The organism is Bradyrhizobium sp. NDS-1 (assembly GCF_032918005.1).
Taxonomy (GTDB): domain Bacteria; phylum Pseudomonadota; class Alphaproteobacteria; order Rhizobiales; family Xanthobacteraceae; genus Bradyrhizobium; species Bradyrhizobium tunisiense.
Map to the genome: position 1 here is coordinate 906272 of NZ_CP136628.1, position 55271 is coordinate 961542.

At 65.2% G+C, this 55271-nt stretch carries 54 protein-coding genes, 1 pseudogene and 1 riboswitch (2 of these 56 running past the window's edge); of the genes and pseudogenes, 32 read left to right on the forward strand and 23 right to left on the reverse strand.

Going from position 1 to position 55271, the window contains the following annotated elements; translation table 11 throughout:
* The 6 genes from RX330_RS04230 to RX330_RS04255 form a co-directional block, all read left to right on the forward strand.
* Positions 1-783, forward strand: partial view of a M20 family metallopeptidase gene (locus tag RX330_RS04230; protein WP_317242169.1) — the 3' portion only. 636 nt of this gene lie to the left of the window's left edge; only the last 783 of its 1419 coding nucleotides appear in the window; its start codon lies beyond the left edge, outside the window; its stop codon occupies positions 781-783.
* Positions 784-1044: 261 nt separating this feature from the next.
* Positions 1045-2835, forward strand: coding sequence for a peptide ABC transporter substrate-binding protein (locus tag RX330_RS04235; RefSeq protein WP_212079765.1), 1791 nt, complete (start codon positions 1045-1047; stop codon positions 2833-2835).
* 29 nt (positions 2836-2864) lie between these two features.
* The gene (locus RX330_RS04240) at positions 2865-3824 is read left to right on the forward strand and encodes an ABC transporter permease (RefSeq protein WP_212079767.1); all 960 of its coding nucleotides are present in this window, start codon (positions 2865-2867) and stop codon (positions 3822-3824) included.
* A complete protein-coding gene (locus tag RX330_RS04245) occupies positions 3790-4707 on the forward strand; it encodes an ABC transporter permease (RefSeq protein WP_212079769.1) in 918 nt (305 codons plus the stop codon). The genes RX330_RS04240 and RX330_RS04245 overlap by 35 nt, the downstream gene beginning before the upstream one ends.
* Positions 4707-5702: an ABC transporter ATP-binding protein gene (locus tag RX330_RS04250; RefSeq protein ID WP_317242170.1), complete on the forward strand. Its 996-nt coding sequence runs from the start codon at positions 4707-4709 to the stop codon at positions 5700-5702. Before RX330_RS04245 ends, RX330_RS04250 begins: the two co-directional genes overlap by 1 nt.
* Positions 5699-6667 (forward strand): ABC transporter ATP-binding protein, encoded by a 969-nt coding sequence (locus tag RX330_RS04255; RefSeq protein WP_317242171.1) that lies wholly within the window; start codon positions 5699-5701, stop codon positions 6665-6667. Before RX330_RS04250 ends, RX330_RS04255 begins: the two co-directional genes overlap by 4 nt.
* 18 nt (positions 6668-6685) lie before the next feature.
* On the opposite strand, the gene RX330_RS04260 is transcribed toward RX330_RS04255, so the two are convergent.
* Positions 6686-8590: a diguanylate cyclase domain-containing protein gene (locus RX330_RS04260; RefSeq protein WP_317242172.1), complete on the reverse strand. Its 1905-nt coding sequence runs from the start codon at positions 8588-8590 to the stop codon at positions 6686-6688.
* Between the two features lie 176 nt (positions 8591-8766).
* On the reverse strand, positions 8767-8988 hold the full coding sequence (locus RX330_RS04265; RefSeq protein ID WP_212079779.1) for a dodecin: 222 nt from the start codon (positions 8986-8988) through the stop codon (positions 8767-8769).
* Between the two features lie 174 nt (positions 8989-9162).
* Between RX330_RS04265 and RX330_RS04270 the strand changes: the two genes are divergently transcribed.
* Positions 9163-10044, forward strand: coding sequence for a DMT family transporter (locus RX330_RS04270; protein ID WP_317242173.1), 882 nt, complete (start codon positions 9163-9165; stop codon positions 10042-10044).
* 19 nt (positions 10045-10063) lie between these two features.
* Here the strand turns inward: RX330_RS04270 and RX330_RS04275 are convergent, their stop codons facing one another.
* From RX330_RS04275 to RX330_RS04300, 6 genes are all read right to left on the reverse strand, one after another.
* Positions 10064-10621, reverse strand: a complete 558-nt coding sequence (locus RX330_RS04275) for an HNH endonuclease (protein WP_194405835.1) — start codon at positions 10619-10621, stop codon at positions 10064-10066.
* A gap of 210 nt (positions 10622-10831) precedes the next feature.
* Positions 10832-11809, reverse strand: coding sequence for a peptidyl-alpha-hydroxyglycine alpha-amidating lyase family protein (locus RX330_RS04280; RefSeq protein WP_317242174.1), 978 nt, complete (start codon positions 11807-11809; stop codon positions 10832-10834).
* A gap of 139 nt (positions 11810-11948) precedes the next feature.
* Positions 11949-13718 carry a flavin-containing monooxygenase gene (locus RX330_RS04285; RefSeq protein ID WP_317242175.1) on the reverse strand — a complete coding sequence of 590 codons (1770 nt, stop codon included), beginning with the start codon at positions 13716-13718 and terminating at the stop codon, positions 11949-11951.
* A gap of 129 nt (positions 13719-13847) precedes the next feature.
* On the reverse strand, positions 13848-15374 hold the full coding sequence (locus RX330_RS04290) for an acyl-CoA synthetase (protein ID WP_317244055.1): 1527 nt from the start codon (positions 15372-15374) through the stop codon (positions 13848-13850).
* A gap of 23 nt (positions 15375-15397) precedes the next feature.
* The gene (locus tag RX330_RS04295; protein ID WP_317242176.1) at positions 15398-16582 is read right to left on the reverse strand and encodes an ABC transporter substrate-binding protein; all 1185 of its coding nucleotides are present in this window, start codon (positions 16580-16582) and stop codon (positions 15398-15400) included.
* Positions 16583-16632: 50 nt separating this feature from the next.
* Positions 16633-17607, reverse strand: a complete 975-nt coding sequence (locus tag RX330_RS04300) for an NAD(P)H-dependent flavin oxidoreductase (RefSeq protein ID WP_212079790.1) — start codon at positions 17605-17607, stop codon at positions 16633-16635.
* Between the two features lie 182 nt (positions 17608-17789).
* On the opposite strand from RX330_RS04300, the gene RX330_RS04305 reads away from it, so the two are divergent.
* Positions 17790-18677 (forward strand): LysR family transcriptional regulator, encoded by an 888-nt coding sequence (locus RX330_RS04305; protein WP_317242177.1) that lies wholly within the window; start codon positions 17790-17792, stop codon positions 18675-18677.
* Here RX330_RS04305 and RX330_RS04310 read toward each other — a convergent pair.
* Complete coding sequence (locus tag RX330_RS04310) at positions 18674-19327, reverse strand: DNA-3-methyladenine glycosylase family protein (protein WP_212079792.1); 654 nt, start codon at positions 19325-19327, stop codon at positions 18674-18676. The two genes, RX330_RS04305 and RX330_RS04310, sit on opposite strands and share 4 nt — an antisense overlap.
* 198 nt (positions 19328-19525) lie before the next feature.
* On the opposite strand from RX330_RS04310, the gene gluQRS reads away from it, so the two are divergent.
* Both gluQRS and RX330_RS04320 read left to right on the forward strand, forming a co-directional pair.
* A complete protein-coding gene (gluQRS, locus tag RX330_RS04315) occupies positions 19526-20398 on the forward strand; it encodes a tRNA glutamyl-Q(34) synthetase GluQRS (RefSeq protein WP_317242178.1) in 873 nt (290 codons plus the stop codon).
* Between the two features lie 104 nt (positions 20399-20502).
* Positions 20503-21765 carry an ATP-binding protein gene (locus RX330_RS04320; RefSeq protein ID WP_317242179.1) on the forward strand — a complete coding sequence of 421 codons (1263 nt, stop codon included), beginning with the start codon at positions 20503-20505 and terminating at the stop codon, positions 21763-21765.
* On the opposite strand, the gene RX330_RS04325 is transcribed toward RX330_RS04320, so the two are convergent.
* A complete protein-coding gene (locus RX330_RS04325; RefSeq protein ID WP_317242180.1) occupies positions 21692-22585 on the reverse strand; it encodes a YihY/virulence factor BrkB family protein in 894 nt (297 codons plus the stop codon). The genes RX330_RS04320 and RX330_RS04325 overlap by 74 nt on opposite strands.
* A 312-nt stretch (positions 22586-22897) precedes the next feature.
* On the opposite strand from RX330_RS04325, the gene RX330_RS04330 reads away from it, so the two are divergent.
* From RX330_RS04330 to RX330_RS04355, 6 genes are all read left to right on the forward strand, one after another.
* Complete coding sequence (locus tag RX330_RS04330) at positions 22898-23092, forward strand: twin transmembrane helix small protein (RefSeq protein ID WP_317242181.1); 195 nt, start codon at positions 22898-22900, stop codon at positions 23090-23092.
* 1 nt (position 23093) lies between these two features.
* Complete coding sequence (locus tag RX330_RS04335) at positions 23094-23666, forward strand: cob(I)yrinic acid a,c-diamide adenosyltransferase (RefSeq protein ID WP_317242182.1); 573 nt, start codon at positions 23094-23096, stop codon at positions 23664-23666.
* Positions 23667-23792: 126 nt separating this feature from the next.
* On the forward strand, positions 23793-24542 hold the full coding sequence (locus RX330_RS04340; protein ID WP_212079803.1) for an electron transfer flavoprotein subunit beta/FixA family protein: 750 nt from the start codon (positions 23793-23795) through the stop codon (positions 24540-24542).
* Complete coding sequence (locus RX330_RS04345) at positions 24542-25486, forward strand: electron transfer flavoprotein subunit alpha/FixB family protein (protein ID WP_212079804.1); 945 nt, start codon at positions 24542-24544, stop codon at positions 25484-25486. The genes RX330_RS04340 and RX330_RS04345 overlap by 1 nt, the downstream gene beginning before the upstream one ends.
* A 191-nt stretch (positions 25487-25677) precedes the next feature.
* A complete protein-coding gene (locus tag RX330_RS04350; protein ID WP_317244056.1) occupies positions 25678-26559 on the forward strand; it encodes a 3-hydroxybutyryl-CoA dehydrogenase in 882 nt (293 codons plus the stop codon).
* Between the two features lie 193 nt (positions 26560-26752).
* A complete protein-coding gene (locus RX330_RS04355; RefSeq protein ID WP_212079808.1) occupies positions 26753-26947 on the forward strand; it encodes a hypothetical protein in 195 nt (64 codons plus the stop codon).
* Here the strand turns inward: RX330_RS04355 and tlpA are convergent.
* The gene (gene tlpA / locus RX330_RS04360) at positions 26944-27618 is read right to left on the reverse strand and encodes a thiol:disulfide interchange protein TlpA (RefSeq protein ID WP_317242183.1); all 675 of its coding nucleotides are present in this window, start codon (positions 27616-27618) and stop codon (positions 26944-26946) included. The two genes, RX330_RS04355 and tlpA, sit on opposite strands and share 4 nt — an antisense overlap.
* Positions 27619-27718: 100 nt before the next feature.
* Between tlpA and argH the strand changes: the two genes are divergently transcribed.
* From argH to lysA, 3 genes are all read left to right on the forward strand, one after another.
* Positions 27719-29116 carry an argininosuccinate lyase gene (argH, locus tag RX330_RS04365; RefSeq protein ID WP_317242184.1) on the forward strand — a complete coding sequence of 466 codons (1398 nt, stop codon included), beginning with the start codon at positions 27719-27721 and terminating at the stop codon, positions 29114-29116.
* Between the two features lie 93 nt (positions 29117-29209).
* A complete protein-coding gene (gene lptM / locus RX330_RS04370) occupies positions 29210-29509 on the forward strand; it encodes an LPS translocon maturation chaperone LptM (protein WP_212079812.1) in 300 nt (99 codons plus the stop codon).
* 23 nt (positions 29510-29532) lie between these two features.
* A complete protein-coding gene (gene lysA / locus RX330_RS04375; RefSeq protein ID WP_317242185.1) occupies positions 29533-30798 on the forward strand; it encodes a diaminopimelate decarboxylase in 1266 nt (421 codons plus the stop codon).
* Positions 30799-30867: 69 nt separating this feature from the next.
* Here the strand turns inward: lysA and RX330_RS04380 are convergent, their stop codons facing one another.
* Positions 30868-31776 carry an NAD(P)-dependent oxidoreductase gene (locus tag RX330_RS04380; RefSeq protein ID WP_317242186.1) on the reverse strand — a complete coding sequence of 303 codons (909 nt, stop codon included), beginning with the start codon at positions 31774-31776 and terminating at the stop codon, positions 30868-30870.
* A 134-nt stretch (positions 31777-31910) separates the two neighbouring features.
* Positions 31911-32294, reverse strand: coding sequence for a carboxymuconolactone decarboxylase family protein (locus tag RX330_RS04385; protein ID WP_317242187.1), 384 nt, complete (start codon positions 32292-32294; stop codon positions 31911-31913).
* A 180-nt stretch (positions 32295-32474) separates the two neighbouring features.
* Here RX330_RS04385 and RX330_RS04390 point away from each other — a divergent pair, with 180 nt between their 5' ends.
* Together RX330_RS04390 and RX330_RS04395 are read left to right on the forward strand one after the other, a co-directional pair.
* Positions 32475-34424, forward strand: a complete 1950-nt coding sequence (locus RX330_RS04390; RefSeq protein ID WP_317242188.1) for a TIGR02302 family protein — start codon at positions 32475-32477, stop codon at positions 34422-34424.
* Positions 34412-35563 carry a DUF4175 family protein gene (locus tag RX330_RS04395; RefSeq protein WP_212079818.1) on the forward strand — a complete coding sequence of 384 codons (1152 nt, stop codon included), beginning with the start codon at positions 34412-34414 and terminating at the stop codon, positions 35561-35563. The genes RX330_RS04390 and RX330_RS04395 overlap by 13 nt, the downstream gene beginning before the upstream one ends.
* Positions 35564-35727: 164 nt before the next feature.
* Here the strand turns inward: RX330_RS04395 and RX330_RS04400 are convergent, their stop codons facing one another.
* A complete protein-coding gene (locus tag RX330_RS04400; protein ID WP_317242189.1) occupies positions 35728-36102 on the reverse strand; it encodes a response regulator in 375 nt (124 codons plus the stop codon).
* Positions 36103-36152: 50 nt separating this feature from the next.
* A complete protein-coding gene (locus RX330_RS04405; RefSeq protein WP_317242190.1) occupies positions 36153-37031 on the reverse strand; it encodes an MJ0042-type zinc finger domain-containing protein in 879 nt (292 codons plus the stop codon).
* A 151-nt stretch (positions 37032-37182) separates the two neighbouring features.
* Between RX330_RS04405 and ftsE the strand changes: the two genes are divergently transcribed.
* From ftsE to RX330_RS04425, 4 genes are all read left to right on the forward strand, one after another.
* A complete protein-coding gene (gene ftsE / locus RX330_RS04410; protein ID WP_063694655.1) occupies positions 37183-37842 on the forward strand; it encodes a cell division ATP-binding protein FtsE in 660 nt (219 codons plus the stop codon).
* Positions 37835-38803: a cell division protein FtsX gene (locus RX330_RS04415; RefSeq protein ID WP_212079822.1), complete on the forward strand. Its 969-nt coding sequence runs from the start codon at positions 37835-37837 to the stop codon at positions 38801-38803. Before ftsE ends, RX330_RS04415 begins: the two co-directional genes overlap by 8 nt.
* A gap of 135 nt (positions 38804-38938) precedes the next feature.
* Positions 38939-39643, forward strand: coding sequence for a YdcF family protein (locus RX330_RS04420; RefSeq protein ID WP_212079823.1), 705 nt, complete (start codon positions 38939-38941; stop codon positions 39641-39643).
* A gap of 23 nt (positions 39644-39666) precedes the next feature.
* Positions 39667-40440, forward strand: a complete 774-nt coding sequence (locus RX330_RS04425; protein WP_317242191.1) for a lysophospholipid acyltransferase family protein — start codon at positions 39667-39669, stop codon at positions 40438-40440.
* Here RX330_RS04425 and RX330_RS04430 read toward each other — a convergent pair.
* Positions 40437-41048 carry a gamma-glutamylcyclotransferase gene (locus RX330_RS04430; RefSeq protein WP_212079826.1) on the reverse strand — a complete coding sequence of 204 codons (612 nt, stop codon included), beginning with the start codon at positions 41046-41048 and terminating at the stop codon, positions 40437-40439. The two genes, RX330_RS04425 and RX330_RS04430, sit on opposite strands and share 4 nt — an antisense overlap.
* A gap of 110 nt (positions 41049-41158) precedes the next feature.
* Between RX330_RS04430 and RX330_RS04435 the strand changes: the two genes are divergently transcribed.
* The gene (locus tag RX330_RS04435) at positions 41159-42346 is read left to right on the forward strand and encodes a DUF2125 domain-containing protein (protein ID WP_212079828.1); all 1188 of its coding nucleotides are present in this window, start codon (positions 41159-41161) and stop codon (positions 42344-42346) included.
* A 55-nt stretch (positions 42347-42401) separates the two neighbouring features.
* On the opposite strand, the gene RX330_RS04440 is transcribed toward RX330_RS04435, so the two are convergent.
* The 3 genes from RX330_RS04440 to RX330_RS04450 are packed head-to-tail and all read right to left on the reverse strand — an operon-like array spanning position 42402 to position 45316.
* Positions 42402-43337 (reverse strand): prephenate/arogenate dehydrogenase family protein, encoded by a 936-nt coding sequence (locus RX330_RS04440; RefSeq protein ID WP_317242192.1) that lies wholly within the window; start codon positions 43335-43337, stop codon positions 42402-42404.
* Positions 43334-44431 carry a histidinol-phosphate transaminase gene (gene hisC / locus RX330_RS04445; protein ID WP_317242193.1) on the reverse strand — a complete coding sequence of 366 codons (1098 nt, stop codon included), beginning with the start codon at positions 44429-44431 and terminating at the stop codon, positions 43334-43336. Before hisC ends, RX330_RS04440 begins: the two co-directional genes overlap by 4 nt.
* Before the next feature lie 36 nt (positions 44432-44467).
* Entirely contained in the window at positions 44468-45316 is an 849-nt protein-coding gene (locus RX330_RS04450; RefSeq protein ID WP_212079831.1) for a chorismate mutase, read from the reverse strand.
* Between the two features lie 158 nt (positions 45317-45474).
* Positions 45475-45554, forward strand: a riboswitch (SAM riboswitch).
* A 90-nt stretch (positions 45555-45644) separates the two neighbouring features.
* On the opposite strand from RX330_RS04450, the gene RX330_RS04455 reads away from it, so the two are divergent.
* Together RX330_RS04455 and metW are read left to right on the forward strand one after the other, a co-directional pair.
* Positions 45645-46841 (forward strand): homoserine O-acetyltransferase MetX, encoded by a 1197-nt coding sequence (locus RX330_RS04455; RefSeq protein WP_212079833.1) that lies wholly within the window; start codon positions 45645-45647, stop codon positions 46839-46841.
* A 1-nt stretch (position 46842) separates the two neighbouring features.
* On the forward strand, positions 46843-47505 hold the full coding sequence (gene metW / locus RX330_RS04460; RefSeq protein ID WP_212079835.1) for a methionine biosynthesis protein MetW: 663 nt from the start codon (positions 46843-46845) through the stop codon (positions 47503-47505).
* A 109-nt stretch (positions 47506-47614) separates the two neighbouring features.
* Here the strand turns inward: metW and RX330_RS04465 are convergent, their stop codons facing one another.
* Together RX330_RS04465 and RX330_RS35680 are read right to left on the reverse strand one after the other, a co-directional pair.
* Positions 47615-48478 carry an alpha/beta fold hydrolase gene (locus RX330_RS04465; RefSeq protein WP_317242194.1) on the reverse strand — a complete coding sequence of 288 codons (864 nt, stop codon included), beginning with the start codon at positions 48476-48478 and terminating at the stop codon, positions 47615-47617.
* Between the two features lie 74 nt (positions 48479-48552).
* A pseudogene (locus tag RX330_RS35680) lies at positions 48553-48690 on the reverse strand (hypothetical protein); the annotation flags it as partial.
* On the opposite strand from RX330_RS35680, the gene RX330_RS04470 reads away from it, so the two are divergent.
* A complete protein-coding gene (locus tag RX330_RS04470) occupies positions 48679-49455 on the forward strand; it encodes a TIGR02594 family protein (protein ID WP_317242195.1) in 777 nt (258 codons plus the stop codon). The pseudogene RX330_RS35680 and the gene RX330_RS04470 overlap by 12 nt on opposite strands.
* 81 nt (positions 49456-49536) lie before the next feature.
* Here the strand turns inward: RX330_RS04470 and RX330_RS04475 are convergent, their stop codons facing one another.
* Positions 49537-50340, reverse strand: a complete 804-nt coding sequence (locus RX330_RS04475; protein ID WP_212079838.1) for an MOSC domain-containing protein — start codon at positions 50338-50340, stop codon at positions 49537-49539.
* 237 nt (positions 50341-50577) lie between these two features.
* On the opposite strand from RX330_RS04475, the gene clpB reads away from it, so the two are divergent.
* Positions 50578-53217, forward strand: coding sequence for an ATP-dependent chaperone ClpB (clpB, locus tag RX330_RS04480; protein WP_212079839.1), 2640 nt, complete (start codon positions 50578-50580; stop codon positions 53215-53217).
* Between the two features lie 42 nt (positions 53218-53259).
* On the opposite strand, the gene RX330_RS04485 is transcribed toward clpB, so the two are convergent.
* Positions 53260-53679: a nuclear transport factor 2 family protein gene (locus tag RX330_RS04485; RefSeq protein ID WP_212079840.1), complete on the reverse strand. Its 420-nt coding sequence runs from the start codon at positions 53677-53679 to the stop codon at positions 53260-53262.
* A 54-nt stretch (positions 53680-53733) separates the two neighbouring features.
* Here RX330_RS04485 and RX330_RS04490 point away from each other — a divergent pair, with 54 nt between their 5' ends.
* Together RX330_RS04490 and RX330_RS04495 are read left to right on the forward strand one after the other, a co-directional pair.
* A complete protein-coding gene (locus RX330_RS04490) occupies positions 53734-54546 on the forward strand; it encodes a helix-turn-helix domain-containing protein (protein ID WP_317242196.1) in 813 nt (270 codons plus the stop codon).
* 337 nt (positions 54547-54883) lie between these two features.
* A protein-coding gene (locus tag RX330_RS04495) for a BTAD domain-containing putative transcriptional regulator (protein ID WP_317242197.1) crosses the window boundary here: on the forward strand, positions 54884-55271 show its 5' portion. The gene runs 437 nt beyond the window's last position; the window shows 388 of its 825 coding nt (coding positions 1-388); the start codon lies at positions 54884-54886; the stop codon falls past the right edge of the window.

Here is a 55271-nt window from a genome sequence, read left to right on the forward strand (position 1 = left end):
GTCGAGTTGATGAATGTCGGCGTGAACTACATGCGCGAGCATATGCCGAGCGATGCGCGCGTGCATTACGCGCTGCTCGACACCGGCGGCATTGCCCCCAACGTGGTCCAGGCCCATGCGCGGGTGCGCTATTCGATCCGCGCCCGTGATCTTCCCGGCATGAACGAGCTGGTCGGACGCGTGAGCAAGATCGCAGAGGGCGCTGCGCTGATGACCGAGACCAAGGTGGAGATGAAGATCATCTCCGCGGTCTCGAACATCCTGCCGAACGCGCCGCTGGAGCAGGCCCTGCACCGGGTCATGGAAGAGCTCGGACCGCCGCATTTCGACGATGCGGACAAGAGCTTTGCCGGCCAGATCCGCGCGACGTTGAGCGACAAGGATATCGCGTCGGTCTATTACGCGATCGGCATGGAGCCGACCGATCGGCCGCTGGCCGACTTCCTGGTGCCACTGGATGCCAAACGCAACCCGCTGGTCGGCTCGACCGACGTCGGCGACGTCAGCTGGGTGGTGCCGACGGTGCAGGTTCACGCCCCCACGGTTGCAATCGGCACGCCCTTCCACACCTGGCAGGTGGTGGCGCAGGGCAAGAGCCCACATGCCCACAAGGCCATGGTACAGGCGGCCAAGGCGATGGCTGGTCTCGGCATCAAGGCGCTGACGGATCCGGAGCTGATCAAGGCAGCCAAGGCCGACCTCAAGATGCGGACGGCCAAGACGCCCTATGTCTGTCCGCTGCCGGATCACGTTGAGCCGCCGCTCGACATGTCCGTCGCGTAGAATTCGCCTCGATACTTCGTCTGATCCGACGAACAAATTTTTCGCACTGCAGCGTGCAATCCAGCATGTTTTGATGCTGGATTGCCGAACGGATGGGCTGCGGGACGCTGGTTTTGCCCAACAGACAGCCAGAAGACCGTTTGCATACACACGGTCGCAGTTGACGCGCCCCCCATTCGGTGTGCCATCTACTGCCAGCCAAATGGGCAGCCGCGTTTCCCGGCCGCCCTCATCACGATGGGAACCAGACGGGGGACAACCATGCTGGATAAAGAACTGCGTTCGATGATCGGCCAGGTGAAGGACGGGCGGATGGATCGCCGCGCCTTCATCAAGCGCATGGCCGCGGTCGGTCTTACCGCTCCCCTGGCCAACCAGCTCCTCGCGCTCGGCGGCGTTGCCATGGCGCAGAGCCCCGCGGCCTATAAGCCGACCAAGCGCGGGGGCGGCGGCCCTCTCAAGCTGCTGTGGTGGCAGGGGCCGACGCTGCTCAATCCACATTTCGCCACCGGCACCAAGGATCAGGACGGATCGCGCCTGTTCTACGAGCCGCTCGCAAGCTGGGACGCCGACGGCAATCTCAACCCGATTCTCGCCGCAGAGATTCCCTCCCTTGCAAACGGCGGTCTCGCCGCCGATGCCAAATCCGTGGTCTGGAAAATCAAGCCGGGAGTGAAGTGGCACGACGGCAAGCCGCTCACCGCCGACGACTTCGTGTTTACTTGGCAGTATGCCAGCGACCCCGCCACGGCCGCCGTCAGCATCAGCACCTATGGTGAAATTACGGTCGAGAAGGTCAACGATCTTTCGATCCGCATCCTGTTCAAGACGCCGACGCCATTCTGGGCGAATGCCTTCGTCGGCGCGTATGGCTGCGTTCTCCCGAAGCATCTGTTCACCGACTACAAGGGTTCGAAGTCCCGCGAGGCGCCGAACAATCTGGCCCCGGTGGGCACCGGTCCCTACAAGTTCGTCGAGTTCAAGCCGGGCGATGTGGTCCGCGGCGAGCTCAATCCCGACTATCACATGCCCAATCGTCCGCATTTCGACACGATCGAGATGAAGGGCGGCGGCGATGCCGTCTCGGCGGCGCGCGCGGTGATCCAGACCGGCGAATTCGATTTCGCCTGGAACATGCAGGTCGAAGACGACGTGCTGCTGCGTCTGGAGAAGGGCGGCAAGGGCAAGACCGTCTATGCCACGGGCGGCGACATCGAGTTCATCGCGATCAACTTCACCGATCCCAACACCGAGGTCGATGGCGAACGGTCCTCGATGAAGACCAAGCATCCGATTTTCTCCGATCCGAACGTGCGCAAGGCGCTGTCCCTGCTGGTCGATCGTGAGTCCGTCAAAAAGGCGATTTACGGTCGCGCCGGCCGCACGACCGCCAACTACCTCAACGGCCCCGAGAAGTTCGTCTCCAAGAACACCTCGTGGGAGTTCAACATCGAGAAGGCGTCGAAGATGCTCGACGACGCCGGATGGAAGGTCGGAGCGGACGGCATCCGAGAGAAAGACGGAAAGAAGTTCAAGCTTCTGTACCAGACCTCGACCAACGGTCCGCGCCAGAAGACCCAGGCGATCGTCAAGCAGGCCTGCCAGAAGGCCGGCATCGACGTCGAGTTGAAATCGGTCGTGGCCTCGGTGTTCTTCTCGTCGGACGTGGCCAACCCCGATACCTACCCCAAGTTCTATGCGGACATCGAGGAATTCCAGATCCCGATGACGCAGCCGGATCCGGCCTTGCACATGCGCCGCTACATCTCCGCCAACGTTGCCACCAAGGAGAACAAGTGGCAGGGCCAGAATTTCCCGCGCTATGTCAACAAGGACTATGATGCCGCCATTGCGGCGGCCGAGACCGAGACCGATCCGGTCAAGCGCGCGGCGCTCTACATCAAGTGCAACGATCTGCTCTGGCAGGACACCGTGTTCATTCCGGTGATGCATCGCCTGAAGGTGGAAGCCGCGGCCAACGCGCTTCGGCCAGCGCTGAGCGGTTGGGCCAATGAGACGGACAACATCCAGGACTGGTACCGAGACGCGTGAGGGACGGCCGCTAGGAGGATCCTTCCCTGATGAGTCAGTATGTCCTGCGTCGCCTGCTGATCGCGATTCCGAGCCTGCTCGGCATCTCGGCAGTGCTGTTCTTCGTGCTGGCGCTGGCTCCCGGCGACCCGTTCTCCGAACTGGCGACCAATCCGAACGTGCCGCCCGAAGTGCAGGCCGCGCTTCGGGCCAAATTCGGCCTGGATGATCCGATCTACCTCCGCTACCTGCATTGGCTCAACGCCATGCTGCACGGCGACTGGGGTTTTTCGTTCGTCAGCCGGATGAACGTCGATACGCTCATCCTCCAACGCCTTCCGACGACACTCTATGTGATCGGCTCGGCACAGATTCTGGCGCTGCTGGTCGCAATTCCCGTCGGTGTCTATGCGGCGACCAAGCCTTATTCGGTGTTCGACCAGGTCGCCAACACGCTCGCCTTCGTCGGCTTTTCGCTGCCGACCTTCTTCACCGGCATCCTGTTCATCCTGATCTTCTCGGTCACACTGGACTGGCTGCCCTTCGTCTATACCACCGACATCAAGGGCACCGGCATCCGCTGGGTGCTGGAGATGATCCGGCAGGCGATCATGCCGGTGGCGGTGCTCGGCCTGTTTCAGGCGGCGTCGATGACGCGTTTCGTGCGCTCGGCGATGCTCGATGTGATCAGGCTCGATTACGTCACCACGGCGCGCGCCAAGGGCCTCGGCCAGGCCAAGGTCATCGTCAAGCACGTGATGCGCAACGCCATGATCCCGGTCGTGACGCTGATCGCGCTGCAAATGCCCGCCGTGTTCGGCGGCGCCATCGTCACCGAGCAGATCTTCCGCATCCCCGGTATCGGCTCGCTGCTGATCTCTTCGATCCTGTCCAACGACACGCCGGTGGTGATGGCCGTGACCTTCGTCTTCGCGTGCCTCGTCGTGCTGTTCAATCTCATCGCGGACGTCCTGTATGGCTGGCTTGACCCTCGCATCTCCCTCCGCTGAGCGGCGGGTCTATTCGCCCTGGCGCGAGACATGGCGGCGCTTTAGCCGCCACAAGCTCGCCGTGGTCAGCGCCTTCCTGCTCCTCATCCTGGTGCTCGCCGTCGTTCTCGGGCCCTTCGTCTGGCGCATCAAGATCAACGAGATCGACATCGTTGCGGGCCTGCAAGGGCCCTCGCTCGCCCATCCCTTCGGCACCGACGATCTCGGCCAGGACATTCTGGCGCGCATGATCTATGGCGGCCGCATCTCGCTCGCGGTCGGCCTCGCCGCGATGCTGGTCTCCGTCTTCATCGGCACGCTGATCGGCGCGCTCGCCGGCATGTCGCGCGGAGCGCTCGGGCACGGTTTGATGTGGCTGACCGACCTGTTCCTGTCACTGCCGCAACTGCCGCTGCTCCTCCTGCTCATCTATCTCTTCCGCGAGGGGCTGAAATCGGTGTTCGGTCCCGAAGGCGGCATCTTCATCCTGATCGTGCTCGTCATCGGAGGCCTGCGCTGGATGCCGGTGGCGCGGCTCGTGCGCGCGCAGTTCCTGTCGATCCGCGAAAAGGAGTTCGTCGAGGCGGCCCGCGCGCTCGGCGCCAGCCCGGCGCGGCAGGTGGTACGGCATATTCTGCCCAACGCGCTCGGCCCGGTGATCATCGCCGGCACCATCGACGTTGCCGCGGCGATCATCGCGGAATCGACGCTGTCCTTCCTCGGCCTCGGTTTCCCGCCTGATACGCCGACCTGGGGCCGCCTGCTGTATGACGCCAAGGACTTCCTCGACATCGGCCCGCATTGGGCATTGTTTCCGGGCGGCGCGATCTTCATCGCGGTGGTCGCGATCAACTTCATCGGCGACGGCCTGCGTGATGCGCTTGATGCGCGACGGGTGATCTGATGGCGCCCCTGCTCGAGATCAAGGGGCTGAAAACCCACTTCTCCACCGACGACGGCATCCTCCAGGCCGTCGATGGCGTCGACATCTCCATCAACCGGGGCGAGACGCTCTGCGTCGTCGGCGAATCCGGCTGCGGCAAGACCGTGACCGCGATGTCGATCCTGAAGCTGATCGCGATGCCGCCTGGCCGGATCGCGGCGGGCCAGATCATCTTCGAGGGCCGCGATCTCGTGCCGCTGACCAGCAATCAGCTCGACGAGATCAGGGCCAAGGAGATCGGCTTCATCTTCCAGGAGCCGATGACCTCGCTCAACCCGGTGCTGACCATCGGCGAGCAGATTGCCGAGAGCCTGCGCCGTCACGAAGCCGTGACGAGGAAGCAGGCGCTCGATCGCACCATCGAGATGCTGAAGCTGGTGCAGATCCCCAACGCCGAAGGCCGCGTGCACAATTATCCGCACCAGTTCTCCGGCGGCATGCGCCAGCGCGTGATGATCGCGATGGCGCTCGCCTGCAAGCCGAAGCTGATCATCGCCGACGAGCCCACCACCGCGCTCGACGTCACCATCCAGGCGCAGATTCTCGACCTGCTCCAGGACATGAAGGAGCGCTTCGGCATGGCGGTGATGTTGATCACCCATGCCATGGGCGTGGTTGCCGAGACGGCGCAGCGCGTCGTCGTGATGTATGCCGGCAAGGTGGTGGAGGAGGCGCCGGTCGACGAGCTGTTCGGCAATCCCCGCCATCCCTATACTCAAGGATTGATCCGCTCGATCCCGCGCATCGATCTCGACAGCGAGCACAAGACGCGGCTCGAGGCGATCGGCGGCACGGTGCCGATCCTGATCAATCCGCCGGTCGGCTGCCGCTTTGCGCCGCGCTGCAAATTCGCCATGGACGTCTGCACCGAGAAGGAGCCGCTGCTGCGCGAGGTTTCGCCCGGCCATCGCATGGCCTGTCACCTCGGCGATCCGAACCTGGGAGCCGCGTCATGAGCGAACCCCTGCTGCGCGTCAGCGGCCTGAAGAAACATTTTCCCGTGCTCGGCGGCCTGTTGTCGCGCCAGGTCGGCACCGTCTATGCAGTCGACGGCGTGTCGTTCTCGGTCAACCGCGGCGAGACGCTCGGTCTCGTCGGCGAATCCGGTTGCGGCAAGTCGACCACGGGACGCTGCGTGCTGCGCCTGATCGAGCCGACCGACGGCGAGGTCACCTTCGACGGCCAGGACGTGCGCCAGCTCGGCGGCAATGATCTGCGCGCGATGCGGCGGAACATGCAGCTGGTGTTCCAGGATCCGTTCGCTTCGCTCAATCCGCGCATGACGGTCGGCGCGATTCTCGGCGAGGCCTTCACCATCCACAATCTCGCCTCCTCCGTGAAAGAGCGCGAGGAGCGCGTCGCCGGTCTCCTGGTCAAGGTCGGGCTCAAGGCCGAGCACATGCGGCGTTACCCGCATGAATTCTCCGGCGGCCAGCGCCAGCGCATCGTGATCGCGCGCGCGCTCGCGGTCGAGCCGAAGCTGATCGTCTGCGACGAGCCGGTCTCGGCGCTCGACGTGTCGATCCAGGCCCAGGTCATCAACCTCTTGGAGGACCTCCAGGCCGAGCTGAACCTCACTTATCTGTTTGTCGCGCACGACCTCTCGGTGGTCGAGCACATCTCCGACCGCGTCGCGGTGATGTATCTCGGCCGCATCGTCGAGCTGGCGAAAGCGAGCGATCTCTACCGCAACCCGCAGCATCCCTATACAAGGGCGCTGTTGTCGGCGGTGCCCGTGCCCGATCCAAAACTGAAGCGCGAGCGCATCCGCCTCAAGGGCGACGTGCCGAGCCCGATGAAGCCGCCGTCGGGCTGTCACTTCCACACCCGCTGTCCGATCGCCCAGCCGCGCTGCGCGGAAAGCGCGCCGGAACTGAGGGAAGGAGCGGGCGGACACTTCGTCTCGTGCCATCTGGCATGAGGATCGTCATCGATCTCGTCACGCGGTCTTCGCGGGCCACGGTATGACCTGTCCCGACATCACCAGCCGGTCACGGCCGCCGTCTTTGGCGGCATAAAGCGCGCGGTCGGCGGCGGCGACCAGCGTGCTGCAGTCCATCGCGGTCTCGGACGGAACAGCCGATGCGCCGCCGAGGCTCGCAGTCACCAGCCGGGACGGCGGATTTTGCCCATGCAGCATGGCGAGCTCCTTCAGTGCCAGGCGAATTCCCTCGCCGACCTCGGCGCAGCCGTCAGGGCCGGTGTTCGGCAACAGGACGGCGAATTCCTCGCCGCCATAACGCGCGGCGAGGTCGGCCGGCCGCCTGGCCTGCGCCGATAGAATCCGGCCGAGCGCGCGCAGGCAGGCGTCGCCCGCCAGATGTCCGTAATGGTCGTTGAACTTCTTGAAATGATCGACATCGATCAGCAACAGCGAGAGCTGCGTGCCGTCGCGCCGGGCCCGCGCCCATTCGTCGGCCAGCCGCTCGTCGAATGCGCGCCGGTTGGCAAGGCCCGTGAGGCCGTCGGTCGTTGCCAGCGAGGCGAGCCTGTCCTGAAGATCCTTCTGCTCGGTCATGTCGCGCACGACCGCGACGACGCCGTCGATCTCGCCGCTGTCTGACGCCAGCGTCACGTGCAGCGCCGCCTCGGCCCAGATCTCGCCCTTGTCGCGATGACGCTGGCGATAGACGAACCGAGCCTCCTCGGCTTCGCCGTTCTTCAGCGCGGCGATGGCCTGCTCGACCCGCTCCATGTCGTCCGCGTGAATGCCGGCGATGGCCGACGTGCCAAGCAGCTCTTCGGCCGACCAGCCGGTGATGCGCGCGCAGGAAGGCGAGACGTAGAGCAGCCGGTTATCCAGACCGATGCGGGTCACCATGTCGCTGGATTGCTCGGCCAGCAGGCGGAAATTGGCTTCCTTGGCGACGAGGGCCTGTGCCGTGCGTTGCCGCTGCAGCAACTGACGGACAAGATAGTAGCCGATTACGGCGATCAGCAGCACGAGGCCGAGGACGAAGGTCATGCGCGCGGCTGCCGCGCGGCGCCAGGGGGCCAGCACGTCGTCCTGCGACTTGCTCGCCAGCACCAGCAGGGGATAGCGGCTGCTGCGCTGGTAATAGCTCAGCCGCTGCACGCCATCGAGCGGCGACTTGAAATAGTAGACCGCCGCGTCGGGGCGGCTTTCCCAGCCATTGAACAAGGGCGCATTGGACAGGTCGCGTCCGACGAAGGCGCCGCTCTCGTCGCGGCTGCGCGCCAGCATGATGCCACGGCTGTTGAGCAACGATGCCGAGCCGTTCGGGCCGATGTCGAACCGCTCGTAGAACTTGACGAAATAGCTGACGTCGATCGTGAGCAGAGCAACGCCGGCGAAGCCGCCGTCGGAATCGTTGATCCGGCGGGACGCGGTGATGATCCATTGGCCTCCGGAGCGGCTCTTGACCGGAGGTCCGATCAGCGTGCCCGGTTCCGGCGAGTCGCGATGGCGCCGGAAATAATCACGATCGCTGTTGTTGAGCTTGGAGAAGTCGAGGCGCTCGGTCGTGGCAAGCCACCGGCCGCTCGCGTCATAGATGAAGATGCCGCGGATGCGGTCCGATGATTTGCGCGTCGGCAGATAGGCCTGGAGCTTTGCGATCGTGTCCGGCCCGGTTCCGTCGATTTCGAGCCGATGGACCAGTCCAACCAGGAGCGTGTCGGCGAGTTCGAACGTGTCGTCCGCATGCTGGACCAAGGAATGCGCCACATTGGCGACCTCGACTTCGGCGTTCCTGAGATCAGCCTCGCGCGCTTCCCATTCGCGCCAGGCACTCAAGCCCAGGATGGCGACGCAAATCAAGGCGACGAACCCCGCCGCCCAGAGCGGAAGAGGCGTCTTGCCGAGTTCGCGGCCCGTGACCATCAGGCTTGCTCCAAATTGGTGCAAACCTCTCACCTTCACCTTAACGGCCTGTTGCAATATTTGCGATGATTGCGCCGGTCCGTAGTGGACCGGAGACGGTCGCGGATATCAGATCCGCTCGCCGGGCGGATGTCACGCCGCGCCGCGCGCGACGGTTCCGCCCGGCGTCCACCGCGTCATCCCTCCAGCGTGAAGCCGACGCGCAGCGTCACCTGGTAATGACCGACGGTGCCGTTCTCGATGTGGCCGCGCGTCTGCACCACCTCGAACCATTTCATCTCGCGAACGGTCTTGGCAGCGCGGCTGATCGCATTCTTGATCGCGTCCTCGATCGAGGTTTCCGACGATCCGACGAGATCCAGGATCTTGTAGACGTGATCACTCTCGGTTGCGGGCATGAGTGTTTTCCTGTTTCATTGGGTGGCCGACGAACGCGTTTGGTGAACGTGCATGCCGGTGCGCATGGCGTCGAGTCTGAACGGGCACGGGCGCTTCGAGTTCCCAGCGTCGTGATGGCCCCGCATGCGCCAGCCGAGGTGGAGCCGGCCGTGCTTGCCTGCTAAGCGCTAGTCATGGATCCCGCGCGACGCGACAGGACGATCGGCGCTCTCTGCCTCTGCGTGACGGCCTTCGGCTGGGCGTTGAACTGGCCGCTGATGAAGCTGCTGCTCCAGCAATGGCCGCCTCTGTTCGCGCGTGGACTTGCGGGCGTTTGCGCCTCGCTCATTCTCGGCGCTCTGGTGCTGAGCCGGAAGGAGTCGTTTGCCGTTCCGCGCGAGGCCATCCCGCGGCTGGTGTTTGCGACCCTCACCAACGTGGTCGCCTGGATGGGGCTCGGCACGGTCGCGATGAAATATGTGACGGTGAGCGAGGGCGCTCTGCTCGCCTACACCATGCCGATCTGGGCGATGCTGTTCGCCTGGCCGGTGCTGCACACGCGGCCGGCCCTGCGGGATATCCTCGGGCTGGTCCTCGGCGTTGCCGGCGTCACGCTGCTCTTGAGCGGAAACGGCTTTGCGTTCACCGCCGACAAGCTGCTGGGTATCGTGCTCGCGCTGCTCTGCGCCATCCTGTTCGCGCTCGGCAACGTGCTCAACCGCAAGCCGCTGCCGATGCCGCCGCTGGTCGTCGTCGCCTGGCAGGTCGGGCTCGGTTGCGCCACGATGCTGGTCCTCGGTGTGCTGTTCGAGGGTCCCGACGTCACTGCGATCACCCCGGTGGGGCTCGGCTGCTTCGTCTACATGACATTGGTGCCGATGGGCGTCTGCTACGTCACCTGGTTCGAGACGCTGCGCCGCCTGCCACCGACGACGGCCTCGACCGGCATGCTGATCGTGCCGGTGATCGGCGTGGTCTCCGCCGCCCTCATTCTGGGCGAGCCGCTGGGCTATCGCGAATGGACGGCAATGGCGCTCACGCTCGGCGGCGTGACGCTGGCGTTGCAGCGGGGATAACCCGTTCGCAGGCTCTCCGCTACGGATCCAGCTCTGTATCCCAGTACAGATAGTCCAGCCAGCTGTCGTGCAGGTAGTTCGGCGGGAACAGGCGGCCGTTGCGGTGGAGCTGGTGCACGGTCGGCGCGAACGCGCTCTGCCGCGGAAACATCCTGGCCTGAGCCGGCGTCAGATTGCCCTTGCGCAAGTTACACGGCGAGCACGCCGCGACCACGTTCTCCCAAGTGGTCTGACCGCCTTTGCTGCGCGGGATGATGTGGTCGAAGGTCAGGTCTTCGGGCGAGCCGCAATATTGGCAGGCGAAACGGTCGCGCAGAAAGACGTTGAATCGGGTGAAGGCGGGGTGGGTGGTCGGTTTGACGAAGGATTTGAGCGAGACGACGCTCGGCAGCTGCATTTGCAGGGTCGGACTGTGGACCGCCTGATCGTAGTGAGCGACGATGTTGACGCGGTCGAGGAACACCGCCTTGATCGCGTCTTGCCACGACCAAAGAGACAGCGGGTAGTAACTCAGCGGCCGGAAGTCCGCATTCAGCACCAACACCGGCCAACTGCCTTGCGAGACATGTGCGTTCAAGTAACGCTCCCGGCCTCCAATGTACGCTGCGAAGCAGCATGTACTGACATACTACATGCAGCGTGACGGGATTGTGAAGCCCGTTGAGCGACTTATTCAGGCCGAAGCAATACGGCGGCGAGGTGGCAGGAGCGCTCAAAAAGCCGCGATCTCAAGGGGCAGCCTGGCTGGTCCGGGACCGCTTGTCCCTGTACGGCGTGATTTGCCGCGCTACTCCCGTACCCGCTCCAGCTTCTGCAAGCACCGCGTTGCGCGCACGGCGGCCGGCATCTCCTCGTCCGGAAAGCTCGTCTTCCAGTCGGTGACGCCGACCTCGCCGACATAGATGTCGCCTTTCGAATCCAGCGCGATGCCGTGGGGCGCCAGGAATTTTCCGCTGGCAACGCCCGGGCCCTCCTCGCCGCCGAGCCGCGCGATGCGCTTGCCCTTGGCGTCAACGATCGACAGCCGCGGGCCGAGATTGGGCACCTTGCGGTTGACGGCCAGGCCGGGCCCGAGCTCGCCGATCACGAAGATCGGACTGTTAGCCCCGCCGCTGCAGCACAGCGCACAGGGTCGGTGAAGATTGTTCCACTGCGTCTCGTATTTGCCCTCGCCGTTGAACACCTGTACGCGATGGTTCTCGCGGTCGGCGACGTAGACCCAGCCGTCGGCATCGGTGGCGATGTTGTGCACGATGTTGAACTGGCCGGGATCGGTCCCCGGCTCGCCCCAGCTCTTGAGCAGCTTGCCGTCGGGGGTGAACTTGTGCACGCGCGCATTGCCATAGCCGTCGGAGACATAGATCTCGCCCTTCGGCGACAGCGCGGTGTGGGTGCAACGGTGGAACGGCTCGCCGCTCATGAACGGCGACGGCTTTGCGGGGATGCCGATCGTCAGCAGCACCTTGCCGTCGGTGGTACATTTGCGCACGGTGTGGTCGCCATCGTCGGTGCAGTAGAGATTGTCGTCGGCATCGATGTGCAGGCCGTGCGCGCGCGAGAACAGCCCCTCGCCGAAGCTGCGCAGGAAATTGCCGTCACGGTCGAGCACCACCATCGGATGGGCGCCGCGGTTGAAGACGTAGATCCGGTCGCGGCTGTCAACGGCGACGGAGGCGACATCGGTGAGCTGCCAGCCGTCCGGCAGCTTGGCGAAATTTTCGACGACGCGGTAGCGGTGCTCGCCGGTGCCGAGAATGGCTGGCATGATTTCTTCCTCCTGTCATTCCGGCTCCTGTCATTCCGGGGCGCGCGTAGCGCGAGCCCGCAATCCATCTATCCGCGCAATAGGCGGCGCAATGGATTCCGGGCTCGCGACTTCGTCGCGCCCCGGAATGACGGCTGGCCTAAGCCGTACTCACCTCACGCCCCCATATCCCTTCCTCGATCGCCTTGATCTGGAGTGCGAGGTATTTCGAGTTGATGCGGCATTGCGCGAGGCTGCCGGCGATGAACCACAGGCCGGGCTGCTTCGTGCGCGCATACATGTTGCGCAGCTCAAAACCGTCGCCGAAGCCCCAGATCGGGCCGACGCGGTCGGCGACGGCATCGCCGAACAGCTTTCGCACCAGATATTCCTGCGGCTTGTAGCCGGTGGAGAGCACGATCAGGTCGGCGGCGATGGTGGTGCCGTTCTTCATCCGCGCGCCTTCCCCGACGAAGCCCTCGATGTCGGAAAACTGCCTGAGCCCGATCTTGCCCTCGACGATCAAATTGGAGCAGCCAACGTTGAAATAATAGCCGCCGCCGCGGGTGAGGTATTTGAATTGCCAGCCCGTCCCGCCCTCGCCGAAGTCGAGCTTGAAGCCGACGCGTGAGAGGCCGTCGAGCAGCTCCTTGTCGAGCTCCTTGGATTGCTCGGTCAGCATCACATGGGTTTTCTTCGCCAGCGGTGTCGGCATCGAGGCCGCGATCAGATCATTGTCCTCGAGCGTGCCTTCATTGTAGGTGGCGTAAGCAAGCTGTGCCGACGGCTCGATATTTGTGACCAGCGTCGGCGAGCGCTGCACCAACGTCACCTCGGCGCCACTGGAATAAAGATCCTGCGCGATGTCGTGGCCGCTGTTGCCGGTGCCGATGACGATCGCGCGCTTGCCGGTCCAGTTCTCGCCGTCCTCGTAGCGGCTGGAATGCAGCAACGTGCCCTTGAAATTGCCGAGCGTCGGAATGTCGGGTATGTTGGCGATGCCGCTGACGCCGGTCGCCATGACGACATGGCGGGGATGCATGGTCCGCATGCTGCCGTCGGCGCGCCGCAGTGTGACCGTCCAGCATGCCTTGGCCTCGTCATAGGCGCCGCCTTCGAACTCGGTCCCGGTCCAGAAGTTCAGCTCCATGGCATCGACGTAAGACTCGAACCAGTTGGCGAGCTTGTCCTTGGGGATATAGGTCGGCCAGTTCGGCGGAAACGGCATGTAGGGGAGGTGATTGACCTGCACTTGGTTGTGCAGGGTCAGTGCGTGATAGCGGTTGCGCCAATTGTCGCCGATCCTCGACTCGCGATCGACGATCAGCGCGTCGACCTGCAACTGCTTCAGCCGCGCGGCGATCGCGAGTCCGGCCTGGCCGCCGCCGACCACCAGCACGGCAGGATCTCGTTTCGCATAATCTCGTGAGGCGTTGCGCAGATCGAGCCAGTTCGGCCCGCGGAAATCGCGCGAATAGGCCTGACCGCGCGAGATGCCGAGCTGCTCCTCGAATCCCTTGAGCTCGTCGAGTGCCGTCAGCAGCGTCCACGCTTTCAGGCGGTCGCCATCGGTGCTGTCAGGAATGAGCCGGACGATGCCGCTGCCGCGCCCGATCGCGCTCTCGAAACTGAAGATCGCTTCGATGGCGCTGGTGCCGGCGCGCGTTACCCAGCGCGGTGGCGCGCGGTTAGGGGCGATCCTGAAACTGGTCGGGCTCGCCTTGGGCACGAGCCTGCTCAGCTCCTGCGTGATCGTATCGCGGCCTGCGATTGTCTGCAGGTTCCAGCTCAGCGCCAGTACATCCCGCCAAAAACTGTCCGCCACGAACAGCTGCTGGAGGGCTTCGCGATCGGGCTCGTTCAGCGTGCGCTCGAAAGCGTCGAGCCAGGCTTGCGCGGCGACGGAAATATCCTTCGTCCTGTCCAGCATGCGACCTCTTGGCCGTCTTCGCGGCGTTTCCTCTGGTCGAAGCTATACGGTTTCGCAGGCCGCCAAAAGCACATCACCCGAGCAATGCCGGCATATGGCCCTGCTCGGACGGAATATTGCGTCCGGCGGCTAAAGCCCGCCCGCCCTCCGGTCCGCCCAGTAGGGATCGCGCAGCTTGCGCTTGAAGATCTTCCCGGTCGCCTCGCGGGGCAGCGTATCCAGGAACTGGATCTCCTTCGGCACCTTGAAGTTGGCCAGTCGCTCGCGCAGAAAGGCCTGCACTAACGTGGAAGAGAGCCGCGTGTCCGTCTCCGGCTCGATGCAGGCGCACAGGCGCTCGCCATACTCGGCGTCGGGAATGCCGAACACGGCACAATCGCGCACGCCGGGCATGGCGATCAGCGCGTTCTCGATCTCGGCGGGATAGATGTTGACTCCGCCTGAGATCACCATGTCGCGCTTGCGGTCGCACAGGAACAGATAGCCCTCGTCGTCGAGATAGCCGACGTCGCCGACGCTGACGAGGCCGTCGCGCCCCGCCTCGGCGCGCGCCTGCGCCTTGCCGTGATAGTCGAAATCGGGCACCGCCGTCTGGCGCATGTAGATCTCGCCGACCTCGTTCGCGCCGCAGAGGCTGCCGTCGTCTCGGAAGATCCTGACGATGCCACCGTCGATGGCGCGCCCCACCGTGCCGGGCTTCTTCAGGGCCTCCTCGGCCGAATGCCAGACCGGGATGCCGGTCTCGGTCGAGCCGAAATATTCATTGATGACTGGTCCCCACCACTGGATCATGGCCCGCTTGACTTCGGGCGGGCAGGGCGCGGCGCCGTGCACGACGAACCGCAGCGAGGAGAGATCGTGGCGCCGCCGGACTGCGTCGGGCAGGCGGAGCAGACGAACGAACATGGTGGGCACCATGTGGATGTGCGTCACGCGGTGGCGTTCGATCAGCGCCAAGAGCTCCTCGGCATCGAATCGCGGCTGCAGGACGATCGTGCAGCCGTTGCGGAACGCCATCATGCCGTAGGAATGCGGCGCCGAATGATACATCGGTCCGTTGATCAGCACGACCTGGTCCTCGCGCGGCTTGATGCCGTAGGCAATCGCGCCGACGCGTTCGGAAGCGGCGGCCTGCTCGGGTTGCATCGGCATGCGCCGCACGCCCTTCGGCATGCCCGTGGTCCCCGAGGTGTAGATCATCGCCGCCGCGCGGCGCGGCGGCTCCTGGGTTTCCGGATGACCGTCGCGCCAGCGGTCCCAATCCGTCAATCCAGCCGGGACCTCGGTTAGATCAGGGGGTATTGCGAAGGTCGCCGCAAGCTCGGGCGGTGTCGCGACGACGAGCAGGCGGACATCCGCCGGCACGCCGTCACGGATCTGCGGCAACAGATCGGCATGGCAGACCAGGATCTTGGCGCCGCTGTCGGCGAGAACGTAGCGGACCTCCTCGGCCTTGAGATGCCAGTTGATCGGCACCACAGGGCTGCCCAATGCGGCCGAGGCCGCGACCACCTCGAACAGGGCGAAATCGTTGCGCAGCATCATGGCAACGGGCGCGCCTTCGCCAAGGCCGAGGCCGCGAAGCCCGCTCGCCGCGCGTTTGATGCGCGCCTGGATCGCGTCATAGCCGATCAGGCGTTCGCCGCTGATGATCATCATCTGTCCTTATTCCGCTAGCCTCAGCGATCATCCAGCACGTCGCCGAATCCCACCCAGCTCTTCCCGTTGAAGCGCCGGAGCTGAAGCTGCTGGAACGGCAGATAGTCGTCGGGGCCGGTGCTCACACTCATGCCCGGCAGCAGCAGCGGCAACTTCACCTCCTTCAGAGAAGCGGCCTGGCGCATGATGTTGTCGCGGCTCACATCGTCCTTGCACCCCTTCAGCACGGTCATCAGCAGCGTCGCATAGTGATAGCCGGCGCCGTAGTTGGAATTCGAGAGGTCCGCATTCGGCATGTACTGCTTCATGAAGGCGAAATACTCCTTCACGCCGGGATCGTCGGCCCATTGCGGATCCATCGTGTCCTTCTGGTTGCTCGACGAGATCAGGCCGACGGCGTTGTCGAGGCCGGCAGGCTCCAGGAACGAGATCGACGAGGCCGAGGTCGGCACGAAGAACAGCTCGGGCTTCCAGCCGATCTCGGCTACGCCCTTGATCATCTGCGAGGTGAACTTGCCGAGCACGACGCCGAACAGCACATCGGCGCCTGAGGCCTTCAGGGTCGAGAGCTGCGAGCTGATCGTCGGGGCGCTGGTCTCGTAGGTCTGCTCCGCGACGATCATGCTAGCTGCCTTGTCGCCCAGCGCGCGCTTGAAGCCTGCGACATAGTCACGGCCGAAATCGTCGTTCTGGGACAGGATGGCGATCTTGGCGCCGGGCTTGGCCCGCAGCACGTGCTTGGCATAGACCACACCCTCGGATTCGTAGGCGGCCATGCCGGGCATGGTCCACGGATATTTCTGCGGATCGGCCCATTTCGTCGCGCCGGAGAGCACGAACAGCTGCGGTACCTTTTTGCTGTTGAGGTAGCGCTGCACGGCGCTGTTGGTGGCGGTGCCGAGCGAGCCGAACATCATCAGCACCTCGTCCTGCTCCACCAGCTTGCGGGTCTGCTCGACCGTCTTCGGCGGCGAATAGGCATCATCCAGCGTGATGAACTTGACCTTGCGGCCGTTGATGCCGCCTTCGGCGTTGATCTTCTCGAAGAAGGCTTCCTGCGTCCGTCCGATCGCGCCGAAACCGGAGGCCGGGCCGCTATAGGGCAGCGTCTGTCCGATGCGGATCTCCCCCGTGCCTTCGGCACGGGCGCTGCCGCCGGCGAGCGTCAGCAACGACAGGCCGATCAGTGCGGCTGCCAGCTTCATGGTGTCCTCCCGTTTTTCTTGTCAGTCCAATTTCCTTGTTCGAACAAGCCTCAGGCGCTTGCGCGCATCAGGAAATCCTGCCGGGCCTGATCGAACTCTCCCTTCATCCGGTCGACGAGTTCGGCGACGGCGGGAGCGTCGCTGATCTGGCCAATGCCCTGGCCGCATCCCCAGATGTCGCGCCACGCTTTCGATTTCATGTTGCCGCCGGAGCCGAAATTCATCTTCGACTTGTCGGCGGCCGGGAGATTGTCCGGATCCAGCCCGGCGGCGGCGATCGAAGGGCCGAGATAGTTGCCGTGCACGCCGGTGAACAGGTTGGTGTAGACGATGTCATGCGCGGCATGCTGGGTCAGCGCCGATTTGTAGGCCGCGTCGGCATTGGCCTCCTTCGTCGCGATGAACCGCGTGCCCAAATAGGCGAGGTCGGCGCCCAGCGCCAGCGCCGAGGCGATGCCAAAGCCGTCGCTGATCGCACCCGACAGCAGGATCGCGCCGCCAAACCATTGCTTGACCTCGCGCACCAGCGCGAAGGGCGACAGCGTGCCGGCATGTCCGCCCGCACCGGCGCAGACCAGGATCAGGCCGTCGACGCCTTGCTCGGCGGCTTTTCGCGCATGCTTGACGTTGATGACGTCGTGGAACACCAGCCCGCCGTAGGAATGTGCGGCCTGGACGAGCTCTGCCGGCGGCCGCAACGAAGTGATGATTATGGGCGCCTTGTGCTTGACGCAAATTTCCATGTCCCTCATCAGCCGGTCGTTCGAGGCATGGCAAATCTGGTTGACGGCGTAGGGTGCGACCTTCTTGCCGGGATTGCGCGATTTGTATTCGCCGAGCTCGTCCTCGATGCGGCTGAGCCATTCATCGAGCTTCTCGACCGGACGGGCGTTGAGCGCGGGAAAGGAGCCGACAACGCCCGCCTTGCACTGGGCGATCACCAGCTCCGGTCCGGAGACGATGAAGAGCGGCGAGCCGACCACCGGCAGTTCCAGATTGTTCTTGAGCAGCGCAGGCAGTGCCATCCGATCCTCCTGACGACGCGCATCGCCGGTTCTTCCGGCCGGCGGTGAGCGCTTCCATGTCGATTGTCGCGGCTGGCAGCGTGCGCCTGCCTCGCGGTTTGACCGCACTATAGGGTTGGACGGCGCGTGCAGGATCGTTCAAGATTGAACATGTGCGCATTCAGTTTTGAACGGAGTGGCCGGTGGATTGGGACCTCTGCAAGACCTTCGTCGCGGTGGCGGATACCGGCAGCTTCACGGCAGCGGCGCGGCGCCTGCACGCGAGCCACCCGACCGTCAGCCGAAAGATCGCGGCGCTGGAGGCGCAACTCGGCACCAAGCTGCTGGCCCGTGCTGCCGACGGCTTCGTGCTCACTGCCGATGGCCGTACTTTGCGCGAGCATGCCGAGGCAATGGCGGCTGCCGCGCTCCGCGCCGAGGCCGCCGTCGGCGCCGGCGGGCGCAAGGCGCGCGGTACGGTCAAGCTGTCGATCGGGGCGACGCTGGCCTCACACTGGCTGATGCCCCGGCTGCACGCCTTTCTCAGCGCGCATGATCACATTCGCCTCGAGATCATCACCCATCCGTTTCCGGCCAGCGTGCGGCGCCGGGAAGCCGACGTCGTGCTGCGGCCGCTCGACAGCGGCGAGGAAAATCTGGTCGGCCGCAAGATCGGCCGGCTCGGCACGGGCTTCTATGCCTCGCGCGACTATGCCGCGGGGCGGTCCCTGCCGGAGCGCCGCGGCGAGTGGAAGGAGCACAGCGTAATCGGCTTTGCCGACCAGGATTCCAACGCGCAGCTTGCGCGATGGAGCGATGCGATCACCCGCCAGGGCACGGTCGTGATGCGCTGCTCCTCGCAGGGCGACATGCTGGCGGCCGTGCGCGCAGGGATCGGAATTTCCGCGCTGTCGTGTTTCGTCGCGGAAAGCTATTCCGACCTCATCCGCGTCGCGCCGCAGAAGCTCGCCAGCGTGGCCGACCTGTGGCTGCTCGCGCATCCCGACCTCGTCGAGCTTCCTGCGGTACGGGCCGTGATCGACTTCGTGGCCGAATGCGCCCGCGCCGATCGCGAGCGGCTGCGCGGCTAGTTTGACCCGGCGAGCACGCCTTCGCGCTTCTTCACCGCGCGATAATAGCTCCACCACAAATGCGCCGCCGCGCCGCGCAGGGGACGCCAGGGTTCGGCGAGCGGCGCCATCTGCTTCTCGGTCGGCCGCGCCTGGAGGCCGAGGCCGATCTTGATGGCCTCCTGCACGGCGAGGTCGCCGGCCGGCCAGGCATCGCCATGGCCGAGGCAGAACAGCAGATAGACGTCCGCGGTCCAGGGGCCGATGCCGGGCAGCGCAATCAGCGTATGATGCGCGGCGTCGGCATCTTCCTCGGCGAGCACGTCGAGGTTCAGCCGCTGCGCGCCGATCTCGCGTGCCAGATGCTTCAGCGTCTTGATCTTGGCGGCGGACAGGCCGAGCCGCCCCAGCCGGTCGGCGCGTGCGCGGCGCACGGCGTCATGGTCGAACGGGTCGAACGCCGCTGACAGTCGTCCCCAGATCGCCGCCGCGCTCGCGGTCGAGAGCTGCTGCCCGCAGACGATGTGGGCAAGACCCTCGAAACCCGGCTCGCGCCGCCGCAGCGCCGGCATGCCCGCCGTGGCCAGCACGGGTTTCAGGCGGGGATCGCGCTTGATCAGCGCGTGGACGGCCTCTTCGAGATCGGACTGGGTTTCGAGGTGGATGGTCATGGTCACTCAACTTGTCATGCGCGGGCTTGACCCGCGCATCTATTATCCTACTCCGTCATTCCGGGGCGATGCGACGGGATCGCGCGAAGCGCGACCCGGACATCGAGCCTGGAATCTCGAGATTCCGGGGTCGGTCCTTCGATCCGCCCCGGAATGACAGCTGTCGCGGCTACGCCCGGCCATGACGAGACTTATTAAATGGCACCACCCGTTTTCCGATTTGCCCCGAGCCCGAACGGCCACCTGCATCTCGGCCACGCCTATTCCGCACTGCTCAACTTCGAGCGCGCGCGGGAGACCGGCGGGCGGCTGTTGCTGCGGATCGAGGACATCGACACAGCGCGCTGTCGGCCGGAATTCGAGGCGGCGATCGACGAGGATCTCGCCTGGCTCGGGATCGACTGGGAGACGCCGGTGCGGCGGCAGTCGGAGCATCTCGCCGACTATCGCGCCGCGCTGGACAAGCTGTCCGCGCTTGGCCTCGTCTATCCCGCCTTCGAAAGCCGCGCCGAGATCGCGAAGCTCGTTGCCGCGCGGGAGGCCGATGGCCCGTGGCCGCGCGATCCCGACGGCGCGCCGCTCTATCCTGGCGATTCCAGATCGCTGCCTGCCGGTGAGCGGTCGCGGCTGATTGCGTCAGGCGCGCCCTACGCGCTGCGGCTAGACATGGCAGCCGCTTATCAGCGCGTTACCGGCCTGAGCTGGAATGAACTGGGCGAGGGCTCCCAGCGCGAGCGCGGCATCGTCCCCGCACGCCCTGAGGCGTGGGGGGACGTGATCCTGGCCCGCAAGGAGACGCCGACCAGCTACCATCTGTCTGTTGTCGTCGATGACGCGCTCCAGGGCGTCAGTGAGATCGTGCGGGGCCGGGACCTGTTTCACGCGACATCCGTGCACCGCCTGATCCAGGTTCTGCTCGGCCTGCCGGAACCCGCCTACCGCCATCACCGGCTGATTTGCGACGGCGAGGGGCGGAAGCTGTCAAAATCGAGCCGGTCGACGGGTCTGCGCGAATTGCGCGCGGCCGGCATCACGCCGTCAGGCATCCGTCGGCTGGTCGGATTAGGTTAAGTTTCTCTGGGGGTTAGCTAAACGCCGCCGTGACTCCGGGGGTTCCGCCGTGCCATGCTTGGCCGACAGCGCGGGGTTCGAAGGGGATACTTCGAAGGGGAGTCATGGCGGCGAAGAAGCGCGCAGCGCGTACCACGCGGACGTCCAAGCGGCCGCCTCGGAAGCGGTCCGGGTCGGTCGCTCCGTTGCGCAAGCGCAGCACCAAGCCGGTCGCGCCGGATGTGGTCCAGGCCGCGCTCGCCGCCTTTGCCCATGAGGTTCGTACCCCCCTGACCGGCATCCTGGCGATCAGCGACCTGCTCGCGACCTCCGATCTCGGCGAACGGGAACGGCGCTGGGCCGACACCATCAAGGCCGGTGCCGAGCATCTGGCGAGCCTTGCCACGCTGTTCGTGGATGCCGCCAGGACCGGCAAGGGTGCGGGGAAGGGGGGAAGCGCGCTGCGACAGGATCTGTTCGACCTGCGAACGCTTGCCCGCAATGCCGGCGATTCGCTGGCCGGCCGGGCCGCGGCCAAGGGACTGAAGGCCGAGGTCGAAATCTCCGGAAAGCTTCCGGGGCTGGTGGTCGGCGACCCCGTCCGCCTGCGCGCCGCGCTCGAGAATCTGATCGACAATGCCGTGAAATTCACCGACCAGGGCGGCGTGGCGCTCGCTGTCGAGCCGTGGCGGCCCGCCAAGGGCAAAGCCAGGGCCAGGGTGGGCGTTGCTTTCGCGGTGTCCGACAGCGGCATCGGCCTGACCATGGCCGAGATCAAGCGGTTGTTCCGTCCGTTCACCCAGGCCAACGTCACCATCGCCTCGCGCTTCGGCGGCGCCGGCCTGGGTCTGTCCTCGGTCAAGCAATTGGCGCGCGCGATGGGCGGCGACATCACTGTCGCGCTGCGGCGCGGCGGCGGTGCCACCTTTACGCTGACGGTGTCGCTCGATGGGGCAGGACCGCGCAAATCCCGCAAGACGAAGGGTGACACGGACGCAGATGCGGTCGCGGCGCTACGCGTCCTCAGCGTCGAGGACAATCCGTTCGGACGCGTCGTGCTCAACACCATTCTGACCGAGCTCGGCCATCACGCCGAGTTCATCGGGCGCGGCGAGGACGCCGTGAACCGGCTGGAGCAGGGCGCGTTCGATGCGGTGCTGATGGACATGGTGCTGCCGGGGATCGACGGCGTCGAGGCGATCAGGCGGATCCGCACGATGCCGGCGCCGCTGGCCCGGATCCCGATCATCGGCGTTTCCGGACGGGGTGAGGACGAGGCGGCCTCGCGCGAGGCCGGCGCCGACGCCTTCCTGGTCAAGCCTGTGTCTCCGAGGGCGCTAGCGACTGCGCTGCTTGAAGCGACACGCCGCGAGGAAGTCGCGACTTGATGATCGCGGCGTTGAGCTCGCCGCCGTAAACGAAGATCGCCGCGATGAAATACAGAAACACCAGCGCGATGATCACCGAGGCGAGCCCGGCATACATCGTCACGTAATTATTGGCGAAGCGCGCCAAATATTGGCCGAACACGATGCTCGAGATCAGCGATGCCACGATGGTGAAGACGATGCCCGGCAGGATCTGAACGAAACTGCGGCGCCCCGCCGGCAGCCAGGCGTGGAGGATGAGCAATGCTACTATCAACGCGCCAATGGAGATGCCGTACCGCAGCCAAGTGAGAATGCTTTCGTTGGACTCGACGAACAACGGAATGTGGCGCCGCGTGGCCTCGATGATCAGCGGACCGAGCACGATCAGAAATGCCATGGCAAGCGCGGTGAAAGCCGCGACAATCGTGTAGGCGATCGATTCCAGCCGCAGCCAGTACCAGCTCCGCATCTCCACCACCGCATAGGCACGGTTCAGCGCGACCCGGAGCGCCTCGACGCCGTTGGAGGCGAAGTAGACCGACAGCGCCGCGCCGATGGTCAGAAGGCCGGTGCGGGTGGTGGTCAAGACGTCATGGACCTCGCCCGAGATCGAATCTGCGACCTGCTTGGGCCAGACCTGGAGCATCAGGCTTGCGGCCTGGTCGGCGAGCTCCTTTGAGCCGAAGAAGCCGGCGAGCGAGGTCAGCACGATCAGGAACGGGAACAGCGCCATCAGCGTCGATAGCGCGATATGGCTCGCGATCGCCCAGCCGTCATCGGCCAGGAACGTGTAGAACGCGTCCTCCACCACGACGTAGATGTAGCGGATCGCTTTCATGCGCGACCTACAAGACGGGTACTGCTCGCGCGCGCCGTGCGCGGGGAGAGGTGAGGGGAGGCGAGCGGCGCAAATCGGAGGTCATCTCGCTACCTTCTGACATTATTCCCCCAAAAGCCAGATCGTGAAGCACCTCGCCGTCATTCCGGGGCGCGCGAAGCGCGAGCCCGGAATCCATCTCGCCGCATTGCAAGTCGCGCGATGGATTCCGGGCTCGATGCGCCGGGCCTCGCTTTGCCCGGTCCCGCCGCATCGCTCCGGAATGACGCTCGGGAGATGGCGGACCGGCGCGCACGGTGTTATCACCCCCCAATGGTATCTATCCTCACTACTTTCATCCTGCCGATCGCGGTCGGCGCCGTGGCGTTGGTGCTGCTGCTCGGTCTCATCAACATGATGCGCGGCGGCTCGCCCAACACCTCGCAGAAGCTGATGCGCTGGCGCGTGCTGCTTCAGTTCGTGGCGATCGTCATCGCGATGGCTGCTGTCTGGGCGATGGGGCGCTGACATGGTCACGTTGAACCGCATCTACACGAAGACCGGCGACGACGGCACCACGGCGCTTGGAACCGGCGAGCGGCGTCCGAAATACGATCGTCGCATCGAGGCCTATGGCACCGTCGACGAGACCAACGCTGCCATCGGCGTCGTCAGGCTCCATACCGGCGACATGCCCGAGCTTGATGCGATGCTCGGCCGGATCCAGAACGACCTGTTCGATCTTGGTGCCGATCTCGCGGTGCCCGAGCGCGAAGGCAAAGCGGAGCGGCTGCGGGTGGTTGCGAGCCAGGTCGAGCGGCTAGAACGCGACATCGACGAGCTCAACGACAAGCTCGCGCCGCTGACCTCCTTCGTGCTTCCCGGCGGCACGCCGGCCGCCGCCTATCTCCACGTCGCGCGCACGATATGCCGCAGGGCGGAACGCGTGATCGTGGAACTGGCGGCCCGTCCGGGCGAGCCGGTCAGCACGGCTGGCATTCAATATATGAACCGCCTGTCGGACTTCCTGTTCGTGGCCAGCCGAGCCGCCAATGGCAATGGTGCCGGCGACGTGCTCTGGGTTCCGGGCCAGAACCGCTGACCCATCGAGCGGCCGCATTTCAGAAGGCCAAAATTAGGCCCGTTCGCGCGTTGACCGGGGCAGATCCGGCCTTTAGGTTCCGCGCCAGTTGATAACCCCCCTCCCAAATTGAGTGAAAGAGGATCGATGAAGGTCTTAGTGCCGGTAAAGCGGGTGGTCGATTACAACGTCAAGGTCCGCGTCAAGGGCGATGGATCGGGCGTTGAACTCGCCAACGTCAAGATGTCGATGAACCCGTTCGACGAAATCGCGGTCGAGGAAGCGCTGCGCCTGAAGGAAGCCGGCAAGGCCACCGAGGTCGTGGTGGTCTCCATTGGACCGGCGCAGGCGTCGGAGACGATCCGCACCGGTCTTGCCATGGGCGCCGATCGCGGCATCCTGGTGAAGGCCGAGGGCAGCGTCGAGCCGCTCGCGGTTGCCAAGATCCTGAAGAAGGTTGCGGATGAAGAGCAGCCCGGCCTGATCATCCTCGGCAAGCAGGCGATCGACGACGACTCGAACCAGACCGGCCAGATGCTGGCTGCGCTGCTCGGCTGGTCGCAGGCGACGTTTGCCTCGAAGCTCGAGGTCGAAGGTTCTGACTTCAAGGTCACCCGCGAAGTCGACGGCGGCCTGCAGACCGTCAAGCTGAAGGGACCGGCGATCGTCACCACCGATCTGCGTCTCAACGAGCCGCGCTATGCCTCGCTGCCCAACATCATGAAGGCCAAGAAGAAGCCGATCGCGGAGAAGACCGTCGCCGATTACGGCGTCGATGTTGCCGCGCGTCTCGAGGTTCTCAAGACGACGGAGCCGGCCGGCCGCAAGGCGGGCGTCAAGGTCAAGGACGTCGCCGAGCTGGTGTCGAAACTCAAGAACGAAGCCGGGGTGCTCTGATGACGACGCTTCTCATTGCCGAACACGACAACGCGTCGCTCAAGGATGCGACCAACAAGGCCCTCACCGCGGCCGCCGCGCTCGGCGCGGACGTCGAGGTGCTGGTCGCTGGCCAGAACGCAAAGGCCGCAGGCGACGCCGCCGCCAAGCTTGCCGGCGTGAAGAAGGTGCTGCTCGCCGACGGCGACCTCTATGCGCACGATCTCGCCGAGCCGCTGGCCGCGCTGATCGTCTCGCTGGCTCCCGGCTATGACGCGATCGTCGCGCCCGCGACCTCGCGCTTCAAGAACGTGATGCCGCGTGTCGCGGCCCTGCTCGACGTCATGCAGGTGTCGGAGATCACCAAGGTGGTCGCGCCCGACACCTATGAGCGTCCGATCTATGCCGGCAACGCCATCCAGACGGTGAAGTCCAAGGACGCCAAGAAGGTCATTACGGTGCGGACCTCCACCTTCGCCGCAGCAGGCGAAGACGGCAGCGCCGCGGTCGAGAGCGTCGCGGCGGCGGCCGATCCCGGCCTGTCGTCCTTCGTCGGCGAGGAGGTCGCCAAGAGCGACCGTCCCGAACTGACCTCGGCCAAGATCATCGTCTCCGGTGGCCGCGCCATGCAGAGCCGCGAGAACTTTGCCAAATACATCGAGCCGCTCGCCGACAAGCTTGGGGCCGGTGTCGGCGCCTCGCGCGCGGCGGTCGATGCCGGCTATGCGCCGAACGACTGGCAGGTCGGCCAGACCGGCAAGGTGGTGGCCCCCGAGCTCTATGTTGCCGTAGGCATTTCCGGCGCGATCCAGCATCTGGCCGGCATGAAGGACTCCAAGGTGATCGTTGCGATCAACAAGGACGAGGACGCGCCGATCTTCCAGGTTGCCGATTACGGTCTGGTCGCCGACCTCTACCAGGCGGTTCCGGAGCTGACGGCCGAACTCGGCAAGCTCGGCAAGTAAAACGAGCCAAAAACACCGGCCGGAGCTATAAACTCCGGCCGGTGTTTCATTTCTGAGGCGTTTTCTTTGGCGTGGGGCACGCCTTGGAGGCGATCCAATCTAGGTTTCGAGCCAAGGTTCTGATTAAATCGGACCTCCCGGCTCTGGGGATAGGCAGGCGCGACATGCGCGCCGTTCCGGTGGATGACAAGATGGCGGCAGTGATCAAGAAGGTCGGCGTGATCGGCGCGGGGCAGATGGGCAGCGGCATCGCGCATGTTGCGGCGCTGGCCGGCTTCGACGTGGTGCTCAACGACATCTCGGCCGACCGCCTGAAGTCGGGCATGGCCACCATCAACGGCAATCTGGCGCGACAGGTTTCCAAGAAGGCCGTCTCCGAAGACGACAAGGCCAAGGCGATGGCGCGCATCACGCCCGCCGATAAGCTGGACGACCTCGCCGATTGCGACCTCGTGATCGAGACCGCGGTCGAGAAGGAAGAGGTCAAGCGCAAGATCTTCCACGAGCTTTGCGCGGTGTTGAAGCCGGAGGCGATCGTGGCCTCCGATACCTCGTCGATCTCGATCACGCGGCTCGCCGCCGCGACCGATCGTCCCGAGCGCTTCATCGGCATTCACTTCATGAATCCGGTGCCGTTGATGGAGCTGGTGGAACTGATCCGGGGCATCGCCACCGACGACCAGACCTTCGAGGCGTCCAAGGAGTTCGTCGCCAAGCTCGGCAAGCAGGTCGCGGTCTCCGAGGATTTCCCGGCCTTCATCGTCAACCGCATCCTGCTGCCGATGATCAACGAGGCGATCTACACGCTGTATGAAGGCGTCGGCAATGTCGAGGCGATCGACGCGGCGATGAAGCTCGGGGCGCACCATCCGATGGGCCCGCTCGAGCTTGCCGATTTCATCGGCCTCGATACCTGCCTTTCCATCATGCAGGTCCTGCACGAGGGCCTGGCCGACTCCAAATACCGCCCGTGCCCGCTGCTGGTGAAATACGTCGAGGCCGGCTGGCTCGGCCGCAAGACCCAGCGCGGCTTCTACGACTACCGCGGTGCCAAGCCGGTTCCGACGAGGTAAGGCGGCGGTTCCGTAGGGCGGCCAGAGGCGCAAAGCGCCGTGCCCACGATATCTCTTCGATCACACGATGGGTTTGGTGGGGCACGCTTCGCTTTGCCACCCTCCGGCACTTTTGACGTGGGGCGGCTCTGTGACGTTTCATGTCGCGTTAACCTCTCGCGCCTAGGTTACGGCCGGTAAGAGGGTTCGCGTAATGGACATGATGGCAATGGTCAGCACCATGCTGGCCGCTCAGCAAGGCGCGCTGCAGTCGAATATTGCGGCGACGCTGACCAAGCAGAACGCGGATATGGAGAAATCCACCGTCCTGACGCTGATGGGTGCCGGTCAGCCTTCGCTGGCCAATGTCGGTGCCGGTGTCGGCGGCAACCTCAACGTCACCGCTTAATATCCCTGGAGCGCAGCGGCGGCTTTGCCCGTTGCCGCCCGGATCAGCTTGAGCGCGTCCTCGCTCGCCCATTCCGCCGGCCCCGCGATCGTCGCAATCTCGCAGCCTTGCGGATCGACCAGCACCGAGGTCGGCATGCCCAGGGCCCGGCCTACAGCCTTAAGATCCTGGAAAACCTTGGCTTTCTGGTCGCTGAAATAGCCGAGCCGGGTCAGATTCGCCTCTTTCAGGAAGGTCTTCGGCTTCTCGGGGTCGCGGGTGTCGATGTTGATCGCCACCACCTCGAAATTCGGGCCCGACAGCTTGCCCTGGAGTTCGTCCAGCGCCGGCATTTCCTTGCGGCAGGGCACGCACCAGGTCGCCCACAGGTTCACCAGCAGCGTCTTGCCGCGGAAATCCGACAGTTTCTTCGGCTTGCCGTCGGCGTCCTCGAAAGCGAGGTCGGGCAGCTTCAGCGGGGCGCTCGCCATGGTCAGCGCCGCCACCTCGCCATGGGCGAGCGGGGCGATCTTCTGCGCCGTCGCCACCGCCGCCTTGCAGGTCGGATCGCCCGAGGGGGCCCGGCTCAGGCCCAGCCCGTACAGCGCGGCGAAGCCGGCCAGTCCCACGACCGCCACGGCGGCGATGACGAGGGGGACCCGGCGCGTGGCGGAGGGCGTCTTGTCGAGCATATCGTTTGTCATCCGGTCGCAGATATGGCTATCAGGGGCCTCTTAATACGGCTGGCGGCGGCCAGCAAACGTGGCTAGCGACAGGCGTGAGCAGGGGATCATGAGCAACAAGATGTGGGGCGGCCGGTTCTCGGAACGTCCCGATGAGATCATGGAAGAGATCAACGTCTCCATCGACGTCGATCGTCACCTCTACGCCCAGGACATTGCCGCGTCCAAGGCCCACGCTGCGATGCTCGCCAGCCAAGGCATCATCACGGGCTCTGATGCGAAAAATATCGGCAAGGGTCTAGACACGATTTTGTCAGAGATCGGCAAGGGCGACTTCGCGTTCAAGCGCGCGCTCGAGGACATCCATATGAATGTCGAGAGCCGCCTGTCCGAGCTGATCGGCCCGGCCGCCGGTCGCCTGCACACCGCGCGCTCGCGCAACGACCAGGTAGCGACCGATTTCCGTCTCTACGTGCGCGACGTTCTCGATGAGACCGACGCCGCGCTCGCTGCCTTCCAGCAGGCCCTGGTCGAGCGTGCGTTGGAGCACGCAGGCACCGTCATGCCCGGCTTCACGCATCTGCAGACCGCGCAGCCGGTGACCTTCGGCCATCATCTGCTTGCCTATGTCGAGATGGCAGCGCGCGATCGCGGCCGTTTTCAGGATGGGCGCAAGCGGCTGAACGAATCGCCGCTCGGCGCCGCCGCGCTCGCAGGCACCTCGTTCCCGATCGATCGCCACGCCACCGCGAAGGCGCTTCTCTTCGACCGTCCGATGGCGAACTCGCTCGACGCGGTGTCCGACCGCGACTTCGTGCTGGAGACGCTGTCGGCCGCCTCGATCTGCGCCGTGCACATGTCGCGCTTTGCCGAGGAGATCGTGATCTGGACCTCGCCGCTCGTCGGCCTGATCCGGCTCAGCGACAAGTTCACCACGGGCTCCTCGATCATGCCGCAGAAGCGGAATCCGGATGCGGCCGAGCTGGTGCGCGCCAAGACCGGGCGCGTCATCGGCGCGCTCAACGGTCTGTTGATCGTGATGAAGGGCCTGCCGCTCGCCTATCAAAAGGACATGCAGGAGGACAAGCAGGGCGCCATGGAGGGCTTTGCCGCGCTGTCGCTGGCGATCCGCGCCATGACAGGCATGGTCCGCGACCTCGTGCCTGACGAAGCCAGGATGAAGATTGCCGCGGGCGAGGGCTATGCCACCGCGACCGACCTTGCCGACTGGCTGGTGCGAACGCTGAAAATGCCGTTCCGCGAGGCCCATCACGTCACGGGCCGCATCGTCGCCAAGGCCGCCGAGGGCGGCGTGGCGCTGCATGAGGTGCCGCTCGAAGAGATGCAGGCGATCGAGTCGAAAATCACCAGGGACGTGTTCGGCGTGCTCTCGGTCGAATCGTCGGTGAAGAGCCGCACCAGCTTCGGCGGCACCGCGCCGAAGAACGTGACGGCCCAGGCCAAGGCCTGGTTGAAGCGGCTGGAAAAAGAGCGAAAATTGGGCTGAGGGTAAAATTTCGCTGATGTTTCATGGTCATCCAGCTCTCGCCAGAGCAGGCCAATCTCTGTATGGTGCACCGCGCGTAGTGGGGATTTCGTCGTGACGTCAAAGTTTCGCCCGGCCGGTTCGGGGTGGGCCATCATTGTCTTGAGCCTGACGGCGCTTGCGCTTGCCGGCTGCGGCCGCAAAGGTCCGCTGGATCTGCCGCCGACCGCCACCAACGCGCCGACGGCCAACGGCGCCGCGCCTGTCGACACCGACACCGCAGCCCAGAAGACGTCGAGCATGTTCAATCCCACCTCAGCCTCAGGTGCGGATGCCGAGCCCGCGGCGGCCAAGGGCCGGAAGAAACCGTTTATTCTCGACCCACTTCTGGACGAACCTCCCGGCAAGAAATAAGCCGGGACAACCGAGCCCAAGCCATGAACCATTTCGACTATCGCAACGGCGTACTGCACGCCGAGGCGGTGAATCTGTCCGAGCTGGCCGCGTCCGTCGGCACGCCGTTCTATTGCTATTCGACCGCGACGCTGGAGCGGCACTACCGCGTTTTCACCGAGGCCTTCGCCGGCGAAAAGGTGCTGGTCTGCTACGCCATGAAGGCGAATTCCAACCAGTCGGTGCTGCGTACGCTGGCCAAGCTGGGAGCCGGCGCCGACGTGGTCTCAGGCGGCGAATTGAAGCGCGCGCTGGCTGCCGGCATTCCGCCAAGCAAGATCCTGTTCTCCGGCGTCGGCAAGACCGAAACCGAACTGCGCGCCGCGCTCGCCGCCGATATTCTCTGCCTCAACGTCGAATCCGAGCCGGAGCTCGAGCTGCTGTCGCGCGTTGCGACTGAGATGGGCAAGACCGCGCGCATCTCGCTCCGCGTCAACCCCGATGTCGATGCCGGCACCCACGCCAAGATCTCGACCGGCAAGTCCGAGAACAAGTTCGGCATCCCGATCGTGCATGCCCGCGAGGTCTATGCCCGCGCCGCGAAACTCCCGGGCATCGAGGTGACCGGGACCGACGTGCATATCGGCAGCCAGATCACCGATCTTTCCGGCATGGAGACCGCGTTCCGCATCCTCTCCGAGTTCGTGCAGACGCTGCGCGCCGACGGCCACAACATCTCGCATGTCGACTTCGGTGGCGGTCTCGGCATTCCCTATTACATGGACCGCGAGGCGCCGCCGGCGCCGGCCGCCTATGCCGCCATGGTCAGGCGCGTCAGCCACAATCTCGGCTGCACGTTGATGTTCGAGCCGGGCCGCATGATCGTCGGCAATGCCGGCATCCTGGTCGCCAAGGTGATCTATGTGAAGCACGGCGACGGCAAGAATTTCGTCATCATCGACGCTGCGATGAACGACCTCATCCGACCGACGCTGTACGAGGCGCATCACGACATCCTGCCGGTGAAGCAGCCGGCCGCGGGTGCCGCCACCATCGTTGCCGATGTCGTCGGCCCGGTCTGCGAGACCGGCGACTATCTCGCGCTGGATCGTACGCTGCCGACGCCCGCGCCCGGCGATCTCCTCGCCATCATGACCGCGGGCGCCTACGGTGCGGTGCAAGCCGGCACGTACAACACCCGGCCGCTGGTGCCGGAGGTGCTGGTGAAGGACGATCAGTACGCCGTGGTGCGCCCGCGCGTGGAGGTCGAGCAGCTGATCGCGATGGATACGCCCGCGCCGTGGCTGTGAGGCGTTGAGAGAAAGCTCAAGCGCGTTCGCGCGTTGCGCGCCTCGGGACGACAGCGGAGATTGCGACGGCTATTTCCCCGTTACTCCACTCTTCGCTCCACCCACCACCACGCCCGCCTTCTTCTCGATCGGCTTGATGGCCGCGGTGAAGTCGGACTCGGCGCCTTCCGCGGCTATTACGGTTTCCCACAACCGGCCGACCGCGTCCGCGACCTCCATCGACAGGCCGAGCTGCTTCATCTCCTCCAGCGCCAGCCGCACGTCCTTCACCATCAATCCCGTGGCGAAGCCGAAGTCGAATGTGCGCGGCAGCACCGCGCGCGGAAACTTGTCGCGGCTCGCCGTGTTCATGCCGGAGCCGGCATTGATCACGTCGATCATCACGGCGGGATCGAGCCCGGCCTTCACGCCCATCACCACGGCTTCCGACGTCGCCACGATCGCGGTGGCCGACAGGAAGTTGTTGGCGAGCTTCATGGTCTGCGCCGCGCCGGGCTTCTCGCCGATGAAGAACACTTTTCCGATCACGTCGAGCGCGGGCTTGAGCAGCTCGAATTCCGCCTTCGGCCCGGAGACCATCACCGCCAACGTGCCTTTCTCGGCGCCGCCGACGCCGCCGGAGACGGGGCAGTCGATCTGCACGATGTTGTGCTTGGCGAGAAGGCCGTGAATCTTTGCGGCCATCGCCGAGCCGACCGTGGAGAGATCGATGAAGCGTTTTGCGCTTCTGCCCTCGATCACGCCGTTCGCCCCGGTTGCAACCTCGAGCGAAGCCTGCAGCGAAGGCAGGCTCGCCATGACGGTCTCGACCCGATCGGCGACGTCCCTTGGTGACGTCGCGGGCGTAGCGCCGCGCGCAACGAGCTTGCCCATGATCTCCTTGCGTGTGTCGAACACGACGAGGCTGTGCCCCGCCTCGATCAGCCGCCGCGCCATCGGGAAACCCATGTTTCCAAGGCCGATGAATCCGATGTCCATGGTGTTTCCTTTCTGTTGTCATTGCGAGGAGCGAAGCGACGAAGCAACCCAGGGATGTGTCCGTGGAGGGATTTCTGGATTGCTTCGCTTCGCTCGCAATGACGGAGCGATACGTTGAAAGCCGTTTGTTCGGCTCAAGCCTTGCCGTCGATCTCCGCGAACACCTCGCGCGCGATGCGGAAACTGTCGACCGCGGCGGGCATGCCGCCATAGATCGCGACCTGCATCAGGATCTCGCGGATTTCCTCGCGGCTGACGCCGTTGGTGAGCGCGCCCTTCAGATGTACGCGGAACTCGTGCTGGCGGTTGAGGATCGCGATCATGGCGATGTTGAGCATGCTGCGGGTCTTGCGCGGCAGCTCCTCGCGGCCCCACACCGCGCCCCAGCAATATTCGTTCAGCATCTCCTGGAACGGACGGTTGAAATCATCGACGTTCTTCAGGGCGTTGTTGACATAGGTCTCGCCCAGCACCGCTTTGCGGACTTCCAGGCCCTTGTCGTGCATCTTCTTGTCCATGGCGTTTCCCTTGCTTTCTTGCGCTTCTCGGAGGTGGCGGCGCGCGGAAATTACGGGGTTGGACGGGCCCAGTCACGTCCTCGTGTTATGCGGGAAAAGGGGTGTCTCCCGTACGGGAACGGATGCCTCAGTGCTGCCGTTGTGATAGGCTCCTCTCTACCGGGCAACCTGGAGAGTTGATTGAACGGCGTCACCCCCGACCCGTCAGACCCGATCCGCAACAGTGACGCTCTGTCGCGGTTGAAGCTGGCGCAGGCCCTCGACCGGGCCACCTATGCCATCGCGTGGGAGCGTGCCTGGCCAAATCTGGCGCGGCTTCTGACTGTCGTCGGCCTGTTCCTGGTGGTGTCCTGGGCCGGCCTGTGGCTGGTCCTGCCCTTTATCGCCCGTACCATCGGTCTCGTCGTTTTCGCCGGGATCGCGATCGCCGTCCTGCTGCCCATGATTCGCTTCCGCTGGCCGAGCCGCGACGAGGCGCTGGCCCGGCTCGATCGTGGCTCCGGCATCCGTCACCGCCCGGCGACCACGCTGACCGACACGCTGTCCTCGCAGGATCCGGTCGCACAGGCGCTGTGGCAGGCGCAGCGCGAGCGTACGCTGGCCTCGATCAAGGGCATCCGCGCCGGTCTGCCCCATCCGCGCCTTGCGCTCCATGATCCCTGGGCGCTGCGTGCCCTCGTCATGGTGATGCTGGTCGCGACCTTCTTCGCCGCGGGCGACGAGCGCGCGATGCGGCTCGGGGCCGCCTTCGACTGGAACGGCGTGCTGGCGCCGGCGAATGTTCGCGTCGATGCCTGGGTCACCCCGCCGCTCTACACCGGCAAGCCGCCGGTCATCCTGTCGGCCGCCAACAGGGAGGCCGCAGCGCTGCCGGCTTCCGGCCCGCTCGCCGTCCCCGCAGGCTCGACCCTGATCGTGCGCTCCTCCGGCGGCAGCCTGGATGTGGCCGTCTCCGGCGGCCTCAAGGAGGTCGCTCCCGCGGAGGCCGCACCGAAGGGCACCAACGAGAAGCATTTTGCCATCACCGGCGACGGCACCGCGCGTGTCCGCGCGCCCTCCGGCCAGCCGCAATGGGCGTTCGCGGCGACGCCAGACCGTGCGCCGACCATTGCGCTCGCCAAGGATCCCGAGCGCCAGGCGCGCGGCGGGCTGCAGCTCTCCTACAAGATCGAAGACGATTACGGCGTCACCGGCGCCGATGCGCACATCGCCTTGCGCCCCGCCGAGACCAAGGATGCTGTCAAGGATGGCAGCAAGGATTCCGACGGCAAAGCCGCGGCGCGGCCGTTGTTCGAGCCGCCGCAATTTCCGCTGGTGCTGCCGAACGCGCGCACCCGCAACGGCGTCGGCCAGACGGTGAAGGACCTCAGCGAGAACCCCTATGCCGGCGCCGACGTCACGCTGACCCTGACCGCCAAGGACGAGGCCGGCAACGAGGCCAGAAGCGAACCCTTCAACATGCGCCTGCCCGAGCGTCTGTTCACCAACTCGCTCGCGCGCGCGCTGATCGAGCAACGCCGCATCCTCGCGCTCGACGCCAACAGGAATTCCGACGTCTACACCGCGCTCGACGCGCTGATGATCGCACCCGAATTGTTCACGCCGGATGCCGGCTGCTATCTCGGCCTCCGGAGCCTGGCGACCCAGCTCGAGGCTGCCCGCACCGACGAGGCTCTGCGCAATGTCGTGGCGAGCATGTGGGCCTTCGCGGTCACCATCGAGGATGACGGTGTCGCCGGCAGCGTCAACGCCGCGCTGCGCTCGGCGCAGGACGCGCTCAAGGCGGCGCTGGAACGCGGTGCCAGCGAGGACGAACTCAGGGTGCTGACGCAGAAGCTTCGTGAGGCCATGGCCGGCAAGGTGCGCGATCTCGCCCGGCGCGCCGAGCAGAATCCGCTCGGTGCCCGGCAGCCGTTCCCTGCGGAGGTCCAGCTCATCCTCGACAAGGCGATCGAGCTGCGGCAGAAGACCCAGCATGCGACGCCCGAGCAGCTCGCAGAGCTGGCGCAGCAGCAGGACGTCTTGCGCGAACAGCTGCAAGCCTATCGAAAGTCGGCGAACAGCCGTGCCAACAAGGCGGGGGACGACAAGGCCAACCAGTTTACGCGGGACCGGAAATGCGGAAGCTAGCGCGCGTGCCAGTCTTGAAGGCGATGTCGATCGCCTGTCTCGCCCTCCTGTTGGGAGGCGTCTCCCCCGCCCTGGCCCAGCAGGACTTGGATCCCGATGCGCTGCTCGATAGCGCGGAAAAGGCGATGCAGGATTCCGGCGACAGCCTGAGGCAGAAGGAGTCCGGGAAGAGCCTGAACAACCAATCCGACGCCATCCAGAAGCTCGAGGAATACAAGCGCGCCACAGAGAGGAGCCAATCTTCCAGTCGCGATCGTTCCGTCATCACGCAGCGGGATCTGGACGATCTCTTGCGGCAGATCGAGAAGGCGGCGCGCGAAGGCAACAAAGAGGCCGCACAGCGCATGCTCGAGCAGCTCGCGCAGATCATGGAAAATCTCCAGATGGCGCAGCCCGGGCAATCCGGCGAGAGCGAGATGGAGCAAGCGCTGAACGAGCTCAGCGACATGATCCGCAAGCAGCAGCAATTGCGCGACAAGACTTTCAAGCAGGGCCAGGACTCCCGCCGTGACCGCTCGCGCGGCAAGCAGGGCGACCAGTCGATGTCGGACCTCCAGCAGGATCAGCAGTCGCTGCGCGACCGCCTGAAGAAGCTGCAGGACGAACTCGCCAAGCGCGGTCTCACGCAGAAGGGACAAAAGGGTCAGAAGGGGCAGCAGGGTCAACAGGGACAGAAAGGCCAGCAGGGCGATCAGGGCCAGAGCGGAGATCAGGACGGCGACGACGGTGATGACGATGGCAGCCTCGACACCGCGGACGGCGCCATGGGTGATGCCGGTTCAAAACTCGGCGACGGCAATGCCGACGGTGCCGTGGATTCGCAGGGCAAGGCGCTCGATGCGATGCGCAAGGGCGCGCAGAAGATGGCCGAGGCGATGCAGCAGGGCGATGGCGACGGGCAGGGCGATGGTCCCGGCAATCGGGCCGGCCGTCAGCAGAGCGGCGGCAATCAGACCGATCCGCTGGGCCGCCCGCTTCAGGGCCGCGATCTCAGCGACGATTACTCAGTCAAGATCCCCGGCGAGATCGACGCCCAGCGTGTCCGCCGCATCCTCGAAGAGCTCCGCCGCCGCCTCGGCGACAGCTCGCGCCCGCAGATCGAGCTCGATTATATCGAGCGGCTGCTGAAGGATTTTTGAGGCGCACTCACCCCTTGTTCACTGTCGTCGCCCGGCTTGACCGGGCGATCCAGTATTCCAGAAGCCTGCGTTGCACTGCTCGCCCTCACCGCGTCCGCCTCGGCGTACTGGATGCCCCGGTCAAGCCGGGGCATGACAGCGGAGCGTGAGGCGGCAGCTTCGCGTCACGTTTTCTTCGCCGCCAGCGCATCCGCTACGGCGGTACGGATGTCGGCGACCGAGAACGGCTTTGTCACGACGTCGTGCACCAGCGCATTCAAATTCGAGGCGCGCTCGCGCTGGTCGGCAAAGCCGGTCATCAGCAGGATGGTCAGATCGGGGAAGTCGCGCGCGGCGGAGAGCGCCAGCGCGATGCCGTCCATGACGGGCATCTGGATGTCGGTGAGCAGCAGGTCGAAGGCGCCGCCCTCGCGGGTCAGGATCTCCAGCGCCTCGGCGCCGTCCTGCGCGGTGACGGTCTCGTGGCCGTCCATCGCGATGGCACGCGCGACCAGCGTGCGCATCGAATCCTCGTCGTCGGCAATCAGGATTTTCGGCATCAGATCAGTCTCTGGGGCGAACCTTCCCAGTGCGGGACTCTACACGCTGATTATACGCTGCCGCCGGCGATGTCGCGCCGGTTGAAGAAGCGAACGTCGATATTGCGGCCCTCCGGCGGCGGCGAGGCGAGGCGAGAGCGGAAGAAGGCGCGCTCGCCGGGCCGCAGCACGGTCTGCTCCAGCACCGCATTCCAGGCGTAGATCTCGGCGCCTTGCCCGTCGCGCACGGCAAAGCGCAGCCGCGGGATGTCGAGCGGCTTCTTGCCCTCGCCGACGATCACGCCCTCGATCACCAACACCAGCTTACCGTCCACGGTCTCGCTGGATAGCTTCACGTCCTTGAAGGCGAGGCCGCGCAGGTTCACCTCGAGCCCGACCATCTTGTAGAACGCCGCCGTCTGCGGCAGCAGCCGCACCATGTCGCCGCGCCAGATGACCAGCGCCAGCACCAGTGCGCCCATGGCGGCGCAGGCGGTCGGGAGGCCGAAATAGGATTTTCGCGGAGCAATGGTGGCAGCCGGGCGGCTGACCCGCGCACCGCGGCGGCCGAACAGGCCGCGGAACCAGGATTGATGCTGCGCGCCGACGACCTCATCTTCGGCCTCGCGCGCCGCCGCTGACCACTCGTCCTCGGTTTCCTTGGCCTCTTCATCGGGCCAGTCGCTGGCGATCGAGGGGCTGTCGACGACAGGCGCATCAGAGGCCCCGTCGTCCTTGGCATAGGAGTTCCACTGCTCGGCAAGGTCGGACTGGTCGTCGGCCTGGCTGGCAGCGGCCATGGCCGGGACGGATGCCTCCTCGATGGCATCCTCGGCATGGGCGATCCAGGTCTCCTTGCAGCGGGAACAACGGACCGCCCGTCCGTTCGCCCCAAGGCTCGCAAGCTTGATGGCGTAGGATGTCATACAATGGGGGCAGACGATATGCATGGACGAGCCTTGATGCATGAACCGAGGACTTGACCATGTATGCTACAGCGCGACCGTTAACGAACCGGAAACCATAACGGCGGCAAAACCCGTTGATCGCGTATGGCGGAGCAGCAGTGCGACCCCGCCCCCCTCTCGAACGGAGCTGAGCTTGGTTCGGTTCGAAAATGTCGGATTGCGTTACGGTCTGGGGCCGGAGATCCTGCGCGACCTCAGTTTCCAGATCCCGGCGCATTCGTTCCAGTTCCTCACCGGCCCGTCCGGCGCCGGCAAGACCTCGCTGCTGCGCCTGTTGTTCCTGTCGCATCGGCCGACGCGGGGCCTCGTCAATCTGTTTGGTCATGATATCTCGCAGCTCGGCAAGGACGAGATCGCCGATTTGCGCAAGCGCATCGGGATCGTGCTCCAGGATTTCCGTCTGCTCGATCACATGACGACCTATGAGAACGTCGCGCTGCCGTTCCGCGTCATGGGGCGCAGCGAGTCGAGCTATCGCAAGGAGGTGATCGATCTGTTGCGATGGGTCGGGCTCGGCGAGCGCATGGACGCGTTGCCGCCGATCCTGTCGGGCGGCGAGAAGCAACGCGCCGCGATCGCGCGCGCCGTAATCTCGCGGCCGCAGCTGTTGCTCGCGGACGAGCCGACCGGCAGCGTCGATCCGACGCTCGGACGCCGCCTGCTGCGGCTCTTCATCGAGCTCAACAAATCGGGCACCGCCGTGATCATCGCGACCCACGACATCGGGCTGATGGATCAGTACGAGGCACGGCGCCTCGTGCTGCACCAGGGACGGTTGCACGTCTATGAGTAGGACCGACGAGCGCGGCGTGCTGGTCGATCTCGGACAGGAGCGTCCGCAGCTCCCGGCCAAGGCGCGCAACATGTCGCCGATCGTGCCGCGCGCCTCGATCCACGGTCGCGCGCTGGTCGCCGTCGTCGCCATCATGACCTTCCTCGCCTCGATGACCACGGGCACGGTGCTGCTGGTCAGCGCCTCGGCCGCCGAATGGCAGTCGGACGTTGCGAGCGAGATCACCATCCAGGTTCGCCCACAGGCCGGCCGCGATCTCGAACGCGACACCGCAGCGGTGACGGAGGCGATGCGCGCGCAGGCCGGCATCGTCGAGGTCAAGCCATTCAGCAGGGAGGAGAGCGGCAAGCTGCTCGAGCCCTGGCTCGGCACCGGGCTGTCGATGGACGATCTGCCGGTGCCGCGCATGATCATCGCGCGCGTGCAGCCCGGCACCTCACTCGATCTCGGCACGTTGCGCGCGCGCGTGACCCAGGTCGCGCCGGGCGCCAGCGTCGACGATCACCGCGCCTGGATCGAGCGGATGCGCTCGATGACCAATGCCACCGTGCTCGCCGGTCTCGGCATCCTCGCGCTGGTCATCATCGCCACCATCATCTCCGTCTCGTTCGCGACCCGCGGCGCCATGGCGGCGAACCGTCCGATCGTCGAGGTGCTGCATTTCGTCGGCGCCGGCGACCGCTACATCGCCAACCACTTCCTGCGTCATTTCCTCCGGCTGGGGCTCGAGGGGGGCTTGATCGGCGGCGGTGCCGCCATGCTGGTGTTCGGCTTCTCCGAGTCGATTGCCGGCTGGTTTTCCGGTACCCCCGTGGGCGACCAGTTCGCCGCCCTGCTCGGCACTTTCTCGCTCCGGCCATCCGGCTACATCGTGCTCGCGGTCCAGGCCGTGCTGATCGGCGCCATCACCGCAGTGGCCGCGCGCCAGACGCTGTTTGCGACGTTGAATGATGTGGATTGAGCTCGCTCTTCTTCCTTCTCCCCGTGTTGGAGAGGGTGACCCAGCTCGCAGCCCGAGCGTTCGTCACATCCGCAGGACTCCACTTCGCGTCAAAACGTCATAAAATCACCTCAGGGAAGGGATCACCGACATCACATGACCTCGCCGACCGACGATCGATCGCCGAACCTGCCGCGCGGCTGGCTGCGCGCGGCATTGGTGTCGACGATTGCGTTCGCCTTCGTCGTCGCTGCGGCGGGTTTCATCGCATTCCTGTCGCAATTGCGCGGCGCCGAGATCGCGCCGGGCCGCAAGGCGGACGGCATCGTGGTCCTGACCGGCGGCTCCTCGCGGGTGTCGGATGCCATGGAGCTGCTCGCTGCCGGCTACGGCAGGCGGCTGCTGATCTCCGGCGTGCATCCGACCTCCACGGCGAACGACATCTCCCGGACCCTGCCGGAGAACCAGTCCTTCATGACCTGCTGCGTCGATCTGGACCGTACTGCGCTCTCGACCCGCGGCAATGCGGCGGAGGCGCGGCGCTGGGCCGAGGGGCGCCGCTTCCAATCGCTGATCGTGGTCACCTCGAACTATCACATGCCGCGCGCGCTGGTGGAGTTCGCCCATGCGATGCCGAAGACGACATTGATCCCGTTCGCGGTGGTCGGCGACAAATGGCGCGAGGAGCCCTGGTGGACGTCGGCGTCCACCTTGCGGCTGCTGTTGTCGGAATATGTCAAGTACGTTGCGGCCGAGCTCAGGGTCAGGCTGGAGAATTTCGGGATTGACCTTTCGCCCGAGATATCGGAGCAGCCTGCAAGCGTGCAGCCGAAGCGGCCCAACACTGCACAGGCCAACTGATTGGCAAATTAATCGGATCATCGATGTTCCTGATTTTCCTGCGCTCGCTCGTGTTCAACGTGCTGTTCTACGCCGTGCTGGTGTGCCTCGCGATCGTGGCGCTGCCGACCTTCGCATTGCCGCCGCGCGCGATGCTGACGGTGGCGCAATGGTGGGCGAAGGCGACGCTGGTCCTGATGCGGGTTGTCTGCAACATCAAGGTGGAGTTTCGCGGTGTCGAGAAGATTCCGCAGGGGCCGCTCGTGATCGTGGCGAAGCACCAGTCGTTCTGGGAAACGTTCGTGCTGCCGGGCTTCTTCGACCGGCCGATCTTCATCCTCAAGCGTCAGCTGATGCAGATCCCGGTGTTCGGTCAGTTCCTGGTCAAGACCGGAATGATCGCGATCGACCGCAATGCCGGCGTGAAGGCGCTGCTCGACATGACGCGCCGCGCGCGTGAGGCGGTGCGCAGCGGAAAGCAGCTCGTCATCTTTCCGGAAGGCACGCGCCGCGCACCGGGCGCACCGCCCGATTACAAGACCGGCTATGCGCAGATCTACTCGTCTTGCGGCGTGCCGTGCCTGCCGATCGCGCTCAACTCCGGCCTGTTCTGGCCACGCCGCACCTTCATGCGCTATCCCGGCACGCTGGTGGTGGAATTCCTCGATCCGTTGCCGCCGGGCCTGCCGAAGGACCAGTTTCTCTCCCGCGTGCAGACGGCCATCGAGGACGCGACCGGCCGTCTCGTCGACGCGGGGCGGAAAGAGCAGGAGCAATTGATCGGCTCCTCGCCGAGCTATGCTCCGTCCGAGAGCTAGCGGTTCTCTCGATCTTCGGTCGGCGCCGGCGCGTGCAGGGAATGCGCATCACCATGCAGCATCAATGCGAGCTGATGCAGCTGCGCGTCGCGAAATCCTTCGGCCTCGATCGCCTTCACCGTCGCCGTCACGTAGTCGCGGTTCGCGCCGGACTGGCCGTGGCCCTGGATGACATAGCGGTGCTGCTCGGCGAGCGACAGCCGGCCGGCATATTGGACATGGCCGCGATCGACGACATAGGCGAGCGCGGAGACGCGCTGCCGCGCATCGTTCTCCAGCCATACCGAGCGCATCACCTCGCGATAGACCGAGGTGACCTGCTCGCGCGCACGCAGGTATGCGACGACCTCAGCGCGGTTCTTCTCAGCGACGCGAAAGGCGATGCCGCGGCAGGCGCCGCCACGATCGAGCCCGAGCACCAGGCCGGGCTTCTCCGGCGTGCCGCGATGGACGAAGGAATAGACGCAGAGCGCGCGGTGCTCGCCGACCAGCCGCGCCGGGACGCGTTCGTCGAATGCGAAGCCCGGCCGCCACATCAGCGAGCCGTAGCCGAACACCCAGAGGTCGCCTTTGGCTGTGGTGACGGAGGGGAGAGTGATTTCCGACATTTCGGGCACGGCTAGCAGAACCCTGCGCCCAAGCGAAGCAATTTCTCTGCCTTTTGTCGCAGGCGCGCCTCGCTTACATTTGCCTGAATCTGGGATCAAAGGGTCGCCGCATGTCCAATATGACCGTTGCCGCAGGCCGCCGCCGCTCCCGTTGGGGCCTTTTCATCGCACCCGTTCTCGTCCTGATCCTCGCCGTCGCTTGGACCGGATTCTGGTTCTATGCGGCCTCGCAGGCCGAAATCGCCGCCGACGCCTGGCGGGCGCAGGAGGCCAAGGCCGGTCGCATCTATGATTGCGCCAAGCGCTCGATCGCCGGTTTCCCGTTCCGTTTCGAGGTCCAGTGCTCCGGCGCCAGCGTCGCCCTGGTTTCGCAGAACGCGAGCAAGACGCCGTTCACGGCGAAGCTCGACAACATCCTTGTCGTCGCCCAGGTCTACGATCCCAAGCTCGTCATCGCCGAATTCTCCGCGCCCGCGACGCTGACCGACGGCGTGACGCAAAACACCTTCGTGGTGAACTGGAGCAAGGGCCGCAGCAGCGTGGTGGGCCTCCCTGCCGTGCCGGATCGGGCCTCCATCGTGTTCGACGATCCCAGCCTCAACCGGCTCGACGGCAGCGTGCAGGTGCCGCTCGCGCGCGCCAGGCAGGTCGAACTGCACGGCCGTCTCGCGGAGGGATCGAGGTCCGACCATCCGGTCATCGAGACGACGCTTCACGTCGCGCAAGGCAGCATCCAGGGCGTTCATCCCCTGCTCGCCGAGCCGTTCGAGGCCGACACGCGCGCCAAGATCACCGGCCTCTCCGACCTCACGCCAAAGCCCTGGCCGCAGCGTTTCCGCGAGATCCAGGCCGCCGGCGGTCATATCGAGATCGTGCAGTCGCGGATCCAGCAGGGCGAGATGATCGCGATCGCGGCCGGTACGCTCGGCATCTCGGCCAACGGCCGGCTCGACGGCGAATTGCATATGACGGTGACGGGCCTCGAGCGGGTGATCCCGGCGCTCGGCATCGAGAAGATGCTGGAGGAGGGCGTGCCGCAGGCAACGCTCGATCGCGTTGCGCCCGGCGTGAAGTCGCAGGACCTCAACAATCTCTTCGGCGCGCTCGACCGGGCCGTGCCTGGCCTCGGCAAGGTGATCAAGCAGAACGCCAATGCCGGCGTCGCCGCGGGTATCAACTCGATCGGCACCGAGAGCACGCTGGAAGGCAAGAAGGCGCGCAGCTTCCCGCTGAAATTCGTCGACGGCGCCGTGCTGCTCGGCCCGGTCAAGGTCGGCCAGATCCCGCCGCTGTATTGATTGATTTTGTCGTCATTCCGGGTTCGCCCTGCGGACACCCCGGAATGACGGAGGGTTACGGCTTCTTCAGCGCCCCATGCTGCCGCCCAAAGTCCGGCGCGGCCGAATCCTGACCGATCTCGACGATGCCGCGGCGGATGGCGCGGGTGCGGGTGAAGTGGTCGAACAGCGCTTCGCCGTCGCCGCGGCGGATTGCGCGGGTGAGCTTTGCGAGGTCCTCGGTGAAGGTGCCGAGCATCTCCAGCACGGCTTCCTTGTTGGCGAGGAAGACGTCACGCCACATCGTCGGGTCGGAGGCAGCGATGCGGGTGAAATCGCGAAAACCGCCGGCGGAGAACTTGATGACCTCGGATTCCGTCACCTGCGCCAGCTCGTCGGCGGTGCCGACGATGGTGTAGGCGATCAGATGCGGCAGATGGCTCGTGATCGCGAGCACGAGATCGTGATGATCCGGCGTCATGATCTCGACCTTGGCGCCCATCGCCGCCCAGAACGCGCGCAGGCGATCGGTGGCCGCGGCATCGACCCCTTCCGGCGGGGTGAGGATGCACCAGCGGTTGATGAAGAGCTCGGCGAAGCCTGAATCCGGCCCCGAATGCTCGGTGCCCGCCACTGGGTGGGCCGGCACGAAATGAACCGACTTCGGCAGATGCGGCGCCATGTCCCTGACGATGGCGCCCTTGACCGAGCCGACGTCGGAGACAATAGCCCCGGGCTTCAGGTGCGCGGCGATCTCCTGGGCCACAGGTCCGCAGGCCCCGACGGGAATGCAGAGGATGACGAGATCGGCATCCTTCACCGCTTCCGCATTCGTTGCCACGACCTGGTCGACGATGCCGAGCTCGAGCACACGCGCGCGCGTCTTCTCCGAGCGCGCGGTGGTGACGATCTCGCCGGCCAGGCCCTGAAGCTTCGCAGCGCGCGCGATCGAGCCGCCGATCAGGCCGAAACCGATCAGCGCGACACGCTGGAAGTGCGGATCCGCGCTCATTTGCCGGCCGTGAAGTCGCGCAAGGCTTCGACCACGAGACGGTTGGCTTCCTCGGTGCCGATGGTCATGCGCAGCGAATGCGGCAGGCCGTAGTTCTTCAAGCCGCGCAGCACGAGGCCCCGCTTGGTGAGGAAGGCGTCGGCGTCGTCGGCCGTCTTGCCCTTGTCGGTCGGGAAGTGGATCAGCACGAAATTGGCGACGCTCGGCGTCACCTTCAGCCCGAGCTTGCCGATCTCCTCGGTGAGCCAATTGCGCCAGGTCTCGGTGAACTGCTTCGACATCGCCTGGTGCGCGGTGTCCTCGATCGCGGCGACCGCGGCATACATCGCCGGCGTCGACACGTTGAACGGGCCGCGGATGCGGTTGACCGCGTCGATGATGTGCTCGGGGCCGAACATCCAGCCGATGCGCAGCGCGGCGAGGCCGTGGATCTTCGAGAAAGTGTGCGTCACCACCGTGTTCTCGGTGGTGGCGACGAGCTCGATTCCCATTTCGTAATCGTTGCGGGAGACGTAGTCGCAATAGGCGGCATCGAGCACCAGCAGCACGTGCGAGGGGAGGCCGGCACGCAGCCGCTTGACCTCGTCGAACGGCACATAGGTCCCGGTCGGATTGTTGGGGTTTGCAAGCCAGACCAGCTTTGTCTTCGGCGTCACGGCTTTCAGGATGGCGTCGACGTCACAGGTGAGGTTGGTCTCCTGCGCGACCACGTTCTTGGCGCCGACCGCCATGGTCGCGATCGGGTAGACCAGGAAGCCGTGCGTGGTCGAGATCGCCTCGTCGCCGTGGCTGAGATAGGTGTGGGCGAGCAAATTGAGGATCTCGTCCGAGCCGGCGCCGCAGATGATGCGGTTGGGATCGAGTCCGAAGGAGCGGCCGATCGCCTCGCGCAGTACGCGCGAAGTGCCTTCCGGATAATCCTCCAGATGGTCCGCTACGCGCTTGAACGCCTCGATCGCCTTGGGCGAGGGCCCGAACGGCGTCTCGTTGGCGGAGAGCTTGAACACCTTGCGGCCCGGCTCGGCGACCGGACTCTTGCCGGGCGTGTAGGGCGCGATATCGAGAATGCCGGGATTCGGCACGGGGCGGGACATCTTCAACTCCGAAAATGGCGGGGCGCGGCGCGCGGTTTACGATTTCGCCCCGGTCGGGGGCACCGTATAGCGCGTTGCGTGGCTGCCGACGAGGGCCGTGGAGCGCACCGAGGCCCCCGCCTCGATCAGGGCAGCCCTGATTTTGTCGATGCTGGTCGCACCCGTGACCGAGACCAGCAATGCCGCGCCGTCGAAGGCGGTATCGGGCACCGCCACGATCTCGGCGAGCGGCGACAGGGCGCGCGCGACCTCGGCGTTCCACCCCGAGACGCGCACGCTGAAGGTCTCGACCTCCGTCACCAGGGCGCTATCGGCGACGCGCGAGATCGCGAACACCGGCAGGGCTGCAGGATGGTCGGCACGCTCGATGAAGGGCATCCGCGCGATGATCTTCGGCGCGCCGTCCGCTTCCAGCTCCAGCCACCACGGCGTGCGGCTGGACGTGGCCGAGACCAGCGCCAAATCGCCCTTGGACTTCGCCACCGCTTCGACTGCGGCCTGCGCGCTGAAATGCGCGACGTAGGGCACGGTGAATCCGAAATTGAAGCGCACGGAATCGCGCATCGCAGGCTCGCTCACCGAGACGTCGGCATGCACCGAGAACGGCGCCTGCACATAAGTGAAGGTCGAGATGATGACGCGCCAGATGCTCTCGACCGTGTCGAGCGGCAGGATGCCGCGATGACGCTGCACGAGCTCGCGCATCATGGCGGCCTCGCGCGCCGGACGGAACGCCGAGCCCACCTCCTGGGTCTGCTTCACCTGGATCAGGCGGTCGATGATGTCGCCGCGCTGCATCAGCAGGCGATGCATGCCCTCGTCGATCGCGTCGATCTCCTTGCGAAGTTCCTGCAGCGATGGTGGCGCGGGCGGACGTTGGGACATGGCTTGGACTGTCGATCGTTCCGATGGGGGATATCCTGATTAGGCAGTCGGGGCGGCGAAAGCAAAGAGAAATGACGTCCTTTTTGGCCCGCGCGACGGAGACCAATCAGCCCGATCCGGTCCGCGACTTGACGAAAACCGCCCAAGACGGTAGCGTTTGCCCGTTCCGTGGTCATTTGAGCCGGCCGGCTTGCAGCCACGTTAAAAAACTCGCTAAACAGGCCGGGGACGCTTTCGATCCCGGCCGAACCTATCGTTCAGGCCGGGTTTTTCATGGCCTGATGCAAGTGGCGATCGAGGTTCGATCGCAAACGAGGTCGATGGTCAGATGGGTGGCGTCAAGTCGATACCGAGTCCTGCGATCAGCGCTGACGAGCGGTCGCACGAGGTGGATCATCCGAGCTCGCAGGTCGCGCATTTCGGCACCGAGCAGCCGCTGCGGCTCGATTGCGGCGTAGATCTCACCCCGTTCCAGATCGCCTACCAGACCTATGGCGAGCTCAACGCCGATCGCTCCAATGCCATTCTGATCTGCCATGCGCTGACCGGCGATCAGCATGTCGCCAACGTGCATCCCGTCACCGGCAAGCCCGGCTGGTGGGAGACGCTGGTCGGCCCCGGCCGCCCCATCGATCCCAAGCATTACTTCATCATCTGCTCCAACGTGATCGGCGGCTGCATGGGCTCGACCGGGCCCGCGTCGATCAATCCTGCAACCGGCAAGGTCTGGGGCCTGGATTTCCCTGTCATCACCATCCCCGACATGGTGCGCGCGCAGGCCATGCTGATCGACCGGCTCGGCATCGACGCGCTGTTCGCGGTCGTCGGCGGCTCGATGGGGGGCATGCAGGTGCTGCAATGGACCGCCGCTTATCCTGCCCGTGTGTTCTCCGCGCTGGCGATTGCCTGCGCGACGCGGCACTCGGCGCAGAACATCGCCTTCCACGAGCTCGGCCGCCAGGCGGTGATGGCCGATCCCGACTGGCACGGCGGCGGCTATGCCGATCACGGCATCCACCCGCATCGCGGGCTCGCGGTGGCGCGCATGGCGGCGCACATCACCTATCTCTCGGATGCAGCGCTGCATCGCAAGTTCGGCCGGCGCATGCAGGACCGCGAGCTGCCGACCTTCTCGTTCGATGCCGACTTCCAGGTCGAGTCCTATCTGCGCTACCAGGGCTCCTCCTTCGTCGAGCGGTTCGATGCCAATTCCTACCTCTATCTGACGCGCGCGATGGATTATTTCGACATCGCAGCCGACCATGGCGGCGTGCTCGCGAAGGCGTTCGCCGATATCAAGACCCGCTTCTGCGTCGTCTCCTTCACCAGCGACTGGCTGTTCCCGACCTCGGAATCGCGCGCGCTGGTGCACGCGCTGAACGCTTCGAGCGCGCGGGTGTCGTTCGCCGAGATCGAGACCGATCGCGGGCATGACGCCTTTCTGCTCGACGTTCCCGAATTCTTCGACATCTCCCGCGCCTTCCTGCAATCGGCAGGCAAGGCCCGCGGACTGAAGGGTAGCTAGCATGTCGGTGCAGGAGGTCTTGCCGCTCGGCGGCGTTGCGACCGGGCAGTCCGGTGATTTTCGCGCGGATCATCGGCTGGTCGCCGAGATGGTCAAGCCGGGCTCGAAGGTGCTCGACGTCGGCTGCGGCGAGGGCGATCTGCTTCAACTGCTGGAGACCCGCGGCATCGACGGCCGCGGCATCGAGCTGTCGCGCGAGGGCGTCAACCGCTGCGTGGCCAAGGGTCTTGCTGTGGTGCAGGGCGATGCCGACACCGACCTCGTCAATTATCCGGATGACGCCTTCGACTACGTGATCCTGTCGCAGACGCTGCAGGCGACGCGGCAGCCGCGTGTCGTGCTGGAGAACCTGCTGCGCATCGGCCGCCGCGCCATCGTCTCGTTCCCGAATTTCGGCTTCTGGAAGATGCGGCTCCAGCTCCTGGTCGGCGGTCACATGCCGCGCACCGAGAACCTGCCGGCGACCTGGTACGACACCGCCAACATCCACTTCTGCACCATCAAGGATTTCGTGCAGCTCTGCGACGAGATCAACGTCAAGATGGAGCGTTCGGTCGCGCTCGATCTCTACGGCCGCCCGGTGCCGCTGAACCTGCCCTGGTGGGTGTGGAACATGTTCGGCGAGCAGGGCGTGTTTCTGCTGAGCCGCGGCGGCGGGAAATAGTCTTGCCGTCATTCCGGGGCGGCACGACGTGCCGAACTATGGTGCGCAATTGCGCACCTGAGAATCTCGAGATTCCGGGTTCGCTCTCCGAGCGCCCCCGGAATGACAGCTAGTGCGGAGCCAGCGACCTCGGATCGCGCGCCGGCCATCTTCCTGCTTCCACCAGCGTCACGAAGCGTTCCACGCTTTCGTTGAACAGCGCGGGCTCTTCGAGATTGAGCACGTGACCTGACTTCGGAAACATCGCCAGCCCCGCCGCTGGCAGATGCTTCTTCAGGAACAGGCTCGGCCCAACGCATAGATCGTCCTCGTCGCCGCAGATGATCAGCGCCGGCGTCGTCGCCTTCTTGATCGCATCCGCCATCGTGTAGATCGAGGGACGTCCGCCCTGGAAGCCGCGCATCGTGCGCGCCGATCCCTTCGCGTCATGCCGCGCCAGCGCGGCGTAGAAATCGGCGTGCCCGCGCGGATCCTTCACCAGGAAGGGAATCCGGCTCGGCGCTTCGCGCGTGACTTTTGCCACTTCCACTGATCCCAGCGTCTCGAACTGCTCGGCATTGGCGCGGCACTGCTGGCGCCAGGCGTCGAGGTTCTCGAGCTCCGAGCCGGAGCCGACGCCGGCCAGCGTCATCGACAATGCGCGCTGCGGCGCGTTCAATCCGATCTGGAGCGACGAGTAGGCGCCCATCGACAGGCCGACGAGATGCGCGCGCTCGATCCCGAGATGATCGAGCACCGCGAGCGCGTCGCTGTAGAAATGCGTGTAGCCGTAGACTTCGCCCTCGGGCACGTCCGAGGGCGTGTAGCCGCGCGCCGAATAGGTGATGCAGCGATGGCCGCGCGAGAAGTAGCGCATCTGCGGCTCCCAATTGGTGTAGTCGGCCGCGAATTCGTGCAGGAAGATGATCGGCGTGCCGCTGCCTGCTTCTTCGAAATAGAGACGGCACTTGTCCTCCGTGACGGCGTAAGGCATCGGGTTTTCTCTCTGAGGGTGTTGCGGCATTGGAATGCCGTTCTGCAGTTCACGCATGTGAGTTCTAACATCCGTTAACCTGCGCGCAAAATCTTCCAGAACGCGTCTTGATCTCGCCACATCAGGATTCTGATACGCAAAGCGGATGTCGGCCGCCGCACGGGCCGATCGGGAAGTGGGGTGTCAACGAAGGATGAAGAATGTTCGAGTTGCTTGCGTCTCGCCTGTCGCGTCGTGTTGTCGCGCTGGCGATCTTCCTCGCGGCGGTCGCCGCGTTCGTCTCTCCGGCCTCAGCGCGGCCGTATCATCGTCATAGCGCAGAGCGGCACGCTTACGTGCACCACGCCAGACATCATCATCACCGCCACCACGCACGCAGCTCGCGCTTCGAGCGCAGCGCGGCACAGCTGCAGGCGAACGGGTTCGGCAACACCTTTGCCAGCTATGATCCGAACGCCAACAGCCCAGGCATTGCCATGAGCGGCAATGGTGAAACGATCATTAGAGGCAGCGGTCGCATGGCCACGAGCGGTGTCCGTCGAATGGCCATGCGCGATGGCGATGGAATGGCCGCCAGCGCGAACGGCGGCATGGCCAGCAACGGCATGAGTGGCGGCGGCTTTGGCGGCGGATCGGGCCTCGTCTCGGAGGCGCGCCGCTATGTCGGCAGCAATCCGACCGGGCGCGGCAGTCTGTGGTGCGCGCGCTTCATGAACATGGTGCTGCAGAAGACCGGGCATCAGGGCACGGGATCCGACATGGCGAGCTCGTTCGCGCGCTACGGCACCCGCGTCTCCGGTCCGCAGGTCGGCGCCATCGCGGTGATGTCGCGTGGCAGCCGTGGCGGCCATGTCGGGGTCATCACCGGCATCGACGCGCACGGCAATCCGATCATGATCTCCGGCAACAACGGCAACCGCGTCCGCGAGGCGCCGGTCTCGCGCGGGAAGATCTATGCGTATGTGATGCCGAATTGAGGTGAGGCGCGTAGGATGGGTTGGCTGGCGGGCGCGCGAAGCGCGGTCGCTGGCGTAACCCACGCTACGGCAACGTGGCTCTCACAGCAGCTTCGGTTCTTCCACCGCAACCGCGTCGCCCACACCGATCTCGCCGCCTTCGATCACCTCGGCATAGATGCCGCAGTCCATGTGGCCGAGCGTGCGCGAGAGCGTGGGCGGGATTTCGAGATCGCGCTTGCCGGTCTCGGGATCGACGTTGGTGGCGGGGCAGCGCACGATGCGCTTGACCACCTTCAGCCGGGCCTGCCCGATCGCAAGCGTCTGGCCAACGAGATCGAGCTCCGACCAGGCCGGCCAGCCCTTCACGTAGAGATTGGCGCGGAAGCGCAGCGGATGCACGGCAACGCCGCCCAGCATGGCCTCGATGGCACGGACACTGTCGAGATTGATGATGGAGACGACCTTGCGGGCGACGTCGGAAAAGCTGTGGTCGCGGCCGGACAGAACCTTGGGCGGACCCTTCAGCTCGGGCTGAAAATTCTCCGTGAAGTAGCGCTCGATCGCGGCACGTCCGGTTGCGGTCTCCAGGTCGCCGCTGGCGACGGTCTGGCCGTCCTTGCGGATCGTCAGCACATTGGTGGCGTCGTCGAAGCGGCTGTCGAGCTGCGCCAGCCGCTCATTGCGAGCGAGCATCAGAAACTGGATTTTCGGCTTCCATTCGGGCGCGTCAGGGTCGAATCCGCTCGGGCCGTTTTCGATCGCGTAGCGGCGGTCCGCAGGGAGGGTCTGGCCGGCCCGCAAAGGGACCCGCGACAGGCGTTCGGGCGTCAGGCCCTTGATCGGGTAGCGGTAGAGGCCGGTGATCTCGGCGGTGTGGCTGGCGGACTTTGCGGTAGGGGTCATGCCGCTACTTAAGGGATTCGGCCGATCCGAGCCAACCCCGCCCACCAACGCACGAAATTGTGAAGTCGCCTCTTTCGCATCCGCAATCTGCTTCCCACATCTGCGTCAGGCCGGCGGCAACGTCGGCAAAATGCGACCGTTACCGGTTGAGAAACGTCAATGCGGTAATTGGAAACCCAATGAAGATGCCGTTTGGGGTGCCTTAGGGGCCCCGATGGCAGGCCGAGGGACAGAAAGATGAATATCGACAAATATACCGAACGCTCCAGGGGCTTCGTCCAGTCTGCGCAGTCGCTTGCGATGCGCGAGGGACACCAGCAGTTTTCCACCCTGCACGTGCTGAAGGTCCTGCTGGACGATAATGAGGGCCTCGCTTCCGGCCTGATCGACCGCGCCGGCGGCAATTCCCGTGCAATTCTGAAGGCGACCGAGGACGCCCTGAACAAGGTGCCGAAGGTCAGCGGCGGCGGCGCCGGGCAGATCTATCTGGCGCCCGAACTCGCCCGCACCTTTGATGCCGCCGAAAAGGCCGGCGAGAAGGCCGGCGACAGCTTCGTCACCGTCGAGCGGCTGCTGCTCGGGCTCACGCTGGAGAAGACCAGCGAGGCCGGCACGATCCTGAACAAGGGCGGCGTCACCCCGCAAAACCTCAACGCCGCGATCGAGGCGCTGCGCAAGGGCCGCACCGCGGACTCGGCGACGGCCGAGAACGCCTATGACGCGCTGAAGAAATATGCCCGCGACCTGACCCAGGCGGCGCGCGACGGCAAGCTCGATCCGGTCATCGGCCGTGACGAGGAGATCCGCCGCACCATCCAGGTGCTGTCGCGTCGAACCAAGAACAACCCCGTCCTGATCGGCGAGCCCGGCGTCGGCAAGACCGCCATCGCCGAGGGCCTTGCGCTGCGCATCGTCAATGGCGACGTGCCGGAGAGCCTGAAGGACAAGAAGCTGCTGTCGCTCGATCTCGGCTCGCTGATTGCCGGCGCGAAGTATCGCGGCGAGTTCGAGGAACGGCTGAAGGCCGTGCTCCAGGAGGTTACCGGCAGCGAGGGCACCTTCATCCTGTTCATCGACGAGATGCACACGCTGATCGGCGCGGGCAAGGGCGACGGCGCGATGGACGCCTCCAACCTGCTCAAGCCGGCGCTCGCCCGCGGCGAACTGCATTGCATCGGCGCGACCACGCTCGACGAGTACCAGAAGCACGTCGAGAAGGATGCCGCGCTGGCGCGGCGCTTCCAGCCGATCTTCGTCAGCGAGCCCTCGGTCGAGGACACCATCTCGATCCTGCGCGGCCTGAAGGACAAGTACGAGCAGCACCACGGCGTGCGGATCACCGATTCCGCTCTCGTGGCCGCGACGACGCTGTCCAACCGCTATATCACCGACCGCTTCCTGCCCGACAAGGCGATCGACCTCATGGACGAGGCCGCGGCGCGGTTGAAGATGCAGGTCGATTCCAAGCCGGAAGAGCTGGATTCGCTCGACCGCGAGATCATCCGGCTCAAGATCGAGCAGGAGGCGCTGAAGAAGGAAAGCGATCCCGGCTCCAAGTCCCGGCTCCAGACCCTGGAGAAGGACCTCGCCGAGCTCGAGGAGAAGTCGGCTGCGCTGACGGCGCGCTGGAGCGCGGAGAAGAACAAGCTCTCCGATGCCCAGAAGCTGAAGGCCGAGCTCGACGGCTTGCGTGTCGAGCTCGCCAATGCACAGCGTCGCGGCGAATTCCAGAAGGCCGGCGAGCTGGCCTATGGCCGGATCCCCGAGCTCGAGAGGCAGCTTGCGGATATCGAGGCGCGCGAAAGCTCCGGCGAGATGATGGAGGAGGCGGTCACCGCCAACCACATCGCGCAGGTTGTCTCGCGCTGGACCGGCGTGCCCGTGGACAAGATGCTGGAGGGCGAGAAGGAGAAGCTCCTGAAGATGGAGGAGCAGCTCGGCAGGCGCGTCGTCGGCCAGGCCGAGGCCGTGCGCGCGGTCGCAACCGCCGTGCGCCGCTCGCGCGCGGGCCTGCAGGACCCGAACCGTCCGACCGGCTCATTCATGTTCCTGGGGCCCACCGGCGTCGGCAAGACCGAGCTGACCAAGGCGCTCGCGGAGTACCTGTTCAACGACGAGACCGCGATGGTCCGCCTCGACATGTCCGAATACATGGAGAAGCATTCGGTCTCGCGGCTGATCGGCGCGCCTCCGGGCTATGTCGGCTATGACGAGGGTGGCGCGCTCACCGAAGCGGTGCGACGCCGGCCTTACCAGGTGGTGCTGTTCGACGAGATCGAGAAGGCGCATCCCGACGTCTTCAACGTCCTGTTGCAGGTGCTCGACGACGGCCGCCTGACCGACGGCCAGGGCCGCACCGTCGACTTCCGCAACACGCTGATCATCATGACCTCGAACCTCGGTTCGGAGTATCTGGTGAACCAGCCGGAGGGCGAGGACACCTCGGCCGTGCGCGAGCAGGTGATGGGAATGGTGCGGGCGCACTTCCGCCCCGAATTCCTCAACCGCGTCGACGAGATCATCCTGTTCCACCGCCTGCAGCGCAGCGAGATGGGCCGGATCGTCGAGATCCAGTTCGCGCGGCTGCAGAAGCTGCTCACCGACCGCAAGATCGTCCTGAGCCTCGACACGGCCGGCCGCGACTGGCTCGCCGCCAAGGGCTGGGATCCCGCCTATGGCGCAAGGCCGCTCAAGCGCGTGATCCAGCGCCATCTCCAGGATCCGCTCGCCGAGATGATCCTGGCCGGCGACGTCAGGGACGGCGATGCCGTTGCCATCTCGTCCGAAGGCAACGTGCTCACCTTCAACGGCAAGGCGCCGCAGACCGCCGAGATTGCCCAGTTCGAGGCGCCGGTGGCGAAGCGGAAGCTGAACTGATGAAGTAAACGCCCTCCGCGCCAAACGCGCGGAGGGCTTTTTTCAATCTGCGAAGAAGGCGTCCACCACGGCCTGATCGCGGTCGTAGACCCAGCATTCGCTCAGCAGGCCTTCACGCACGGCATAGACCAGCAACCGTTCCAGTTCAGCCGTGCGACCGTCCCGGCTGAATGATTCCCGTGCGAGAATGGCGCCGCGCCGCGGCCCGGCCATCACCTCATCGATGCCGAGAAGTTTTCGGTTGGAGCGGCGTGCGACCTCGGCCAGAGTGGCAAGCGCGGCCGCCTTGCCATGGTGAGTGCCGGAGAGCGGGTTATGGCCGGCATAGTGCAGCACGAATTCATCGTGGTAGCAGGCGGCGATCGCGGCGCGGTCACCGGCCTGCCAGGCGGCCGCGTAGCGCGTGACGGCGGCGCGGATCGCGGCGATTTGTGCGGCGTCATCCGCCAGAACTTTCTCCATCGATATAATCTCCCGGGTCCTCGGCAGCGTGGTGCCGGTGCGCTATGATAGGGCATGATCTCGCCACCCGGCTTTCAGGAACTGGCTATCGGCACGCCGCCCAGCGGCGGGCCGAAGAAGGCGCGGATGCTCGATTGGGACGCGCGGGTGCTCTATCTCGGTCCGGCCTTCGGATTGACACCCCACCGCAATGCAGCCGGCGTGCTGGCCGTGGCGCTCGACCGGGCGATAGGCGTAGCTGACCATCCGAGGGCACGCTCACCGTCTTATCGCCAGACCCGCAGCGTGCTGATCATGCCCAACAATCTGCACCATCTCCGCGTCGATGCCGGACGGATGGCCTTCCTCTATGTCGATCCCCTCGGGCGCGATATCGAGGCGCTTCGCTCACGAATGAAGGATGTCGGGTCGAGGGCCGCGTTCGACATGATCGACGAGAGGTCGGTGGTCGCGCTGTTTGGCGACATCGCGGATCGACGCCTCGCAGCCGAGGACGCGCGGCAAGCAGCCCGCGACATGCTTGGGATTGGATCAAGTGCGCAGCCGGATGCGAGAATTGCCGCCGCCATCAAGCGGATGCGCGAGGAGCCCGGCGGTTCGCACACGCTTGTTGAACTCGGCCGCAAGGCCGGGCTTTCGTCCTCGCGCTTCCTGCATCTGTTCAAGGACGTCACGGGTGTGCCGCTCCGCCGCTATCGGATCTGGTCCCGGATCGGCGCTGCCGCGCGGGCGGTCGCACAAGGCCAATCGCTGACCGAGGCCGCGCATGGCGCCGGCTTTTCCAGCTCCGCGCATTTCAGCACGGCCTTTCGCGACATGTTCGGTATGATGCCGTCGGAATTGTTCGCACGGTTGCGCGCGGGATAACGTCTGCAGCGTGCCGCTGCAGTGCCTCAAAGCCCTCTCCGCCGGCGCGGAGAGGGCTCTCGCTTTTGCGGGGGAGGCTGGATCGTCGCAGTGTTGTGTCGTTGAAAAGCCACACGCACTGCGGTTATCCGCTCTGGCTGTAAATTGGTATTGAACAACCATAAGATATGTTGTCATAATTCCATCTTGGTTGGCGCGGCGGTCCCGCGGACGCGAGTTCAAGGAATTCACGCGAGTCTTTGAGCAACCGACAATTTTAGACTGAGCTCGCAATTTCGAGCTGTGATGATTGAACGCCACAGGCAATTTTTGTTGTGTTTTGCGTGGAGGGGCGTCGGTGTTGACCGTTAGTTTGCTGGGGGCCAGCCGGGTTGCGCGCGGTAACGAGCAGATTTGGTTGGATCTCGGTCCAGCAGGACGGAGATTGGCCGGCTTCCTTTTCACATTTCCGGACCGTCCGCACCGTCGCGAGCGACTCATCGACCTGTTTTGGCCGGAGCTCGATACGGATAGGGGACGCCGAACCGTGAACTCTGCGATCTGGCGCTTGCGAAAGCTGCTCGCGTCGGCTCCGGAGTACAGAGAGGGCTATGGCCTCAGAACCGTCGGCTCGGAGACCATTCTCGAGAGGACGTCTTGGCTGGACGTCGACACCTGGGCTCTGCTTGAAGCGGCACAGGCGGCTCTCAAGGGTGTTGAGGCGCAGGTGGATCCTTCCACGATGA

Bases quoted from the DNA above. Each gene is read 5' to 3' on its own strand.
- RX330_RS04235 (WP_212079765.1), top strand. From the start codon at position 1,045: ATGCTGGATAAAGAACTGCGTTCGATGATCGGCCAGGTGAAGGACGGG.
- RX330_RS04240 (WP_212079767.1), top strand. From the start codon at position 2,865: ATGAGTCAGTATGTCCTGCGTCGCCTGCTGATCGCGATTCCGAGCCTG.
- RX330_RS04245 (WP_212079769.1), top strand. From the start codon at position 3,790: ATGGCTGGCTTGACCCTCGCATCTCCCTCCGCTGAGCGGCGGGTCTAT.
- RX330_RS04250 (WP_317242170.1), top strand. From the start codon at position 4,707: ATGGCGCCCCTGCTCGAGATCAAGGGGCTGAAAACCCACTTCTCCACC.
- RX330_RS04255 (WP_317242171.1), top strand. From the start codon at position 5,699: ATGAGCGAACCCCTGCTGCGCGTCAGCGGCCTGAAGAAACATTTTCCC.
- RX330_RS04260 (WP_317242172.1), bottom strand. From the start codon at position 8,590: ATGGTCACGGGCCGCGAACTCGGCAAGACGCCTCTTCCGCTCTGGGCG.
- RX330_RS04265 (WP_212079779.1), bottom strand. From the start codon at position 8,988: ATGCCCGCAACCGAGAGTGATCACGTCTACAAGATCCTGGATCTCGTC.
- RX330_RS04270 (WP_317242173.1), top strand. From the start codon at position 9,163: ATGGATCCCGCGCGACGCGACAGGACGATCGGCGCTCTCTGCCTCTGC.
- RX330_RS04280 (WP_317242174.1), bottom strand. From the start codon at position 11,809: ATGCCAGCCATTCTCGGCACCGGCGAGCACCGCTACCGCGTCGTCGAA.
- RX330_RS04285 (WP_317242175.1), bottom strand. From the start codon at position 13,718: ATGCTGGACAGGACGAAGGATATTTCCGTCGCCGCGCAAGCCTGGCTC.
- RX330_RS04290 (WP_317244055.1), bottom strand. From the start codon at position 15,374: ATGATCATCAGCGGCGAACGCCTGATCGGCTATGACGCGATCCAGGCG.
- RX330_RS04295 (WP_317242176.1), bottom strand. From the start codon at position 16,582: ATGAAGCTGGCAGCCGCACTGATCGGCCTGTCGTTGCTGACGCTCGCC.
- RX330_RS04300 (WP_212079790.1), bottom strand. From the start codon at position 17,607: ATGGCACTGCCTGCGCTGCTCAAGAACAATCTGGAACTGCCGGTGGTC.
- RX330_RS04310 (WP_212079792.1), bottom strand. From the start codon at position 19,327: ATGACCATCCACCTCGAAACCCAGTCCGATCTCGAAGAGGCCGTCCAC.
- gluQRS (WP_317242178.1), top strand. From the start codon at position 19,526: ATGGCACCACCCGTTTTCCGATTTGCCCCGAGCCCGAACGGCCACCTG.
- RX330_RS04320 (WP_317242179.1), top strand. From the start codon at position 20,503: ATGGCGGCGAAGAAGCGCGCAGCGCGTACCACGCGGACGTCCAAGCGG.
- RX330_RS04325 (WP_317242180.1), bottom strand. From the start codon at position 22,585: ATGAAAGCGATCCGCTACATCTACGTCGTGGTGGAGGACGCGTTCTAC.
- RX330_RS04330 (WP_317242181.1), top strand. From the start codon at position 22,898: ATGGTATCTATCCTCACTACTTTCATCCTGCCGATCGCGGTCGGCGCC.
- RX330_RS04335 (WP_317242182.1), top strand. From the start codon at position 23,094: ATGGTCACGTTGAACCGCATCTACACGAAGACCGGCGACGACGGCACC.
- RX330_RS04340 (WP_212079803.1), top strand. From the start codon at position 23,793: ATGAAGGTCTTAGTGCCGGTAAAGCGGGTGGTCGATTACAACGTCAAG.
- RX330_RS04345 (WP_212079804.1), top strand. From the start codon at position 24,542: ATGACGACGCTTCTCATTGCCGAACACGACAACGCGTCGCTCAAGGAT.
- RX330_RS04350 (WP_317244056.1), top strand. From the start codon at position 25,678: ATGGCGGCAGTGATCAAGAAGGTCGGCGTGATCGGCGCGGGGCAGATG.
- RX330_RS04355 (WP_212079808.1), top strand. From the start codon at position 26,753: ATGGACATGATGGCAATGGTCAGCACCATGCTGGCCGCTCAGCAAGGC.
- tlpA (WP_317242183.1), bottom strand. From the start codon at position 27,618: ATGCTCGACAAGACGCCCTCCGCCACGCGCCGGGTCCCCCTCGTCATC.
- argH (WP_317242184.1), top strand. From the start codon at position 27,719: ATGAGCAACAAGATGTGGGGCGGCCGGTTCTCGGAACGTCCCGATGAG.
- lysA (WP_317242185.1), top strand. From the start codon at position 29,533: ATGAACCATTTCGACTATCGCAACGGCGTACTGCACGCCGAGGCGGTG.
- RX330_RS04380 (WP_317242186.1), bottom strand. From the start codon at position 31,776: ATGGACATCGGATTCATCGGCCTTGGAAACATGGGTTTCCCGATGGCG.
- RX330_RS04385 (WP_317242187.1), bottom strand. From the start codon at position 32,294: ATGGACAAGAAGATGCACGACAAGGGCCTGGAAGTCCGCAAAGCGGTG.
- RX330_RS04395 (WP_212079818.1), top strand. From the start codon at position 34,412: ATGCGGAAGCTAGCGCGCGTGCCAGTCTTGAAGGCGATGTCGATCGCC.
- RX330_RS04400 (WP_317242189.1), bottom strand. From the start codon at position 36,102: ATGCCGAAAATCCTGATTGCCGACGACGAGGATTCGATGCGCACGCTG.
- RX330_RS04405 (WP_317242190.1), bottom strand. From the start codon at position 37,031: ATGCATATCGTCTGCCCCCATTGTATGACATCCTACGCCATCAAGCTT.
- RX330_RS04415 (WP_212079822.1), top strand. From the start codon at position 37,835: ATGAGTAGGACCGACGAGCGCGGCGTGCTGGTCGATCTCGGACAGGAG.
- RX330_RS04420 (WP_212079823.1), top strand. From the start codon at position 38,939: ATGACCTCGCCGACCGACGATCGATCGCCGAACCTGCCGCGCGGCTGG.
- RX330_RS04425 (WP_317242191.1), top strand. From the start codon at position 39,667: ATGTTCCTGATTTTCCTGCGCTCGCTCGTGTTCAACGTGCTGTTCTAC.
- RX330_RS04430 (WP_212079826.1), bottom strand. From the start codon at position 41,048: ATGTCGGAAATCACTCTCCCCTCCGTCACCACAGCCAAAGGCGACCTC.
- RX330_RS04435 (WP_212079828.1), top strand. From the start codon at position 41,159: ATGTCCAATATGACCGTTGCCGCAGGCCGCCGCCGCTCCCGTTGGGGC.
- RX330_RS04440 (WP_317242192.1), bottom strand. From the start codon at position 43,337: ATGAGCGCGGATCCGCACTTCCAGCGTGTCGCGCTGATCGGTTTCGGC.
- hisC (WP_317242193.1), bottom strand. From the start codon at position 44,431: ATGTCCCGCCCCGTGCCGAATCCCGGCATTCTCGATATCGCGCCCTAC.
- RX330_RS04450 (WP_212079831.1), bottom strand. From the start codon at position 45,316: ATGTCCCAACGTCCGCCCGCGCCACCATCGCTGCAGGAACTTCGCAAG.
- RX330_RS04455 (WP_212079833.1), top strand. From the start codon at position 45,645: ATGGGTGGCGTCAAGTCGATACCGAGTCCTGCGATCAGCGCTGACGAG.
- metW (WP_212079835.1), top strand. From the start codon at position 46,843: ATGTCGGTGCAGGAGGTCTTGCCGCTCGGCGGCGTTGCGACCGGGCAG.
- RX330_RS04465 (WP_317242194.1), bottom strand. From the start codon at position 48,478: ATGCCTTACGCCGTCACGGAGGACAAGTGCCGTCTCTATTTCGAAGAA.
- RX330_RS04470 (WP_317242195.1), top strand. From the start codon at position 48,679: ATGTTCGAGTTGCTTGCGTCTCGCCTGTCGCGTCGTGTTGTCGCGCTG.
- RX330_RS04475 (WP_212079838.1), bottom strand. From the start codon at position 50,340: ATGACCCCTACCGCAAAGTCCGCCAGCCACACCGCCGAGATCACCGGC.
- clpB (WP_212079839.1), top strand. From the start codon at position 50,578: ATGAATATCGACAAATATACCGAACGCTCCAGGGGCTTCGTCCAGTCT.
- RX330_RS04485 (WP_212079840.1), bottom strand. From the start codon at position 53,679: ATGGAGAAAGTTCTGGCGGATGACGCCGCACAAATCGCCGCGATCCGC.
- RX330_RS04490 (WP_317242196.1), top strand. From the start codon at position 53,734: ATGATCTCGCCACCCGGCTTTCAGGAACTGGCTATCGGCACGCCGCCC.